General features: G+C 71.7%; 44 protein-coding genes, 1 tRNA gene and 1 pseudogene. 25 read left to right on the plus strand and 21 right to left on the minus strand.

What is annotated here, in order from left to right:
- Positions 1 to 113 precede the first annotated feature (113 nt).
- Positions 114 to 2,333 (minus strand): HelD family protein, encoded by a 2,220-nt coding sequence (locus tag ACGF5C_RS28255; protein ID WP_393306553.1) that lies wholly within the window; start codon positions 2,331 to 2,333, stop codon positions 114 to 116.
- A gap of 263 nt (positions 2,334 to 2,596) precedes the next feature.
- On the minus strand, positions 2,597 to 3,700 hold the full coding sequence (locus tag ACGF5C_RS28260) for an outer membrane lipoprotein carrier protein LolA (protein ID WP_393306435.1): 1,104 nt from the start codon (positions 3,698 to 3,700) through the stop codon (positions 2,597 to 2,599).
- 95 nt (positions 3,701 to 3,795) lie between these two features.
- Here ACGF5C_RS28260 and ACGF5C_RS28265 point away from each other — a divergent pair, with 95 nt between their 5' ends.
- Together ACGF5C_RS28265 and ACGF5C_RS28270 are read left to right on the plus strand one after the other, a co-directional pair.
- On the plus strand, positions 3,796 to 4,452 hold the full coding sequence (locus ACGF5C_RS28265; RefSeq protein ID WP_350685874.1) for a response regulator transcription factor: 657 nt from the start codon (positions 3,796 to 3,798) through the stop codon (positions 4,450 to 4,452).
- 65 nt (positions 4,453 to 4,517) lie between these two features.
- A complete protein-coding gene (locus ACGF5C_RS28270) occupies positions 4,518 to 6,023 on the plus strand; it encodes a sensor histidine kinase (RefSeq protein WP_393306437.1) in 1,506 nt (501 codons plus the stop codon).
- Positions 6,024 to 6,114: 91 nt separating this feature from the next.
- Here the strand turns inward: ACGF5C_RS28270 and ACGF5C_RS28275 are convergent, their stop codons facing one another.
- The gene (locus tag ACGF5C_RS28275) at positions 6,115 to 7,686 is read right to left on the minus strand and encodes a tetratricopeptide repeat protein (protein WP_393306439.1); all 1,572 of its coding nucleotides are present in this window, start codon (positions 7,684 to 7,686) and stop codon (positions 6,115 to 6,117) included.
- Positions 7,687 to 7,743: 57 nt separating this feature from the next.
- Positions 7,744 to 8,205, minus strand: a complete 462-nt coding sequence (locus ACGF5C_RS28280; protein WP_393306441.1) for a MarR family winged helix-turn-helix transcriptional regulator — start codon at positions 8,203 to 8,205, stop codon at positions 7,744 to 7,746.
- 50 nt (positions 8,206 to 8,255) lie between these two features.
- Between ACGF5C_RS28280 and ACGF5C_RS28285 the strand changes: the two genes are divergently transcribed.
- Both ACGF5C_RS28285 and ACGF5C_RS28290 read left to right on the plus strand, forming a co-directional pair.
- The gene (locus tag ACGF5C_RS28285) at positions 8,256 to 8,777 is read left to right on the plus strand and encodes a VOC family protein (RefSeq protein ID WP_393306443.1); all 522 of its coding nucleotides are present in this window, start codon (positions 8,256 to 8,258) and stop codon (positions 8,775 to 8,777) included.
- 181 nt (positions 8,778 to 8,958) lie between these two features.
- The gene (locus ACGF5C_RS28290; protein WP_393306445.1) at positions 8,959 to 9,855 is read left to right on the plus strand and encodes a hypothetical protein; all 897 of its coding nucleotides are present in this window, start codon (positions 8,959 to 8,961) and stop codon (positions 9,853 to 9,855) included.
- 174 nt (positions 9,856 to 10,029) lie between these two features.
- Here ACGF5C_RS28290 and ACGF5C_RS28295 read toward each other — a convergent pair whose 3' ends face one another.
- Positions 10,030 to 10,209, minus strand: coding sequence for a DUF4236 domain-containing protein (locus ACGF5C_RS28295; RefSeq protein ID WP_350706667.1), 180 nt, complete (start codon positions 10,207 to 10,209; stop codon positions 10,030 to 10,032).
- A gap of 131 nt (positions 10,210 to 10,340) precedes the next feature.
- Here ACGF5C_RS28295 and ACGF5C_RS28300 point away from each other — a divergent pair, with 131 nt between their 5' ends.
- On the plus strand, positions 10,341 to 10,550 hold the full coding sequence (locus ACGF5C_RS28300; protein WP_393306448.1) for an ATP-binding cassette domain-containing protein: 210 nt from the start codon (positions 10,341 to 10,343) through the stop codon (positions 10,548 to 10,550).
- Complete coding sequence (locus tag ACGF5C_RS28305) at positions 10,493 to 10,855, plus strand: hypothetical protein (protein ID WP_393306450.1); 363 nt, start codon at positions 10,493 to 10,495, stop codon at positions 10,853 to 10,855. The genes ACGF5C_RS28300 and ACGF5C_RS28305 overlap by 58 nt, the downstream gene beginning before the upstream one ends.
- A gap of 24 nt (positions 10,856 to 10,879) precedes the next feature.
- Here the strand turns inward: ACGF5C_RS28305 and ACGF5C_RS28310 are convergent, their stop codons facing one another.
- Genes ACGF5C_RS28310 through ACGF5C_RS28320 form a run of 3 tightly spaced genes read right to left on the minus strand, consistent with a single transcriptional unit; the run spans position 10,880 to position 12,757 of the window.
- The gene (locus ACGF5C_RS28310; protein ID WP_393306452.1) at positions 10,880 to 11,392 is read right to left on the minus strand and encodes a GNAT family N-acetyltransferase; all 513 of its coding nucleotides are present in this window, start codon (positions 11,390 to 11,392) and stop codon (positions 10,880 to 10,882) included.
- Positions 11,392 to 11,847: an Rrf2 family transcriptional regulator gene (locus ACGF5C_RS28315; protein WP_357451554.1), complete on the minus strand. Its 456-nt coding sequence runs from the start codon at positions 11,845 to 11,847 to the stop codon at positions 11,392 to 11,394. The genes ACGF5C_RS28310 and ACGF5C_RS28315 overlap by 1 nt, the downstream gene beginning before the upstream one ends.
- Before the next feature lie 7 nt (positions 11,848 to 11,854).
- The gene (locus tag ACGF5C_RS28320; RefSeq protein ID WP_393306454.1) at positions 11,855 to 12,757 is read right to left on the minus strand and encodes a helix-turn-helix transcriptional regulator; all 903 of its coding nucleotides are present in this window, start codon (positions 12,755 to 12,757) and stop codon (positions 11,855 to 11,857) included.
- 195 nt (positions 12,758 to 12,952) lie between these two features.
- Here ACGF5C_RS28320 and ACGF5C_RS28325 point away from each other — a divergent pair, with 195 nt between their 5' ends.
- A complete protein-coding gene (locus ACGF5C_RS28325; protein WP_393306456.1) occupies positions 12,953 to 13,729 on the plus strand; it encodes an SDR family oxidoreductase in 777 nt (258 codons plus the stop codon).
- Between the two features lie 104 nt (positions 13,730 to 13,833).
- Here the strand turns inward: ACGF5C_RS28325 and ACGF5C_RS28330 are convergent, their stop codons facing one another.
- Complete coding sequence (locus ACGF5C_RS28330) at positions 13,834 to 14,265, minus strand: SsgA family sporulation/cell division regulator (protein WP_007457244.1); 432 nt, start codon at positions 14,263 to 14,265, stop codon at positions 13,834 to 13,836.
- Between the two features lie 304 nt (positions 14,266 to 14,569).
- Between ACGF5C_RS28330 and ACGF5C_RS28335 the strand changes: the two genes are divergently transcribed.
- From ACGF5C_RS28335 to ACGF5C_RS28345, 3 genes are all read left to right on the plus strand, one after another.
- A complete protein-coding gene (locus ACGF5C_RS28335) occupies positions 14,570 to 15,115 on the plus strand; it encodes a TIGR02611 family protein (RefSeq protein ID WP_393306555.1) in 546 nt (181 codons plus the stop codon).
- A gap of 127 nt (positions 15,116 to 15,242) precedes the next feature.
- Positions 15,243 to 15,314 (plus strand) — tRNA-Val (locus tag ACGF5C_RS28340).
- 171 nt (positions 15,315 to 15,485) lie between these two features.
- Positions 15,486 to 16,649, plus strand: coding sequence for a hypothetical protein (locus ACGF5C_RS28345; RefSeq protein WP_393306458.1), 1,164 nt, complete (start codon positions 15,486 to 15,488; stop codon positions 16,647 to 16,649).
- 21 nt (positions 16,650 to 16,670) lie between these two features.
- On the opposite strand, the gene ACGF5C_RS28350 is transcribed toward ACGF5C_RS28345, so the two are convergent.
- From ACGF5C_RS28350 to ACGF5C_RS28365, 4 genes and pseudogenes are all read right to left on the minus strand, one after another.
- Entirely contained in the window at positions 16,671 to 17,891 is a 1,221-nt protein-coding gene (locus ACGF5C_RS28350) for a tyrosine-type recombinase/integrase (RefSeq protein WP_393306460.1), read from the minus strand.
- Positions 17,891 to 18,088, minus strand: a complete 198-nt coding sequence (locus ACGF5C_RS28355; RefSeq protein ID WP_393306462.1) for a helix-turn-helix domain-containing protein — start codon at positions 18,086 to 18,088, stop codon at positions 17,891 to 17,893. Before ACGF5C_RS28355 ends, ACGF5C_RS28350 begins: the two co-directional genes overlap by 1 nt.
- Positions 18,089 to 18,131: 43 nt before the next feature.
- Positions 18,132 to 19,352: pseudogene (locus ACGF5C_RS28360) on the minus strand (replication initiator); the annotation flags it as partial.
- Positions 19,353 to 19,902: 550 nt separating this feature from the next.
- The gene (locus tag ACGF5C_RS28365; protein WP_393306464.1) at positions 19,903 to 20,415 is read right to left on the minus strand and encodes a hypothetical protein; all 513 of its coding nucleotides are present in this window, start codon (positions 20,413 to 20,415) and stop codon (positions 19,903 to 19,905) included.
- Positions 20,416 to 21,181: 766 nt separating this feature from the next.
- Here ACGF5C_RS28365 and ACGF5C_RS28370 point away from each other — a divergent pair.
- Positions 21,182 to 21,661 carry a hypothetical protein gene (locus ACGF5C_RS28370; protein ID WP_393306467.1) on the plus strand — a complete coding sequence of 160 codons (480 nt, stop codon included), beginning with the start codon at positions 21,182 to 21,184 and terminating at the stop codon, positions 21,659 to 21,661.
- A gap of 356 nt (positions 21,662 to 22,017) precedes the next feature.
- On the opposite strand, the gene ACGF5C_RS28375 is transcribed toward ACGF5C_RS28370, so the two are convergent.
- Together ACGF5C_RS28375 and ACGF5C_RS28380 are read right to left on the minus strand one after the other, a co-directional pair.
- Positions 22,018 to 22,407, minus strand: a complete 390-nt coding sequence (locus tag ACGF5C_RS28375) for a hypothetical protein (RefSeq protein WP_393306470.1) — start codon at positions 22,405 to 22,407, stop codon at positions 22,018 to 22,020.
- A gap of 606 nt (positions 22,408 to 23,013) precedes the next feature.
- Complete coding sequence (locus ACGF5C_RS28380) at positions 23,014 to 23,763, minus strand: helix-turn-helix domain-containing protein (protein ID WP_393306472.1); 750 nt, start codon at positions 23,761 to 23,763, stop codon at positions 23,014 to 23,016.
- Between the two features lie 153 nt (positions 23,764 to 23,916).
- Between ACGF5C_RS28380 and ACGF5C_RS28385 the strand changes: the two genes are divergently transcribed.
- From ACGF5C_RS28385 to ACGF5C_RS28395, 3 genes are all read left to right on the plus strand, one after another.
- Positions 23,917 to 24,087 (plus strand): hypothetical protein, encoded by a 171-nt coding sequence (locus tag ACGF5C_RS28385; RefSeq protein WP_393306475.1) that lies wholly within the window; start codon positions 23,917 to 23,919, stop codon positions 24,085 to 24,087.
- Positions 24,074 to 25,276, plus strand: coding sequence for a helix-turn-helix domain-containing protein (locus tag ACGF5C_RS28390; RefSeq protein WP_393306477.1), 1,203 nt, complete (start codon positions 24,074 to 24,076; stop codon positions 25,274 to 25,276). Before ACGF5C_RS28385 ends, ACGF5C_RS28390 begins: the two co-directional genes overlap by 14 nt.
- 426 nt (positions 25,277 to 25,702) lie before the next feature.
- Entirely contained in the window at positions 25,703 to 27,013 is a 1,311-nt protein-coding gene (locus ACGF5C_RS28395) for a low temperature requirement protein A (RefSeq protein WP_393306480.1), read from the plus strand.
- Positions 27,014 to 27,093: 80 nt separating this feature from the next.
- On the opposite strand, the gene ACGF5C_RS28400 is transcribed toward ACGF5C_RS28395, so the two are convergent.
- Positions 27,094 to 27,552, minus strand: a complete 459-nt coding sequence (locus ACGF5C_RS28400) for an iron chaperone (RefSeq protein WP_393306483.1) — start codon at positions 27,550 to 27,552, stop codon at positions 27,094 to 27,096.
- 124 nt (positions 27,553 to 27,676) lie between these two features.
- A complete protein-coding gene (locus ACGF5C_RS28405; RefSeq protein ID WP_393306485.1) occupies positions 27,677 to 28,132 on the minus strand; it encodes a carboxymuconolactone decarboxylase family protein in 456 nt (151 codons plus the stop codon).
- 163 nt (positions 28,133 to 28,295) lie between these two features.
- Here ACGF5C_RS28405 and ACGF5C_RS28410 point away from each other — a divergent pair, with 163 nt between their 5' ends.
- The gene (locus ACGF5C_RS28410) at positions 28,296 to 30,542 is read left to right on the plus strand and encodes an ATP-binding protein (RefSeq protein ID WP_393306487.1); all 2,247 of its coding nucleotides are present in this window, start codon (positions 28,296 to 28,298) and stop codon (positions 30,540 to 30,542) included.
- 81 nt (positions 30,543 to 30,623) lie between these two features.
- Here the strand turns inward: ACGF5C_RS28410 and ACGF5C_RS28415 are convergent, their stop codons facing one another.
- Positions 30,624 to 31,283: an HNH endonuclease family protein gene (locus tag ACGF5C_RS28415; protein ID WP_393306489.1), complete on the minus strand. Its 660-nt coding sequence runs from the start codon at positions 31,281 to 31,283 to the stop codon at positions 30,624 to 30,626.
- A gap of 256 nt (positions 31,284 to 31,539) precedes the next feature.
- Between ACGF5C_RS28415 and ACGF5C_RS28420 the strand changes: the two genes are divergently transcribed.
- A complete protein-coding gene (locus ACGF5C_RS28420; RefSeq protein WP_393306491.1) occupies positions 31,540 to 31,785 on the plus strand; it encodes a hypothetical protein in 246 nt (81 codons plus the stop codon).
- 74 nt (positions 31,786 to 31,859) lie between these two features.
- Here ACGF5C_RS28420 and ACGF5C_RS28425 read toward each other — a convergent pair whose 3' ends face one another.
- Complete coding sequence (locus ACGF5C_RS28425; protein WP_393306493.1) at positions 31,860 to 32,387, minus strand: dihydrofolate reductase family protein; 528 nt, start codon at positions 32,385 to 32,387, stop codon at positions 31,860 to 31,862.
- A gap of 185 nt (positions 32,388 to 32,572) precedes the next feature.
- Between ACGF5C_RS28425 and ACGF5C_RS28430 the strand changes: the two genes are divergently transcribed.
- The 8 genes from ACGF5C_RS28430 (at position 32,573) to ACGF5C_RS28465 (ending at position 39,379) form a co-directional block, all read left to right on the plus strand.
- Entirely contained in the window at positions 32,573 to 33,256 is a 684-nt protein-coding gene (locus tag ACGF5C_RS28430) for a M23 family metallopeptidase (RefSeq protein ID WP_393306495.1), read from the plus strand.
- Positions 33,257 to 33,544: 288 nt separating this feature from the next.
- Positions 33,545 to 33,865, plus strand: a complete 321-nt coding sequence (locus tag ACGF5C_RS28435; protein ID WP_393306497.1) for a hypothetical protein — start codon at positions 33,545 to 33,547, stop codon at positions 33,863 to 33,865.
- Between the two features lie 20 nt (positions 33,866 to 33,885).
- The gene (locus ACGF5C_RS28440; protein WP_393306499.1) at positions 33,886 to 34,917 is read left to right on the plus strand and encodes an HIRAN domain-containing protein; all 1,032 of its coding nucleotides are present in this window, start codon (positions 33,886 to 33,888) and stop codon (positions 34,915 to 34,917) included.
- A 99-nt stretch (positions 34,918 to 35,016) separates the two neighbouring features.
- Entirely contained in the window at positions 35,017 to 35,493 is a 477-nt protein-coding gene (locus tag ACGF5C_RS28445) for a macro domain-containing protein (protein ID WP_393306501.1), read from the plus strand.
- Between the two features lie 73 nt (positions 35,494 to 35,566).
- A complete protein-coding gene (locus ACGF5C_RS28450) occupies positions 35,567 to 36,505 on the plus strand; it encodes a MerR family transcriptional regulator (RefSeq protein WP_393306502.1) in 939 nt (312 codons plus the stop codon).
- A 90-nt stretch (positions 36,506 to 36,595) separates the two neighbouring features.
- The gene (locus ACGF5C_RS28455) at positions 36,596 to 37,069 is read left to right on the plus strand and encodes a molybdenum cofactor biosysynthesis protein (protein ID WP_393306504.1); all 474 of its coding nucleotides are present in this window, start codon (positions 36,596 to 36,598) and stop codon (positions 37,067 to 37,069) included.
- Between the two features lie 522 nt (positions 37,070 to 37,591).
- Positions 37,592 to 38,224: a hypothetical protein gene (locus ACGF5C_RS28460; RefSeq protein WP_393306506.1), complete on the plus strand. Its 633-nt coding sequence runs from the start codon at positions 37,592 to 37,594 to the stop codon at positions 38,222 to 38,224.
- Between the two features lie 123 nt (positions 38,225 to 38,347).
- Entirely contained in the window at positions 38,348 to 39,379 is a 1,032-nt protein-coding gene (locus ACGF5C_RS28465) for an MBL fold metallo-hydrolase (protein ID WP_393306508.1), read from the plus strand.
- Here the strand turns inward: ACGF5C_RS28465 and ACGF5C_RS28470 are convergent.
- Together ACGF5C_RS28470 and ACGF5C_RS28475 are read right to left on the minus strand one after the other, a co-directional pair.
- Positions 39,364 to 39,516: a hypothetical protein gene (locus tag ACGF5C_RS28470; RefSeq protein WP_357451632.1), complete on the minus strand. Its 153-nt coding sequence runs from the start codon at positions 39,514 to 39,516 to the stop codon at positions 39,364 to 39,366. The genes ACGF5C_RS28465 and ACGF5C_RS28470 overlap by 16 nt on opposite strands.
- Positions 39,517 to 39,549: 33 nt before the next feature.
- A complete protein-coding gene (locus tag ACGF5C_RS28475) occupies positions 39,550 to 39,678 on the minus strand; it encodes a hypothetical protein (RefSeq protein WP_357451635.1) in 129 nt (42 codons plus the stop codon).
- A gap of 889 nt (positions 39,679 to 40,567) precedes the next feature.
- Between ACGF5C_RS28475 and ACGF5C_RS28480 the strand changes: the two genes are divergently transcribed.
- Positions 40,568 to 41,322 (plus strand): ice-binding family protein (locus ACGF5C_RS28480; protein ID WP_393306510.1); only part of this gene is annotated, 755 nt, incomplete at its 3' end.

A 41,322-nucleotide genomic window follows, 5' to 3' on the forward strand; every position in this document is an offset into this window, starting at 1 on the left:
TGCCCGGCGCAGGGATCAAGCCTGACCGCCCGGAGCCGGGCACGGCGGGCCACACCCCCACCACCACGCACCGCAACCCAACACCCCACCACGACACGACACGACGGTAAGGATCAGACCGGGCGGAGGATGCCGAGGCGTTGGGTGGCGCGGGTGAGGGCGACGTAGAGGTCGCTGCGGCCCCGCGGTGACTCGGCCACGATGCGGTCGGGGTCGACCAGCAGGACGGAGTCGAATTCGAGGCCCTTGGCCTGGGCGACGGTGAGCACCACCACCCGGCTCTCCAGCTCCGGGTGCTCGCCCACGGCCGCCTCTGGCAGGGCGGCGGTGACTGCGGCGCCCAGCTCGTCGACCCGGCCGGCCGGCACGATCACCCCGAGCCGGCCGTCGTCGAGGCCGGTCGCCTCCCGGGTCGTCGCGTCGACCACTTCCGCCGCGAGCCGCTCCGGCGCCACCGCGCGGTCCCATGGCGGCACCCCGCTGGAGCGTACGGAGCGGGGCGGGCGCAGCGCCGGGTCGATCTCGGCTAGCACGTCGGCGGCGACGGCCATGATCTCGGCCGGGGTGCGGTAGCTGACGGTCAGCTCCTCCAGCCGCCAGCGCTGCGCCACGTACGGCTCCAGCGCGTCGGCCCAGGACGGTGTGCCGGCCAGCGCGCCGGTCTGCGCCACGTCGCCGACGATGGTCATCGAGCGGCTCGGGCAGCGGCGCATCAGCAGCCGCCACGCCATCGGCGACAGCTCCTGCGCCTCGTCGACGATCACGTGCCCGAACGCCCAGCTCCGGTCGGCCGCGGCCCGCTGGGCGGTGGTCAGCCGTTCCGCCTCCTCCTGCCGCTCCAGCAGGCGGTCGGCGTCGATCAGGTCGGTCACGCCGAGGATCTCGCCGCCGTCGGCCTCGTCCTCCACGTCGATCGACCGGGAGCCGCGGGCGATCTCCAGCACGCCCTCGGCGTACTCCCGTTGCATGGCCCGGATCCGCTCGCGGCGCGCGGCGGCGGCCCGCTCGTCCTCGCCGAGCAGCTCGGCCGCCTCGTCCAGCAGCGGCGCGTCGGCCGGCGTCCAGCCGCCCGCCTCGCGGTGCAGCAGGGCGCGCTCGGCGTCGGTGAGCGCGGGCGCGGCGGCGGCGATCCGCTCGGTGTCGGCGTACAGGTCGGCGAGCAGGCGCTGCGGGGTGAGCACCGGCCAGAGCCGGTCCAGTGCGGCCCGCACCTCGGGCTCCTCGCGCAGTTCGCGGCGGATCTCGGCGACGTCGGCCTCCTCCAGCAGGTTCTCCCCGCCCAGCGGGTCCGCGCCGATCCGCTCGGCGACCTGGGCCGCGAGCGCGTGGACGATCTCGACGTCGAAGAGGGCCCGGGCCAGGTTGTGCGGGCGCCCGGAGCGGCGGGCCCGGTCCCGGGCGGCACGAATGGTCTCCGGGTCGAGCCGGAGCACCTCCTGCTGCGGCAGCTCGATCTCCAGCGGCTCGTCGGGCACCCACTGCCGGTCCCGCACGGCGGCGGCCAGCACGTCCACCATCACCGCCCGGCCCTTCAGCGCGGCGGTCTCGGCGGGCTCGGTGCGCCGGGCGCTGACGCCCGGGAACAGGTCGCCCTGCGTCCGCAGCAGCACGCCCGTCTCGGCCAGCGCCGGCAGCACCTGCGAGATGTAGCGCAGGAACGTGGCGTTCGGGCCGACCAGCAGCACGCCCCGGGTGGAGAGCTGCTGCCGGTGGGTGTAGAGCAGGTACGCCGCGCGGTGCAGCGCCACCGCCGTCTTGCCGGTGCCCGGGCCGCCCTGCACCACGAGTACGCCCGGCAGGTCGGCGCGGATGATCCGGTCCTGCTCGGCCTGGATGGTCTCCACGATGTCGCGCATCCGGCCGGTCCGGCCGGCGTTGAGCGCGGCGAGCAGCGACGCCTCGCCGGTCAGCTCCTCGTGCGCGGTGGGGGAGGCGGTGGCGAGGTCCAGCACCTCGTCGTTGAGCGCGGTCACCTTGCGCTCCCGGGTGCGCAGGTGCCGGCGGCGGCGCACCCCCTGCGGGTTCGCGGCGGTGGCGAGGTAGAAGGCGCGGGCCGCCGGGGCGCGCCAGTCCATCAGCAGCGGGTCGTAGTCGCCGCTGGTGTCGAAGATGCCGATCCGGCCGATGTAGTGGGGGCCGCCCTCGTCGGTGTCGAGGCGGCCGAAGCAGAGGCCGTTCTCCACCGCGGCGAACTGCTCGACCTGATCTGCGTACATCCGCACCGCGCTGTCGCGCTGGGAACGGGCCTGCAGGGTGCCGCCGGTCGCCCGCAGCTCCTCGGTCAGCCGGCGGGACGCCTGCTCACGCAGCCCGTCCAGCCGCCGGTAGAGCATCGAGACGTATTCCTGTTCGCGGCCGATCTCGTCGTCGGACTGCAATTCAGCGGAATCGGCGGAATGCCTTGACAAGCCGTCTCCCAATTGGTTAGTATCTCTGTCGGAACGGCTTTTGAGAGCCGTTCCTTTTTGTTGCGCCAACTGGGAAAGATACCGCGCACCGGCCGTCCGGACCAAGCGCGCCGGGCCACGCCACGCGCCGCCCCCACAGACGAGTCGGGGGCCCGCCGCGTGGCGGACCCCCGTTCGCTCGACTCCGCTCAGCCCTTCGCCACCTCGTAGAGCCGCTCCGGGGTCACCGCCCCGGCGATCACCCGGCCGTCGTCGGTGAGCAGCACGCTGAACAGCTTCCCGGTGAGCAGCCGCCCGCTGCCCCAGTCGCCGCTGACCGCGGGCAGCGCGCCGAGCAGCGCCGCCGCCTCGCCGCCGGCGCCCGCCGCGGGGGCCTTGGCCGGGCCGCCGGGCGCACCGGCGTCGTCGAGCCGCGCGACCACCACCGTGCCCCAGCCCTCGCCGACCGTACGCACGTCCGGCCGCTCGCCGTCGCCCGCCCGGTCCTTGCGCGTGCCGGCCGGGCGTTCCCCGACCGTCTCCTCGGTCACCTTCACGCCGGGCGGCGGGTTGAAGGTGAACTGGTCGGCGTCCGGCCGGGCGTACGACACCTCGGTGAAGGCCATCTCGAAGGCCGGTCGGTCGCTGCCGTCGGCGAAGACCTCGAAGCGCAGCGGCACGTGCTCGCGTGCGTCGATGGCGATGCGCACCTGGTGCACCAGCGAGGCGGCGTCGCGCGGCGCGAGCACCAGCTCGTACGCGTCCCGCCCGGCGACCGTGGCGGACCGGCCGACGCTCACCTCGGTGCTCGGGTCGATCGCGGCGAGGGCCCGGTCGGCCGCGTCCTGCGGCGTGGCCGGCAGCTCCGGGGCGGCGGCCTCGCCCTCGCCCGCCGGCAGGGTGCGGTGGGTGGCGGCGTTGGCCCGGCTGTCCCAGGTCCACACGTCCCGACCGTTGCGGATGACGTCCCGCTCGCCGAGGGTGTCCAGCAGGGCGATCCGCTGCCGGTCCGGGCCGGAGTGCCAGACGCGCAGCGTGTGCGTGCCGGTCAGCAGGCCGGTCAGGTTGTCGCCGCCGACGAGCCCGGCCAGCGGCGGCAGGCCCAGGTCGGCGCGCTGCACGACCGTGCCGGAGAGCCCCTCCAGCCGGGAGGTCTGCAGGTCGACCAGGAGTTGGGCGGCGGTGCGCGGCGGCAGGCTCGGCTCGGCCTGGGCGGCGAACGTGCCGAGTGCGGCGCCGCCGCCGATGACGGTCACGACGGCGGTCGCCGGGACCAGCCACCGCAGGACGGGACGGCTCTTCAGGACGGACATGTGACACCTCCTGATGACATCCTGCCCGTTCGACCCTGTGAGGGTGCTGAGGACGACGGTACGACCACCCGCGCGGGGGTGGCACCCTTGACTGCGTGCGGGTGCTGGTGGTGGAGGACGAGTCCCGGCTGGCGTCCGCCCTGCAACGGGGGCTGCAGGCCGAGGGGTTCGCGGTGGACGTGGCGGCGACCGGCCCGGCGGGGCTCGACGCGGCGCGGCACGGCGGCTACGACGCGATGATCCTCGACGTCATGTTGCCCGGCCTCTCCGGCTACGAGGTGGTCCGCCGGCTGCGCGCCGAGGAGCACTGGCTGCCGGTCCTCATGCTCTCGGCCAAGGACGGCGAGTACGACCAGGCCGACGGGCTGGACTGCGGTGCCGACGACTACCTCACCAAGCCCTTCTCGTACGTCGTGCTGCTGGCCCGGCTGCGGGCCCTGCTTCGCCGCGGCGCGCCCGAACGCCCCACGGTGCTCGCGGTCGGCGATCTGCGGCTCGACCCGGCCCGGCGGCGGGTGACCCGGGCCGACGCCGAGGTCGCGCTGACCGCCCGCGAGTTCGCGCTGCTGGACTACCTGATGCGCCGCCCCGGCGAGGTGGTCTCCAAGACCGAGCTGCTGGACCACGTCTGGGACGCCAGCGACGAGACCGCGCCCAACGCCGTCGAGGTCTACGTCGGCTACCTGCGGCGCAAGATCGGCCGCGAACGGCTGGAGACGGTCCGGGGCGCCGGCTACCGGCTCGCCACGTGACGGGCGAAGGAAGGGCCCCTGCCGGTCGCCTCCGGCGCGGGAGGCGTCCCTTCTCCGCGCCCGGCGTGTGGGGGCTGGGGCGGCTGCGTGCCGCGCTCGGGCTGCGGGGGCGGCTGATGGTGGTCGGGGTGCTGGGCGTCTCGCTGGGGCTGGCCGTCGGCGGGCTGGTCCTGCTCGGCGTACTCGGCTGGTCGCTGCAACGCGCCGTCGACACCGAGGCGTTCCGGACCGCGGACGCCGTGGCGCTGTTGGCCGCCGAGGACGCCCTGCCCGACCCCCTGCCGGTGGCCGGGGGTCAGGTCCGGGTGCAGGTGGTCGACGCGCAGGGGCGGGTGCGGGCCGCCTCGATCGACGCCGACCGGCTCGTGCCGATGGTCCCGCCCGACCGGATCGACGCCGGCGCGCGGCAGCGGCTGACGGTGTCGGGGGAGCGGATCGACCTGGCCGGGCCGGTCCGGGTGGTGGCCGTGCCGGCCGGCACCGCCGCCGACCCGCTCACCGTCCTGGTGGCCCGCTCGCTGGCGGACGCGCGGCACAGTGGGCACGTCGTCCGGACCATCCTGCTGGTGAGCTTCCCGCTGCTGGTGGCCGTGCTCGCCGCCGTCGCCTGGCGGGTGGTCGGGGCCACCCTGCGCCCGGTGGAGACGCTGCGCCGGGGCGCCGAGGAGATCACCGGGCGCAACGGGGGCGGGCGGCTGCCCGTACCGGCCTCGCAGGACGAGATCCACCGGCTGGCGGTCACCCTCAACGGGATGCTGGGCCGGCTGGAGTCGGCCCGGGACCGGCAACGGGCCTTCGTCGCCGACGCCGCCCACGAGCTGCGCAGCCCGCTGGCCAACATCCGTACGGAGCTGGAGGTGGCCCGGCGGCTGGCCGACCGGACGGACTGGACGGCCGTGTCGGCGAACCTGCTCGCCGACACCGAGCGCCTTGGCCGGCTCGTCGACGACCTGCTGCTGCTGGCCCGCCTCGACGAGCGCCCGCCGGCGCGGGCCACCGGGCCGGTCGACCTGGGCGCGCTGCTCGCGTCGGTGGCCGGCCGGTACCCGTCCCCGCCGGTGCGCCTCGACGCGCCGGCGGCGCCGCTGTGGACCGAGGGCGACCCCGACGAGCTGCGCCGGATCCTGGCCAACCTGGTCGACAACGCGGTGCGGCACGCCCGGAGCGAGGTGGTGCTCGCGGCCCGGCCGGCCGGCCCCGGGGACGCCCCGGCGCTGTTCACCTCCGGCCCGGGCGGCGGCGGGCGCTCCGTCGACGGTGGGAGCGGCGGAGCCCGGTCCACCGGCGCGGGGGGCGGCGCGGCGGCGTACCACCTGGTGACGGTGACCGACGACGGGCCCGGGATCCCGGCCGCGGACCGGGAGCGGGTGTTCGGCCGGTTCACCCGGCTCGACGACGCGCGGGCGCGCGACGACGGGGGCGCCGGGCTCGGCCTGGCCATCGTGCGCGAGCTGGTCCGCCGGGCCGGCGGCCGGATCGAGCTGACCGACGCCCGGCCCGGCGGCGACGGCGGCCCGGGGCTGCGGGTGCGCCTGCTGCTGCCGGCCCTGCCCGACCCGGAGCGGCCCTGAGGGGACGCGCGCCCGTCGCCGCCGCGCCGACGGCAGCTCCAGGGACGCGGCCAGGGTGGCCGGGCCGCCCGCCCGGGTCTTGCCGATGCGGTCAGCGGCGGCGGGTGCAGACCTCCTGCGCCCGCGCGATCGTGTCGGTGGACCACACGACGGCGACGGTGAAGCAGTAGTCGGTGCTGCGGTTCAACCCGTAGACGACGAAGTCGGTGGTGCCGGCGGGCAGGTTCGCGAACGCCGTCTGGACCTGGCCGGCCCGGCCGCCCGAGATGACCACCGGGCCCTCGCCGCCGGCCGGGTACGTCCAGCGCAACGCGACGTTGTCGCGGTTGTCGCGCAGGGTGACGGCGCCCGGCGGGGTGCCGGGGGAGGCGACCGCCCCCGCCGTCGGGCCGGCAGCCGACGGGCCGGTGCCGGCCGGGGTCGAGGCGGGCGCGCCGGTCGCGGCCGGGGGCGCCGGGTCGTCGTCGCCGTCCATCCCCGCCACCCCGGCGATCACGGCCGCCGTGCCGAGCAGCACCACCGCGACGCCGCCCACGACGAGGGGCAGCAGCCGGTTGTCCCGCCCGGTCGGCGCGCGGTGCACGGGCACCGGCAGCAGCCGCGACGGCTCGTACGGCTCGTACGGCTGGTACGGCTCCTCGGGCGCGCCGTGCGGGCGGACCCGGTGCACCCCGTCGGCCTCCTCGGCGGCGCCGCCGGCCAGCGGTACGACCGACGGCGGCACGGCGCTGTCGGCGGGCCCGTCCCCGGCGTCGGGCTCCGGGGGCCACCAGCCCCGCGCCGGGTCCTCCGCCGGCTGCCGGGGATTCGGCACCGGGTGTGACTGCCCGGCGACCGGCTCGTACGGGTCCGGCTCGTCCGGATGGTAGCCCGGCTGCGAGGGGTGGTACGCCGTCGACGCGTCGCCGGGGGGCGGGGTGCGCGCGGACGGCACGATCGGGCCGTCCGGGCCGACGGGCGCGGTGTCGGCGCAGACATGGTCCGGGCTGGCGGCCGCACGGGCGAGCGTCGCCACCTGCGCCGCCAGCGGATCGTCGGCCGGAAGGTGCTGCCGGCAGAGCTCCCGGGCCAGCGCCAGGTTGTCGTGCGCCTCGGCGAACTGCCCACAGTCGCGCTGCATCGCCCCGAGCCGCGCCAGCATCTTGATGCCGCTGGGATGCCCGTCGCCGTAGACCTCGCGGTGCAGCTCCCAGGCGTCCTGGAGCCGGTCGCGGGCCACCTGGCACTGGCCGCGCGCGTACTCCACCGTCGCCAGGTCGGCGTGGGCGGCGAGCACCCGCAGCGACTCCGGGCCGTCCAGGGCGGTCAGCTCGATGATCACTTCCTGGTAGAGCCGGGCGGCGCGGGACCAGCTCCCGACCCGGTGCAGCACCGCCGCCAGGGTGGCCGCGGCGGCCACGGTGCGCTGGTCGGAGCGCCCGTGCAACCTGTTCGTGGCCGCGTACGCGAAGGCGGCCCAGCCCCGGGCGGAGTGTGGTTCGCCGAGGGCGACCAGCACGCGGGCCTGGAGGCTGGCGGCCTCGGCCAGCTCGGGCGTGGCGTTGGCCGGGCGCGGGTCGGCGTCGGTCAGCGCGTCGGCGAGCAGCCGCTGGGCGCCGGCGAGGTCGCCGGTGGACACCAGGTGGTGCGCCTGGTCAGTCAGTTCCCCGAAGCCGGAAGGCACGCCCCATCGTGCTCACCCGACGACGGTAAGTACAAGACCCGGACCGGAGTGGATTGGTCAGGATCCGGTCAGGTGGTCGACGAGCGCCTCGCTGATCCGGCGCAACTGGTCCACCTGGGCGGGGCTCAGCGCGTCGAACAGGTGCCGGCGTACCCCCTCGACGTGGCCGGGCGCGGCGGCGGCGAGGGTCGCGAAGCCCTCGTCGGTGAGGACGGCGATCTGGCCGCGCCGGTCGGAGGGGCACTCCTCGCGGCGGACCCAGCCGGCCGCCTCCAGCCGGGCCACGGCGTGCGAGAGCCGGCTGCGGGAGGAGCCGCTCGCCTCGGCGAGGTCGCTCATCCGCAGCCGCCGCTCCGGCGCCTCGGAGAGCCGGACGAGAATCTCGTAGTAGGCGTGCGGCATCCCGGCGTCGTGTTGCAGCTCGCGGTCGAGCGTCTCCATCAGCGCGCGGGAGGCGGTCAGGAAAGCACGCCAGGTGCGCTGCTCGTCCGGGTCCAGCCAGCGGGTCATGGCCACCATCATACGCCCGGTAGTTGAAGGTTCAATCAAATCGCGCTAGCGTCGGTGACATGGGAATCCACCGCCTCAACCACGCCGTGCTCTACGTCAGTGACCTCGCCCGCAGCGTCGCCTTCTACCGCGACGTGCTGGGCTTCCGGCAGATCCCGATGACCCCGGACGGCTTCCGGGGCGCCGCCTTCCTCCAGGCCCCCGGCTCCACCAACGACCACGACCTCGGCCTGTTCGAGGTCGGCCAGGGCGCGCGCCGCTCCGCCGCCGGCCGCGGCACCGTCGGGCTCTACCACCTGGCCTGGGAGGTCGACACCCTCGACGAGTTGGCCGTCACCGCCGAGCGGCTCGCGGCGGCCGGCGCCCTCGTCGGCACCTCCGACCACGGCACCACCAAGAGCCTCTACGGGCAGGACCCGGACGGCCTGGAGTTCGAGGTCGTCTGGCTGGTGCCCGCCGACCGGCTCGACGACGCCGCCCTGGCCGCCCGCAAGCGGATCGGCCGGCTCGACCTGGCCGCCGAGCGGCGGCGCTACGGCGGCCAGACCCGCGGTGGGGTGGGCATCTCCGTCCCGGCCTGAGCCGGCCGTCCCGGCGGATCCCCTGCCCGGCCGGCCCCGGGCGAGGCCGCCCTCCGGCCGGGCGTCGAACCGCCCGGCCCCGGGAGCGGCCTCCGGCCGGGGCGTCGAACCGCCTGGCGGGGGAGCGGCGTCCGGCCGGGGGGCGGCGTCCGGCCCGGGTTGCGTGCGGTAGAACGGCAGCATGCCGACCGACGCCGTCCTGCGCGAGCTGCTCGTCCGACACCTGGAGACCTGGCTGCCGGGGGCGCTGCACCGCGCCCGCCGGGTCACCGTCGCCCTGGCGTACGACGACGGCGACGCCGACTCCGCCGAGGCCGCCCTGCGGGTGGTCGCCGAGTACGCCGACCGGCTGCGGGGCCGCCAGCTCACCGTGCTCGTGCTCGCCGCCGGCACCGAGGAACTGCCGGCCCGGCTGGGCGCGGTGGAGGCGGACCTGCCGGCCGAGGCCACCGTGCACCTGGTGCCCGGCGGGACCGCCCGGCTGCCGGTGGCGCTCAAGGCGGCCGGCGCGACCGGCGGGCCCCTGCTGTCGTACGTGGACGGCCCCGCCGACCCGGCCGTGCTGACCGCCGCGGCGGCCGGCAGGCCGGCCGAGGTGCTGCTCGCCACCGCGCCCGGCGCATCCGCCCGGGGCGCCCTCGCCGACGCCGGCTTCCCGCTGGCGACCGAGGTGGAGCTGGTGCCCGCCGACAGCGGGCCCGCGCGGCTGCTCGCCTTCGCGACCGGCTCGGACAAGAGCCTGGAGGCGTTCAAGGAGGCGCTCTGGGCGGTCGACGAGTTCGCCGGGGTCCGCTACCGCGACCCGGCCGACCCGGCGGGCCGGCTGCTCGACATCGCGCTGGCCCCCGAGCCCGGGCCGCTGCGCCGGGAACTGCTGGCCGAGCTGGCCCGCTCCGGCCCGCGTACGGTCACCGAGCTGCGCCGGTACGCCCTGACCGCGACCGTCTACCGCTCGGCCGACGCCGTCCGCGCGCTGACCGGGCTGCTCGGGGCGGGGGAGGTGACGCGCGACCCGGAGCACGGCCGGCTCGGCGGCGACGTGGTCGTCACCGGCCGGGACGCGCGGTCGACTCCCTGACCGCGTCGACGGGTTCGCCGCCGGCCCGTTCCACGCCGAACCCCTCCGCGCCGGCGCCACACCTGGGCGACGGCGCCGCTCTTCCTCGACGGCGCCCCTCCTCGGCCGGTGGCGGCCCGAACGCCGAGCGGGGTGCCGGTGGAGACCACCGGCACCCCGCGCGACCTCGGGACGTCACGCCCGGGACTTGTCCTGCTTCCAGGACAGCGGGCCCGGCAGGTCGACCCGGTGCGCCCTGGCCCGGGAGTTCCAGGACCAGCGACCGATCTTGATGCTCCAGGACGAGAAGCCGTTCTCGGTGAAGTTCAGGATGATCGGGCCGTACTTCTTGCGCTTGCGGAACATCAGACCCATCACGGGGCTCCCTTCGGTTCCCTTCCCTGCCCTGACGGAACCGAACATGCCCGCAGCGCCGATTTCCGAAACCCGTCCCGGTCTGTCGTGGACGGTGTCCGCAGCGCCGGAAATCCCTATCCACCAGGTGGGTGTTGCGGGTCGGTGAACCCTGGTGCAGATGCGGCTGCGGCAAGTCGACCCTGATCGACCTGCTCGGCGGGCTGTCCCGGCCCACCGGCGGGCAGGTGCTGGTCGACGGCCGGCCGGTCACCGGATCTGGGAGCGCACCGGCAAGACGGTCGTGTTCGTCACGCACGGCATCGACGAGGCGGTCCACCTCGGCCGGCGGGTCGCGGTGATGACCTCGCGGCCGGGCCGGATCAAGCAGGTCGTCGACATCGACCTCGGCGACCGCGACGCCGTGGCGGACGTCCGCTTCTCCGACGCCTTCCGCCACCACCGCCACCAGATCTGGACGCTGCCGCGCGACGAGGTCCGCGCCGCGCAGGCCGCCCCTGGTCTACCACCGCGGCGGCTACATCGGCCGCGCGCCGGCGTGACCGGCTCGGCGGCGGGCCTGCGCGCGGCGGACGGGTGCACGTACGCCCGGCGGGGAGCCAGCTCGCGCTGGACCGGGCCGCCCAGGACCTGCTGTAGGCGGTGACCGCCGGGGAGGCCGCCGGGTGTCTCAGGCGGGGGCGCGGTCGACGGCGAGGACGCGGGTGACGCTGCCGTCGTCCTCGGCGATGTCGCGCTCGTGGACGAAGCCGAGCTTGCCCAGCAGCGCCAGCGAGGCGTGGTTGGCGTCGGCGACCGTCGCGTACACCCGGGGCAGGCCGAGGGCGTCGAAGCCGTACCGAACCAGGGCCCGGGCCAGCTCGGTGCCGAGGCCGGCGCCCCAGGCCGGCTTCGCCAGCGCGTAGACGAGCTCGTGGCCGTCGACCTGGTCGGTCCGCTTGATCTCGGCGTGCCCGACGTACCGGCCCTCGCGGCGGACCGCCCAGACGTCGAAGAGGTCGGCCGCGTAGACCTTGGTGAAGACCCGCCCGAACAGGGCGCCGGCCGCCTCGGCCGTCATCGGGCCGTCGCCCATGAACCGGCCCACCTCCGGGTCGGTGAAGAGGGCGACGAAGTCCTCGGCGTCGTCGGGCCGGTAGGGCTCCAGCAGCAGCCGGTCGGTGTGCAGGGTGGGGGTGGGCATCAGCGCGGCTCCCAGGCATCGGGCAAAGCGGTCAACCTACGCACGTGGGCGGGCAGCCGGCCACTGATTATCTCCGCGAGGCTCACCTCGTCGACCACCCGTCGCACGGCCGCCCGCACCGCCACCCAGAGCCCGGGCAGGTTCTCCGCCGCGCCCTCGTAGCTGGTCTCCTCCGGGCGCAGGCCGCGGACCCCGGCCAGCGGACCCTCCACCGCGCGCAGCACCGCGCCGACGGTCACCTCCCGCGGCGGCCGGGCCAGCGTGTAGCCGCCCTCCGCACCGCGCTGCGCCCGGACGACGCCGGCCCGCCGCAGGTCGGCCAGCACCGCCTCCAGGAACTTGCGCGGCATGTCCTGCTCCGCCGCGATGGCCTGGGTGGAGAGCAACCTGGGGTACGCGGTGGCGAGGCTCAGCGCCGCCCGTACCGCGTAGTCGCCGCGCGCGGAGATCTGCACCCCGTCATCATGCCCGGCGGAGCCCGCCGACCGCGTCGGCGGGCGGACGAGGCCGGACGACCGGACCGGGCGCCGGCTGCTCACGGGCGGCCCGGAACGCGCCCGGGCTCATCCCGACCTCGCGGGTGAAGAACCGCCCGAAGTTCGTCGGCTCGGAGAAGCCCAGCCGCCGCCCGATCTGGGCGACCGGCTCGTCGGTGGCGGCCAGCAGCCGGCTCGCCTGGAGGGCCACCCGCTCGTCGACCACCTGCTTGGCGCTGCGCCCGGTCACCGCCAGGCAGGCCCGGGTGAGCGTCCGCACCGAGCAGCCCAACCGGTCGGCGTAGTCCTCGACCCGGCGGGTGTGCTGGTAGCCGCGCTCGATCTCCCGGCACAGCCGGTGAAAGGTGGCGGCCTCCGCCCGCGGCACCGGACGGGGACTCTCGGGCAGCAGGGACAGCCGGAGCAACAGCACGGCGAGCTGGTGGCGGAGCAGGCCGCGGGCGGCGGCCAGCCCGTGGTGCCGCTGGCAGTCCACCGCCAGCTGGCTCACCTCGGTGATCACCGCGTCCTCGTCCTCGCCGGCGAGCTGGAGCCAGGCCGGGACGGCGTCCGGGTCGACGTCCAGCCCGCGCAGCGCGTCGGCGTCCCAGCGCACCACCGTGGCGTCGAGGTGCGGGCCGGCGCAGCGCAGCACCTGACCGGCGCGCACCCGCAGCAGCGTGCCGGGCCGGCAGGGCAGCGCGCGGAAGTCCAGCTCGGCGGTGCCGTGTCCGCCGGCGGTCAGGATGAGCAGGTCCCGGTCCAGCAGCACCGGACGCCGCCAATTCGGGCCGGACGCGAGGTCACCCAGGGTGAGCGTGTCGATCTCGGCTGGGGCGGTGGCAGGCGTGTCGGGCGGCGCGGGGGAGAGCTGACCGGAAGAGACCATCGCCTGCGACGGTAGCCCGGGGCGACGATCATCGCATCCCGAAGAGGGCGGGCGGGGGTTGTCCGGGCTGTCGGCGGCGGGCTACGTTACCGAGCGGTAGAGCCGTCCGGTCGCGGCACGCCCGCAGTCGGTCGCACCGGCCGGGCCGACCGCGTTCACCCCCGGCGGTCCCGGCCGACTCGCGATGGGATGGGCATGACGGATCTGTTCTCGGTTGACGGCAAGACGGTCCTGGTCACCGGCGGCTCGCGGGGGATCGGCCTGATGATCGCCCAGGGCTTCGTCCGGGCCGGCGCGCACGTGATCATCTCGTCCCGCAAGGCCGACGTGTGCGAGGCCGTGGCCAAGGAACTCTCCGCCGACGGGCGCTGCGAGGCCATCCCCGCCGACCTCAGCAGCGACGCGGGCGCCGAGGGCCTCGCCGCCGCCGTCCGGGAGCGCGTCGACCGGCTCGACGTGCTGGTCAACAACGCGGGCGCGACCTGGGGCGCGCCGCTGGAGGCGTACCCGGAGAGCGCGTTCGACAAGCTCTGGGCGGTCAACGTCAAGGCGGTCTTCCGGCTCACCACCGCGCTGCTGCCCGCGCTGCGGGCGTCCGCCAGCCCCGACGACCCGGCCCGCGTGATCAACATCGGCTCCGTCGACGGCATCCGGGTGCCGTTCATGGAGGTGTACGCGTACTCGGCGACCAAGGCCGCCGTGCACATGCTCACCCGCAGCCTCGCCCACCAGCTCGCCGGCGAGCAGATCACGGTCAACGCGATCGCGCCGGGGCCGTTCGAGAGCAAGATGATGGCGTTCGCGCTGGACGACCCCGCGTCCCGGGCCGCCATCGAGGGGCAGGTGCCGCTCGGGCGGATCGGCCGGCCGGAGGACATGGCCGGCACCGCGATCTACCTGTCGTCCCGCGCCGGGGCGTACCTCACCGGCGCGGTGATCCCGGTCGACGGCGGCATCACCACGCACGGCTGAGCTTGGCCCTGGGCGGGAGGGCTGCCCGCGTACCCCCTGGTGGGCCGGAGCCGCGCGGACTCGGCAGATCCGCGCGGCCCCGGATGGTCCGTCTTGCCGGTTTCTCAGCGGCCGGCGAGCAGCCGGTTCACCGCGGTGTCGACGTCCAGGTGCTCGGCCTCGCGGCCGCGCGGGACGACGACGTAGGTTCGCCGCAGGAAGCGCACCAGGACGCTGCGCGGCACCTCGAAGAGGGCGTTGCCGTCGGGCGACGACAGCGCCAGGGCGACGAAGTCCCCGCGCGGGGTGGCCCAGGGCCAGACCCGCACGTCGCCGATGCCGGCCGGCTCGTCGAGGCCGGTGACCAGCAGCTCCCGGGCGAAGGACCAACTGACCGCCTCGCCACCGGCCGATTCGGCGTGGAACAGGACATGGACCGCATACGGATCAGCAGGGTCGTAACGCAGACTGGCACGCACCGGCAAGGCCGTGGCGTCAGGTGCGACGAGCCTTAGCGACGTCTCGACCTCTACGGTCGTCGGTCGGATGACACTCATGGACGATCTCCCCCCGGCACCGCTGCGGAACGCGCGTGTCCCGCTTTTCCCATACTCAGGTGCTACTCCTGGCTACGCTCCGCCATACGCTGACTTCACCCAGTGGTGGGAAGGGGGTCGGAAAGTCCGCGTGAATGTGAGGATTCATGTAGGGTTTTCCGGTTCTGCCCAGTGCGTGATCCCGCCCGGCATCGGGTGGTTCAGTCGTCGACTTACTCCGGTAACGTCCAGTCGACCGTTGCAGTGACGGGCGCGCGCCACACTGGGGGAGGAAATGGTCACGAAACGATCCTCAGTGGATCCGATGGCCGCGCCGGGCGGGCCGAAAGTCGCGGTCCGAGCAGCCGAAAAGCGGGGGTACGGGGTGCCGATGGAGCAGCAGGGCCGGTCAGGTCGGACGCCGGCCGACCGGGGTGGCGCCAACGGAACGGCGCTGGCCGAACGGCGGAGCCGTCCGCGCTGGCGGCAGCGGCTCGCCACCACCCTCGACCTGATCCGGGCCAACCCGACCGGCCGGGTCACCCTCAAGATCTTCATCGCCATCGCCGGCGCACTCGTGGTGACCATCGGCGTCGCCCTCATCCCGCTGCCCGGGCCGGGCTGGCTGCTGGTGATCGCCGGCCTCGGCATCTGGGCCGTCGAGTTCCACTGGGCTCGCCGGCTGCTCGGCTTCACCCGCCGACACGTGCACAACTGGACGCAATGGGTGAAGGACCAGTCGCTGGCCGTACGCTTCGTGCTCGGCAGCGTCGGCCTGGTCTTCGTCGGCACGGTGGTCTGGCTGTCGCTGAAGTACAGCTTCGGCATCGACGTGATCGCCGAGGCCCTGCACTACCTCGCGACGAACTGACGGGCCGCGGCGGCGACCCCGACGTGCCATGGCAGGGGCGTGGTGGGGCGGCGGTCGAGACCCCGGTGACGCGCGGACCCCGGATTTCCGGTCCGGTCCCTCGATCAGGTAGAGTCATCGGCGCTGAGGGCGATTAGCTCAGCGGGAGAGCGCTTCGTTCACACCGAAGAGGTCACTGGTTCGATCCCAGTATCGCCCACGCAGGTCAAAGGCCACTTCCCGGCTTCGGGAGGTGGCCTTTGTGCTGTCGTACAGCAGTGAAGTACAGCAACGGTCATCGGGAGCGCAGCCGGTCGCAGGAACGCTAGTCGATGCGGCCGACAATGCTCGATCCGCCGGGTGGTCGGTCCGCGATGCTACTTTGCCGGCCGTGAATGACTACCTGCGCGCCGTCGACTGGGAGTCGCTGCAAGGTCCGTACGGACCGGCCTCGGATGTGCCGAGACTGTTGCAGACGCTTCGATCTCCGGATGCTGTGGCGCGGGGCGAGGCGGAAGAGCAACTTGAAGACCATCTCCAGCACCAAGGGTTGGTGGCGGAGCCGGCGGCGGCCGCAGCGCCGTATCTGATCGATCTGCTTGCCGACCAGACGGCACCGGATCGGTTGGCGGCCTACCGCCTCCTGCGGACGATCCGCAATTGTGTCGAGCTGTACGAGTCGCCGAGGCCGGCGTCCGACGTTCCGAGTCTCAGCGAACTTGCATCGCAGCGCTCGGACTGGTGGTTGTCCCGATTGCAGAAGTCGCGTAGGCATGGCGCATATCGACGGCCGGCCACTGCTCCCTGGCACGCCGCAGCGTATGCGGCCGTGCGGGCCGGAGTCCCCACGTACCTGGAGGTCCTGCAGGATCCCGACCCGGACCTCCGTCTGGGGATGGCGTATCTGCTCGCCGGGTTCCCGCAGGAGTGGGCAACCATGTCGCCCGTTCTGGCCCAACGGCTCTCAGTGGAGACGGACCGGGCCGTAGCCGCGGAGATGTGCATTGCGGCCGGTCTCGCCGGCCAACCCTCAGAGGGCGCCATCATGGATGCGGTACGCCGATGGCGCGGCAACCCCGACCGGCTTGTGCACCGGGCAGCGCTGATCGGACTGGTGCGGCTCCTCTCGGCACCCGACACGGCGCTTCTGGCCGAACTCAGCGACTGCCTGATGGAGCCGGTTCAGGATTGGGGTTCCCAGGCCGGCGCGATGGCCAACGCCGTCGCCTCGGCCCTCAGCGGTCTCACCGCCAACTCGGTGCCACAGCTGGCTGGTCTGCTGCTGGAGCGGATGCGGGTTCCGGATCCGCATCGGCATGACTTCCTGGCGCTGCGGCTCCTGCTCGGCCTGGCCTTTCCCGACGGTCCGCTTCCAGACGGCACCGCATTCGATGATCTCTCACTCTTGCAGCAGGAGGTCGTTCGCCTCGTCCTTCATGCCCGCCTGCTAACGCAAGGCCGGATGATGTTGCGAGCCGTCGGAGAGTGCAATCTCCCCTATACAGAGGAAGCTCTCGCGATGTGGTGTGCCGGACAGACTCCTAGCGCGAGCTGACCGTAGCGAACATTCGCCGCGTCACCCATCGAGGACGTCCCCGAGCCGCTTGAGCGCTTCGCGCGTGGCCTTGGACGACACCTGCGTGTAGATCTCCATCGTCACGGAGAAGCGGGCGTGCCTGAGCACCTGCATGGCGACTCTCGGGTGGACGTCAAGGTCGGCCAGGAGCGTGGCGCAGGTGCGGCGGGCGTCGTGGACGGTGATCGGCTTGACGCCCGCCTTGTCGCACCTCGTCTGCCAGGATCGTTGAAAGTTGCGCGGCTCGATGGGTGTGCCGTAGCGGGTGGTGAAAACGAGGTCGTTCTCGTGCCAGGCGTTGCCGGCGGCTGCTCGTGCCTCGTCGCGTTGTTCCTGCCTGAGCTTGAGGGCGGTCAGGCAGATGTCGGGCAGGGGGAGGGTGGCGTCGGATGCCTGGGTCTTGGTGTCGCGGTGCAGGAGCTGCCCGCGCACGCGTTGCAGCTGGCGGCCGATGGTCAGCTCTCCGGCATCGAGGTCGACGCCCTCCCACGTCAGCCCCAGGGCCTCACCCTTGCGGAGGCCGGTGACGAGGACCAGGGCGTAGGCGGCGTAGAGCGGGTCCTCGTCGGCACGAGCGGACTCCAGGAACTTCCGCGCCTCGTCACTCGACCAGGACTTGCCCCGCCGGCGGCGGACGGTGGCCAGGGTGACCGGCACGGCGGGGTTCTTGGTGATGAGGTCTTCGGCCTGGGCGTGGGTGAGGGCGGCCCTCAGCGCGGCTCGGATGTCGCTGACCGTGCGGGTCGATGGGACGGCCTCACAGCAGCGGCCGACCGCGCAGCAGCGCCCCTTGTGCTTCGGGCGGGCGGCGTCCTTGCCCTGGGCGCAGCACTGGCAGGTGCGGGCTACCTGGTTGATCCAGGTCTGCACGTCGCGGGACTGGAGCCGGTCGAGCCGCTTTGCGCCGAGACCGGGGGCGATGTAGCGGCGGACGAACGTCTCGTAGGTCGCGTAGGTCAGTGGTGCCCGGTTCGGCTCGATAGTCTCGGCCAGCCAGTAGGTGAGGAAGCTGCCGACCGTCGGGACGCTGGTCGCCACCGGCCCCTGCTTCGCCTGCTGGTGCAGCTTGATCCACTTGTCGTGGACGGCCTCGCGGGTCTTGCCGTAGACGTATTTGCGGGTGCGTTTGCCGTCGGGTTTGGTGACCCAGACGTAGGCGGCGAAGCCGTTGCGGTAGGGAAAGATGGAGCCTTCGCCGTTGGCGCGGGCGCGTGCGGGCATCAGGCGGCCTCCTGGCGTTCGACCTGGTTACGGATGTAGTCGTCGACCCATTCGGGGAGGATGCGGCGGTACTTGCCGTCCTTGATGGGGCGCAGTTCGCCGGTGGCGATCTTTATCTTGACCTTGGAGATGCCGAAGCCGAGCAGGACGGCGACCTCGGCGGGCGAGTACCAGCGGGGGCGGAGGTCATGGCTCATGCGGCGGCCCCGATGAGCCAGGCTTCGTGGGCGAGTGTGTTGCGGCGCCGCTGACGGTGTCGGTGTGGGTGGACCTGCCGAGGTGCCAGCAGGCGTCGATGAGGCGGGCGAGGTGATCGCCGTCGGGGTCGGCGTAGTCGTCGATGGTGATCGGGGTGAGTCGGGTGGATTGGTGGCCGGTGGCTTCGGTGGCCTTGGTGGCGTACTTGGCCAGGTAGGCGGCGACCTTGGCGTCGGTCAGCTCGCCGCTGGCGCTGTTGATGCGTCGGACGTCGACCTGCTCTCCCCACGCGACCAGCCAGCCCTGCGGGCGGTCGGGGTGCGGGGGTGTGGTGACGGCGATCCGGGAGGCGGCGGCGTGAACAGCTTCCTCCAGGTCGTCAACGGCGATGCCGGCCGGCGGCGGCACGAGGGCGTCCGGGTCGTCGGGGTCGACGCCGTCGAGGCGCAGCAGGACGTGGAGGTGCACGGCTGCCCGGCGTTGCATCTCGGCGACCTTGCCGTGCGACACCCGCACCGGCGGCACCCAGCGCACCTTGCCGGAGGCCGTGACGACTCGAGCGAAGGGGATGCCGCGTCTCCGGCAGAGGGCGGCGAGGTGGCGTTCGATGGCCTGCTTGGTGCGCCGCCACAGCTCGCCTGAGAAGTAGTTCCAGACGACCTGGTGGTCGTGGTCGTAGCAGTTCAGGCACAACGGCTGCCCCAGCCGCGGATCGTCGGCGTCGTGGCGGGCGAAGCACACCGCGGGCTGCCCGTGCTGGCAGGTGCCGGCGGTGCTGCGGGCGCGGCAGGGGGCCGGGCGGCAGTCGCAGTGCCGACGGCTGCCGCAGGTGTGGCGGGGGACGTGGCGGTGATGGACCGCGCCGAAGGACGGGGCGGTGAATGTGGCGAAGACGACCGGGTGCCGGCCGACCGAGGCGGGGACGCCCTTGCCGCCGGTCAGGCCGCAGCGGACGACCTGGTAGGCGTCGCCCTGGTAGACCCAGGCGCAGTCCGGGCACTGCGACTCGCGGCGGTTGCCGCACGCCTTGTAGAGCGCTCGGTCGGGCATCTCGTCGGTGTGTAGCCGGCGGGTGATGCGGCCGGTGTCGGCGTCGACGGCGGCGATCGTGCCGGTGAGGCGGATCGGGCGAGCACAGCCACTGACGGGTCGGGTGTGCTCCAGCCAGCCGGAGAACTCCGGCGTGGCGGCGCGGTGCAGGGCCTGGGCGTCCCGGCCGACAGCGAGGCCGGGCCGGTAGATGGTGAGCGGGGTAGTGGACAGGACTGTCTCCTCATCAGGGGTGGCAGGGACGGGAGACGAAGCACCACCAGCCGTGGACGTCTGTCCGCTGGTGGTGTTCGTCGTGTCTCCTGGCACCGCCGAGAGGGCGGCTGACGCCGGAGGGCGGAATCGTGGTCTTGCCACTTCCCGCCGATGGGTCATGTCCTTTCGCGCTCGTCGAGCCGATGAGAGAGGCCGGCACGGGTGGGGAGCCAGGGATGTCGGCATCCGGCGGGTTGCCGCAGGCTGCCCCACCCGTGGAGGTGTGCGAATCCGGGCCGTCGTGGACGGCAGGCAAAGGCAGTGCGGGGCCGCTCAGCGGATTCGGGACGGCATGGTTGCCGATGCGATCGAGAATCGGCGGGACGTGACCCGCATTAGCAGCAGGAAGGCCGTTCGGCATCTCCGAAGTCGAGTCCAGCGATCCGGCGGGAAGGCCGCGCTGGCGTGCTCAACGAGGGTCAGAGTAGCACCGGGTGCCGATACGTCAACCCGGCGTGATCCTGCTCTATCGATTGGTGAACCGGCTCCACCTCACGGTTCTAGGGAGTCAGCAGACGCACTCGAAGGACAAGCCGCTACTCGCTGGGGTTGTGATCCAGGCTGCCCGGACAGGGGCATGCCGTTGCGCCCCCGCCCAGGCATCGGCCAGAGCCGCAGTGCGCAGCGGCCCGGTGGAAGCGAACCTGAATCCCGTGTCCTGGACCTCGAGGCTGTCGAGGCCGGTCAAACGGGGCTCATCGTCGAAGGTCATCTCGAAGTCGAGTTGCCATAGTTCAGGCTGCCAGTAGGGATCGGCGCGATCACCGACATCAGCGACGGCCAACTGCCGGGTGAACGTCAGAATCAGGCGGTTGTCGCTCCAAGACCGTCGACCCCATTGAACGATGAGGCCATCAGCATCAGACTCCGGAGTCGGGTCAATGCCATCGATCTCCAGTTGCAGGAACTCAGCGAACGCACCCCATGCCGCTTCGACGTCCGTCACGGCGGCAGGCTCGACGCCGTGCCGCCCCAGGATCTGCGTGAACACGTCAATACTGGCCTGCCAAGGGATGCGCATGTGCCAAGCATGCCCCTGACGGAGCAGCCCGGCTGCCGGCCGGTGTGGGAGGACTTTCTGTACGTCTATCAAGGCGGCCCGCAACGGGCCGCACGCGCCGCCGCCTGGGCGCGCGCCGGCCGCTGCCGCTGTCGCTCTGCGGCCGTCACGCCTGATGCCCGGCGGCTGGCGCGGAGAGCGGGGAGCCCGGGGCCGCCGCAGACGGGATAGCGGGGAGAGTGGTGGAGTTTGTCGCCGGCAGCCGGCCGCGCCGCGCCTGAGCAGCGCGGCGCAGGGGAGGGCGTGCCGGGTCTGTGCGGCAAGCCCCAAGCGTGGGGGCGGTGTCCGCCGAGGGCATGCCGGTCGTCCAGGAGCCGGCTCCGCAGCCGCTCAGGGTCAGGTCAACTGCTCACCTGGGGAGGGGGAGGGGTGGCCGCCGGTGGCCAGCTCCGACCCCGGGAGCCGGGCCCGTGCCGGGCGAGGTTGGGTCAACTGCGCCACTGTGGCGGTGTCCGCCGGGCGCGTGGTCCGTGACACGAGAGCCGACTCGGTCTGTTCCGGCAGCGTCCGTACGTGCGTCAAGGTCCGCTTGACGTGGCGGGTCGGGCGGCGGCCCGCTCCCCGGAGGGCGGGTCGGCGGCAGACGGGGATGGCAGAGGCCAGGAGTGTTGCGAGGTTGAATTAGATTGGCTGGTTTCGAAGGAATACATTGGAATCGGGCTTCAGCCTTGGCCTGGCCGTGGCTCTCTGGACCCTATGGAAGATGTAAGGAGATATAAAAATGAAAATGCCCATTGAGGATCGGCATAGAATGCTTCAAGAGCTTAAGGAACGTGCAATTCCCGTAAGCCATCAACTGGTGATGCTGCAGGTCCTTGAAGAGTATAAAGAAGAATTGAAAAGAGAGTTTAATCCGATATTTTCTTTCAACTACCCTAGAGAAACGCAATTGGTTTTGTTGGAGGCGGAGAGTTACGACTTTGGTCTAGGCTTTGCTGCTTATCCGTATAAAAGAGCTACCGAGTCGGTGGTTCCTAGGAGACTGATTACTTCGGGGAGTGTCGGTTTTCATAATCACCTAGATGACGAGGATCTTGATGAGGATGGGGATTATCTTATATTCAGCGAGAAGCTGTTCGTGAAATGGTTGGGTCGGATACTGAATGAATTTAGAGAATATAAAGACTTCCCTTATCGAATCGCTATATTTTATCGTGGTGGCACATATAGTCGTGATATAGCGACTGGAGAACTAATTAAAGAGTGAGCTGGGCGGGCAAAGTGTTCGTGGTCAGATCAAGTCGGTACTGCCTTTGGGTGAACGAGCCGAAGCCGAAGCCGGCGGCTGAGTAGCTAATTGGGTGGCGATCGGGGTGTACGGGGCTGGACGTCCGTGGACGACAACGGACACGAGCGGCGGCGTATGGCCAAGGTCGGTCCAGGGGAGAAACACTGATCGTTGCCTGGGGGCAAGGAGTCTTCTGGGGCACACACGGGGCACAAGACAGCGTCAAACGTCGGCAACCAGCGACCAATGACGTGATCCCAAGGCAGGGCTTGACCAGCGTGCCGACAAGGTCGCCGCAGGTCACGCGACCGCCCACCTAAGTTCCGCTTCAATATCTACCGGTCCTTGGTCGCTGGTGCGCAGGTAAGGCCGGGGGCTAGGAATTCAGAGCACAGTGCGCACCAGTCGGCAGGGATGGTCTCGTGCCACTCCATGGCCGCATAGACGGTGGGGTTGGCTTCGGCGACCGACTGCGGCTTGCGGGCGAAGTAACGCACGGTCCAGCGGTCCTGCGCCGGCGGCCAGCCGCTGAGCGTGATCTGGACGGCCGTGCTGTCGTCGCTCCACCACATGTCCGCCGGCCCGGTTGCTTCGGGCACAGGCGGCGGCAACAGCGTCCTGTTGATCACTGGGAGGACGTCTGTTGGCGTGAAACAGGTGAAGGTTCGATGGGGCCAGCCGCGAACATCGACCAGGAGAGCGTGCTTCTCCAGCCGTTGGTCCATTGAGCGGTCGATGACGCGATGGGGCCATCCCCCAGGCCCCATGGCTGTCCTGCCGTCGGTGAGCACGTCCAAGCCCCAGGTCCAGTCGCCGTCGATGACGCCGGCAAAAGCACAACCCCAACGGACTGTGGTAACCATTGGCGTCCCCGTCGAGCCCGTGCTCCATGCCGTTGCCGCCCAGGACCGGGTAGAAGAGACCGCCGTAGCGCTCCTCAAACCAAACCATCGCGGCGACTAGTTCCTCGGGCGCTGGCTCCTGACGGCAGCCCATATGTACGGAGGCGGTTGATCGGATGCGGGATTCCTCCATGTAGGCCATCCGACGGGACTGCCGGGCCAGGAACCGACGAACGCGATCGGAGAGCTGGGAATCATCGGCGACATACACGTCAGGAAAGTATCGTGCCGTGGCAGCGCATCCCCGACGTCGGAGAGGCTCGGCGTTGCTGTCGACAGCAACCCTGACAGCAACCCGCCACGACGAGAACAGCCGTCAGCGGCGGGCGACGGACGGTTGCCCGAGGTCGGGGACCCGGACGGACGTTGCCGGACGACGCGCCCAGAACTTACAAGCGAGAGGTCGAAGGCCCCTGCGGTAGCGGTGAGCTACGCCGTCGTTGTGTTGTACCGGTCGAGCGTCGCCTTCGAAGTCGAGGCGTCGCGGAAGATGAGTTCCCACGGGCCGGTGTTCACGTCCATGTCCTTGCCGAACCCGACCCACTTTCCGGCCATCCGTCGACCCGTGGGCTCGGCCAGTAGTTGGATCGCACCGTGATATCGGGCGCCCCGGTAGTAGCCGGCCGAATCGGTCTGCTCCACCCACGTGCCGGTGACGACGGAACCGTCCACGGTCAGATCTAGTGAAAGAGACGAGGCTGCCGAGCCAGGCAGGCTACGAGCGGTCAGCCGGTCGCCGTGCTGCAGCACCACGACGAAGTGCTGCCCCGCGAAGGAATCCCCCCGGCCGCTGGAGTAGTACTGGTAGCGGCTGAGCCATACGCCCTCGTATGACTTGTGGACCATGGTCGGCCTTGAGGTTGGCGTCGGCGTGGCCAGGCTGGACATGGGAGATGTCAGGTCGTGGCCGCCGTGCTGGTCATCGACGACCTGGCCGCCGGGCACCGCGGCGAAGCCCAGCAGTGAGATGGGCAGGCCGGTGACCACCTCTAGCGCGCGGGCGTAGACGGGTCGCGGCGCAGCGATCGCGCCGGACTCCCATCGCTGGACGAGCCTCTTGTTGGCGTCGTTGGGCTCGCCGACGCGGTGGCCAGCCGCCTGGAGCGCGCGGGCGAAGTCGTCCTGACTCATGCGCATTCCGATGCGGATGGCGCGCAGGGCGGTGTTGGGGGCGTTCATGACCGACACGATAGCGCTGTGTCGCCTTTATGTCGTCGGCAATGTGGCCTAGTTGTCGGGTCTTGTGCCGTCGCAGTCGGTGACATTCGGACGTCACTGTGGATCTGCGACGGCCGGCTTGCCGCCGGGCTTCTGCTGCTGACGGAGGTGGAGATGCAGGGTGATGGCGACGAGCCGGCGGTGAGCCGGGGCGAGCAGATCCAGGCAGCCGAGCGGGAAGCGGCCAAGCGGCGGCTTCTTGCCGAGGCTGAGGCGGATCGGATCCCGGCGGAAGAGATCACCCGGGCGATACCGGATCGGCGGTGGCGTCGTGGGCAGTGTTGAGCTGTTGCCGGTCGGGCGGCGGGTGGCGTACTGGCGAGGTCGACGGAAGCTGTCGCAGCAGGTGTTCGCCGATCGGCTCGGCAAGTCGAAGAGCTGGGTCGACAAGGTTGAGCGCGGGGTCCGGTCGCTGGACAAACTCTCCACGCTCCAGGAGGTCGCCCGCGTGCTACGTATCGACACCGCCGTTCTGGTCGGCGGGGACGCTGAGCCGGTCGAGACGACGCATCGCGCCGAGAGCGTCGTTCAGATCAGGGCAGCACTCTCCCGGTACGAGATCCCGTTGGGCAGGCCGGCGGGTCGCCGACCGGTGCTGTCTGTGGATCGGATGCTGCGAGAGGTGGGGTACGCGTGGACGACGTTCCAGCACGCCCGCTACCCACAAGTGATCAACCTGGCACCGGCCCTGCTCACCAATGCCCAGCACACCCACGCCCGAGCCCCGGCGATGGGTCGGGTGCCGCTGGTGGAGGCGTACCGGATCACCGCCGCTCTGCTGCTCAAGCTCGGGGACGCCGAGCTGGCGTGGCTGGCCGTTGACCGGGCGATGCTCGCCGCCACCGGTGATCGGGACCTGGTGGCCGCCGCAGCCGTGCAGCTCGGTCAGGTGTTGCGCGCGTCGGGGCGGGTGCGGGAGGCGAAGTCGGTGCTGCTCGCCGCTGCGTACCGGATCGCCCCGCCGGTGGTCGAGCACGGCGCACCGGCGGAATCCTCCCTGTGCGGCACCCTGCTCATCCAAGCTGCGCTGGCAGCGGCGCAGGACGGGAACGAGACTGCTGCTGCCGAGTTGATCGACGAGGCCGCCAGCATGGCAGAACGGGTCGGCGACGGGCACGACCATCACCGAACGGGATTCGGGCCGACCGCCGTCGACCTGGCCCGCGCCGCCGTAGCCGTCGAAACCGGCGACGCCCATGATGCCCTCGCCTGGCACGAGAAAGCCACCAAGCGGGTCGGTTGGCGGTGGCTACCCGCCGAACACCGCGCCGCGCACCTGCTCGACATCGCCCGTGCCTACCTGCACGTCGACGATGCGATCAACGCTGGCCGGGTGCTGACGGAGGCCGAACGCACCGCCCCGGCCGAGATCACGCACCGGCCCGTCGCCCGGAACGTGATCGCCGAGATCGCCCGTGATCCGCGCGCTCCGACCACGATCACCCAGCTCGCCGTTACTCTCGGGGTGGGCTGACCGGTGACAGCGCCATTCCTGTCCCTGGCCCAAATTCGAAACCGATTGCTCCTTGCCGCCCGAACGGCCCCCCCGTGAGCAGCAAGCGAGAACAGGAAACCACTGCCGCATCCCGAGCTGCCCGAGGGCGGCCGCGAACCGCAACCTCTTGCAGGCAGCCGGCGAAGTACAGCAGCGAAGTACAGCAACCCACCCGGCCGAACCCGACCGGGACGACCCTCAGCAAGTCGCATGACCTCGGACGACACCTCATCCGACCAGGCTGCCGACAGTTCACACCGAAGAGGTCACCGGTTCGGTCCAGTATCGCCCACGCAGGTCAAAGGCCACTCCCGGAAACGGGAGCGGCCTTTGCTGTCGTACGGCAGCGGTGCCGACCTGGCATAACCGCAGCTCGACTCCGGCCCGGCTGCGAGACTCGCAAGGATGAGCAGCGACGGGGAGCCCTCAGAAAGGCGGCGACTGGAGCCGGCCGCGCCGGGAAGCAAGGCGACCCCGCTGGAACTCTTCTACGACCTGGTTTTCGTCTTCGCCTTTCTCAACGTGACGGCGACGAACGCCAAATACCTCACCCCGACCGCGTTGGTGAAGAGCCTTCTGATCCTGGCCCTGCTCTGGTTCGCCTGGACCACCTTCGTCGCGCTGGGCAACGTCGTACGCGTCGATCAGGGTGTCATGCCCCTGGTCGGGTTCGCGACCATGATCGTCGTCTTCGTGCTGGCGGTGACGATCCCGGACGCCTTCTCGGATGCGCCGCACGGGCTGCCGGGAGACCTGGTCTTCGCCACCTGCTATTTCCTGCTCCGGGCGCTCCAGGTGCTGGCCCTCTGGCACACCGTGCGTGGCGGCCGGCAGTTGCGCCGCCGGTGGTCGGGGCTCGTCGCGCCGGCGCTGGTCAGCACGGCGCTGCTGCTCGTCGCCGCACTCGTGCCGCAGCGGCTCTTCACCGGCACCGCCGAGTTCGGCGCCCGGGTCGGCCTGTGGCTGCTGGCCATCGCCGTCGAGTACACCGTCAGCGCGGTCGTCCGGACCGAGGGCCTGACCATCGTCTCGGCCGGACACTGGGCGGAACGTCATGCCCAGATCGTCCTGATCGCGCTCGGCGAGTCGATCATCTCCCTCGGGACAGCCTCCAACCTCGCGGTGGGATGGCCGCCCACCTGGCCCACCATTCTCGCCTCCGCGCTCGGCATCGTCCTGATCTCGGCCCTCTGGTGGGTCTACTTCGACGTCCGCGCCATCGCCGCCGAACACATGCTGCACGGCGCCCGGGGCCGCACGCGGGCCGCGCTCGCGCGGGACGCCTACACCTACCTGCACCTGCCGATGATCGCCGGGATCATCCTGTTCGCCCTCGGGCTCAAGCGGGTCCTCACCAACATCGCCGAGCCCACGGTGCCCACTTTCGAGGATGCGCTCAGCGGAGCCGAGGTCTACGTCCTGTACGGCGGAGTCATTCTCTACCTCCTGGCGGTGCAGGGCTTCGAGCGCCGTGCCGTCCGCCGGTCCGACTGGTTCCAGGTGACCAGGATCTTGCTCCTGGCAGCGCTGATTCCGGTAGCTGACCGGCTGTCCGCCATCGCCGCACTGACCCTCCTGGTGCTGGTCGCCACCGCCCTGATCGTCGCGCAGAGCATCCGCACCAGGCAGCTCCGTCGGCGCGTACGCACATCCAGGCTCGCCGAACAGCGGGAACTGGAGGCCGAGGAGACGACGTGGCGTCGCCGGCACCGATGACCGCGCACGCCGTGACCGGAACAGGCGGCGTGCGGGGTCGGGTGCCGGCGACGGCCTCGGTGGGTCGGAACGTCCGCTTCTCAGCTCACCGCCTGGTTCACGAGCGCGCCGATCCTGGCCTCGACGTCGGCGGTCAGCTCGGTCAGCGCGAAATAGGTCGGCCACATGACGCCCTCGTCGAGGTTCGCCTCGTCACTGAAGCCGAGCACCGCGTACCGCGTCTTGAACTTCGCCGCGCTCTGGAAGAAGCAGACCACCTTGCCGTTGCGGGCGTACGCGGGCATCCCGTACCACAGCTTGGACGTGAGGACCGGCGCGTTGGCCTTGATCAGGGTGTGCAGGCGCTCGGCGATCACGCGGTCGGACTCCGACATCTCGGCGATCTTCGCGAGCACCTCGCTTTCCGTGTCGGCCTTGGCGCCCCGCCGAGCACCCCTCTTCAGCTCCTTGGCGCGCTCCTTCATCGCGCCGCGCTCCTCGTCGGTGAAACCGTCGTACTTCTCGCCGTTGGCGATGGTGGTCTTCGTCGTGGTCGACATGACAACGTCCTCTCGGTGACGTGTGGGCTTCGGGCGGTACTGGTCGGTGGAGCCCTCTCCGGGGCCGGCTTCCACCGGTTGGTTCAGCGTTGGCCGGTCTCTTCGGCCGTGATCAGCAACAGGGTCACCAGGTGCCCGCCTGCTGGCGGGTCGGCACGTTGAGCCGGTTGAAGGCGTTGGTGATCGCGATATTGAGCAGCAGCGCGGCCAACTCCTTCTGGTCGAAGTGCGTGGCGGCCACGTCCCACACCCGGTCCGGCACCGGGTCCGGCTGGTCGGCGAGCCGGGTCACGGCCTCGGTCAGGGCCAGCGCGGCGCGCTCCTCGTCGCTGAACCAGGGCGTCTCCCGCCACGCGGCGACGGCGTGCACCTGGTCCGCGCTCGCGCCGTGCTGGCGGGCCTGGTGGACGCCCCCGGCCACACACGGGCCGCAGCCGTTGATCTGGCTGGCCCGCAGGTGACTCAGCGCCAGCAGCTTGCCGTCCACCCCGGCGCCCGCGACGGCTCTGTTGACCGCCATCAGGGCCTCCATCGCCTCGGGGATCAGAACCGCCGGGTTCGGCATGCGCTCGGTCGACATCGCCTCTCCTTCGTCGTGGGTGTCTCTGACAGGAGTCATCCGACCATCGGCGCGCCGGGGTCGGCGCGGCCCGTGGGACACCGTGGGACACGTAGAACGTGGTCCAGCAGCGCAAACGCATCGCCGATCCGGGTCCGTGGTGCGGGACGGTACGGTGTTGCGCGTGTCCAGCCCGCAGGAGCGACTGGTGGCTCAGCTCGCCCGGCTCAAGGAGGTGAGCGGGCTCAGCCTGCGCGCCCTCGCCCGCCAGGCTGGTCTGAGCAGCTCGTCGCTGTCGCGGTACCTGACCGGTCAGCTCGTGCCGCCGTGGGAGGCCGTCGTGGCGCTGTGCCGGGCGGTGGGCCGCGACCCCCGGCCGATGCGCGCCGTGTGGGCCGAGGCGGCCAGGGCCGGCGCGGCGCCCGCCCCGCGCCGCAACGATCTGCCGGCCGACCTGTTCGACTTCACCGGCCGGGAAGCGGAGTCCGCGTTGGTCGAAGAGCTGCTGCGCACTACCGGCGCGGTCGCGATCGACGGCATGGCGGGCGTGGGCAAGACCAGCCTGGCCGTGCATGTGGCCCATCGGCTCGCCCCTACGTTTCCGGACGGCGGGCTCTACCTCGACCTGCACGGCTTCACCCCGGGCCAGGAGCCGCTGGAGCCGCAGGCCGCGCTGGGCCGGCTGCTGGGCGCGTTGGACGTGACGCACCCCCCGGCCGGCGTCACCGAACGCGCGGCGCTCTGGCGGTCGGAGCTGTCCCGCCGGCGGGCTCTCGTCGTGCTCGACAACGCGGTCGACGCGGAGCAGGTGCGCCCGCTGCTGCCCGGCGCGGGGAAGTCCGCGGTCCTGGTCACCAGCCGCCACCGGCTGGTCAGCCTGGACGGGGTGCCGCCGGTGTCCCTGGAGCCGCTGACCAACGACGACGCGGCGCACCTGTTCGGCCGGGCGGCCGGGCTCGCGCTCGCCGGAGAGGAAGCGGTCAGCCAGGTGCTGCGGCAGTGCGGCGGGCTCCCCCTGGCGCTACGGATGGCGGGTGCCCGGCTTCGCCACCGCCCGGGCTGGACGGTGGCGGTGCTGGCCGAGCGGCTGCGTGACACCACCAACCGCTTCGACTCGGTGTTCGGCATGTCGCTCCGGCAGCTCGACGCGGTCCAGCGCCGCGTGTTCCGGCTGCTGGGTGTCCTGCCGGGCGCCGACTTCGACGCGGCGGTGGTGGGCGCGCTCACCGACCTGCCGCCCGACCGGATCGGCGCGGCGCTGGAGGAGCTGGTCGACGCCCACCTGGTCCAGGAGCCCTCGCCCGGGCGGTACCGGATGCACGACCTGATCCGGCAGTACGCAGCGGACATCGTCGCCGAGGAGGAGCCACAGGCCGACGCCGCCCTGCGCCGGGTCCTCAGGCACTATTTGGCGCAGGCGGTCGCCCACGACCAGACCCTGCCCTCGCCGTACCGCAAGGAACCCTCGCCGGGAGATCCGGCGAAGGCCATGGCCTGGTTCGACCTCGAGTACGTCAACCTGGTGGCCTGCTTCGACGCCGCCGTGCGGCTCGGCGTGGACGAGGTGGTGGCCGAACTGCCGCAGGCCATGCGGGTGTGGTTCTTCCGGCACCGCGGAACCGACGACCAGACGCGCCTACTCGAGGCGGCCGCAGCCGCCGCGGCACGTCTCGGCCGCGACCAGCAGCGGGCTTCGCTGCTCGCGGACCTCGGCTACGCCTGTGCCGCCGCCGGCCGCCTCACCGAGGCGCTCGCCGCCTATGAACTGGCGGAACAGTCCGGGCCGGACGACGACATCGCGGCTGCCCTGGCGCTGCGCATCGGCCTCGTGCGCCGGGATCTCGGTGAACTCGAAGCGGCGCGGGCGCACTTCCGGCGGGCACGCGAGCTGTTCGAGAGGATCGGGCGCCGTGCCGGGCAATCCCAGGCGCTGGCCTTCGACGGATGGGTGACACTTCACCTCGGGCGGCACCGTGAAGCCGTCGAACTCGCCCGGGCATCCGTCGCCCTGGCGGACGGGCCCGCACAGATCACCGGGCTGGTCACCCTCGGTGTCGCACTGGCACCCGACGATCCGACGGAGTCGCTGCGAACGCTGCACGACGCGTTACGGCTGTCCGAGCAGAACAATCTTCAACACAACCAGGCGTGGTGCCACAACTATCTCGGTGTCGCGCTGCGGGTCATGGGTTCACCCGAGAAGGCGCTCGAACACCACCGGCGGGCCTTCGAGCTGCTGGAGCCGCTGGCCGAGGTGCAGCTGGAGATCGACTTCCTGCACACCTACGCCGAGACGTGCCGCGCGGCGGGCCGCCATGACGAGGCGCTGGTGCTGCTCGACCGGACCATCGAGTACGCGCGTGCGCTGGGCCGGCCGTACGACGAGAAGCTGGCCCGTGCGGCGCGGGAGACCGTGCGCGCCGCACGCTGAGCCGTACGCCGACGGCCGGCGACCCCGCGGTGGGGCCCGGCCGGCCCGGAGGATGGCGGACCGGCCGGGTGGGTCGTGCTGTCAGTAGGCGTAGGTGACGGAGATGGTGACGTTGGGGCAGTTGTTGGCCCAGTCGGTCAGGGCGCTCTTCTCGGCGCTGTCGACGGTGAGCCGCCAGCGGATCTTCACCGCCACCCACTCGTTGATGTAGCGGCAGCGGGCGGAGGCGTAGGGCGGCATCCAGGTGGCCGGGTCCTGGTCCCCCTTGGCCTGGTTGACGTTGTCGGTGACGGCGACCAGGGCCCGGCTGTCGCCCAGGTCGTTGGCGAAGGCCTGGCGGCGGCTGGTCGTCCAGTTGCGGGCGCCGGAGTCCCAGGCCTCGGCGAGGGCGACCATGTGGTCGATGTCGAGGTCGCTGGTGAGGGTCCAGTAGGCGTCGTCGTAGTAGGAGTACCAGCGGCCACCGGACAGGGTGCAGGTGCCGCTGATGCTCGGCCTGGTGGTGGCCTCGGCGATGAGGACCTCGTTGCGGGTATGGCAGCCGTCCCCGTCGGCGTCGATCCAGTGGCGGAACAGGTCGCGGCTGTAGCCGGTGCGTACCTCGGTGGCGACGGGGAGATCGGCGACGGCGGTGGTGAGGGAGGCGGAGTAGCTGGCGGCCCAGGCAGGCTGGGCGAGGCCGAGGGTGGCGGCCAGGATCGCGGCGAGGCTGACGGCCGTTGCGCGCAGGGTGCGGGTCATGGTTGCTCCGTCCGGGTGAGAGCAGGTGGTTGCTGTACCCATATAGACAGAGTTGAAAGTGATCGTCCAGATCGATATCCGTGAACATCCGGTGACCGTTGCCCGATCCAGGGCAACAACGCCTGGCTGTGGGGCCGTGAGCGTTGGGGCGAGAGTGCGTCGTGACTCTTCGCGGGCGCCGTCGAGCCGGCGGAGGCCGGGCGTCCGTGATCGTCCGCAGGCAGTGGTACCGGCGCTGGCTCGGTAGCCTTGCCGCGTGCTCCGCTCTTCCGCGTATTCGTCGCTGACCGCCGTGCCACCATGGGCCGCGAACGAACTGCCAGCGAGCGGCATACCAGCCCTGGGCCTGGTCCTCGTCGTGATCGGCGGGTTCCTGCTGTGGCGCTCCGCCCAGCGGTCGAATCCCTCCCGGCGCGAGGAGCGCCGGGGCGGCGTGGTGTTCCTCGTCCTCGGCTGCCTGATCGGCGTGGCCGGGCTCCTGAAGATCTGGCTGGACCGGTAGGGCCCGTCCATTCGCACACGCCGCCGCCACGGCCCCTGAGATGTACGCCGTCCTGCCACCGCCGACACCACCGCTCAGTAGACGACGCTGTACCAGTGCGCGGTCTCGCCGGGGATCGGCGCCAACCGCACCTCGGTGCCGCCGGGGTGGTCGAACATGCGTACCCCGTCGCCGAGCAGCACCGGGGCGAAGAACATCAGGACCTCGTCGAGCAGCCCGGCCTCGATGCACTGCTTGGCGACGTTCGCGCCGAGGATGTTCACGTATTTGTCGCCGGCGGCCTCCTTGGCCTGCGCGACGGCGCTGTGCAGGTCATCGACGAACGTGACACCCGGGTGTGGTGCGGCCGGCGGCCGGTGGGTGAGCACGAACACCGGCCCGTGGTACTGGCCGCCGAACGCGCCCTCGCTGTCGGTGCCTCGGTTCGGGTCGTCGCCGCCGAAGGTGCGGTTGCCGGCCAGGATCGCGCCGACGTTGGCCAGCAGGCGCTCCGCCGTCGGGTTCACGCCCGCCAGGTGCGCGGTCAGCCAGGACATGTCGCCGCCCGGGCCGGCGATGTAGCCGTCGAGCGACGCCGTCGCCGAGTACAGCAGCTTGGCCATGAGGGCTCCTCTCGCAGTGGTCACTGAGTAGACGGCCGGCGGCCGGAAAGTCGTCGCCACGCCGAAGGCGGGGTACGCGGCGCGGACAACGCCCTCGGCCTCCGTCAGGTCCCTCACCCACCGGCCCCGCTGGCGCGGCCGGGCTCGGCGCCGGTGCCTTGCCGGCGTCTGCCATGCTCTGGACGGTGACCACCGGCCACCCGACCATTCCCCGCAGCCGCAGCCGCAAGGGCAGCCGCCGCCGCGTCCGGAACCGTACCGCCCGCAGGGCCATCCTGCTCGGCGCGGGCGCTGCCGTCGTCGCCGTCGCGGTCGTCGTCTTCGCCGTGGTCGTCGTGCCGTTGCTGCGGCCGCCCGGTCCGCGCCCGCTCTTCCAGCTCCCCGTCGCCTGCGGCGAAACCTGGCAGCTCGGCACCTACCCCGGCCACGACGACTACGACGTCGACCTGTTCCCCACCGAGGGCGAGGCGTGGGGGCGACCGGTGCTCGCGTCCTACGCCGGCACGGTCACCGTGGCCGGGATCAACGGGTCGCTGGGCGGCCGCACGCCCGACAACCCGAACGGCCCGCGCGGTCGCGGCGGCGGTTACTGGGTGAAGATCGACCACGGCGGCAGGTGGGAGACGCAGTACCTCCACCTGCTCGAACCGCCGCTGGTGCGGGAGGGGCAGCGGGTCGCCCAGGGCGAGCAGATCGGGCGGCTCGGCAGCACCGGCAACTCGGGCGCACCACACCTGCACTACGAGCAGCGCCGGGGCTGGGAGAAGGTCGAGAGCCACTTCGACGGCGAGCCGTCCGGCATCACCCACGACGACACCGAATACACCGTCAGGCGTACGAGCAACAACTGCGCCCCCGGGCAACGGTAGCCGCTGCGGCCGCTTCAGATCGGGCGGTGTCGTACCGGGTGCCGGCGGCGGCGTGGTGCTCCATGTCCGGCTCATGTCTGAGATGGAGGGCGGTCTCGCCCCGTTCGATGATCGGACCGGCGCCGATGGCCTCATCGGCGGCTCTGGCCTGGGTGAACGATTCCGTCGCGGCGAACTTCGCGGCAGCTGATCCGGTGGTCCGGGTGGCGTTGGTGAGGCGCTGTGGCTGGAGGTGCTGCAGCGGGCGGCGATGAAACGCGGCCGGCGATGGTCGACAGATGCGGCGCGATGAAATTGCTGTGGCGCGTTCCTCGGCAGCACGCGGCGCTGCTGGCCGCCGAGCCGGAAGACCGGAGGGTGCTCGATGCGGCGGCGCGTGCCGACGTGGAGTCGGCTGCCGGGATGCTCGCGGGCGCGCAGCCGGATCTCGCGGCGAGCCGGCGAGTGGTGGCCCCAACAGCGTTCTCCGGGCCGATCGACAGGCCGACAACCGGCAATGCATCCACTGAAGGCGACCATCTTTCAGCTCTGAGGCGGGTCGGGAGAGCCATGATTGTTGCCCTGCCGGGCACTAAAGGTGGTCCTTTCGGAGTACCCGTTTGGGAGTGAGTCCGGTCTAGCTTCAATGCATGTCGATCCCATTTGACCTGTGGGGACAGCGCGGCTGGGCCAACACCGAGGTGGCAGGTGAGGCCCACTATGTCAAGCAAATCCGAGAGCTCTTCGGTAACGACTTCAAGCCCGCTGGTGCTGAAATCGTGGTAACCGCTCAGCTGCTGCCTGAGCCGAAGAATCGGCACGACCGCAACGCAGTCGGCGTTTGGGCAGGCGGTAGGCAGGTGGGCTATCTTCCTCGGGAGGAAGCGGCCCGGTACTGCCCGGTTCTGACCGGTCTCGTAGGGCAGGGATGGCTGCCACAGGTTTCTGCCCGGGTGTGGGGCGCGGAGTGGTCCGACTACGACGACCGGCGCACCACCTTCCGGGGCTCGGTCAGACTGGACTTGGCCGAACCGCACATGCTCGTACCGGTGAACCTGCCGCCCAGCGGGAACCATCGTTTGCTTCCGGCCGGGGCTGCGATTCAGGTGACCGGCGAAGAGAAGCACCTCGACGCACTCGCGTCGCTGCTCCGCCCTGAAGGCGAGTGCTGGGCGTATGTCAGCCTGCACGAGGTGGTCGAGCAATCCGCGCGTGCCTCGCGCACTATCGTCGAGGTGCGCGTTGACGGCAATAGGGTGGGGCAACTCACGCCGAAGATGAGCGGCGAACTACTCCCCGCAATTCGGCATCTGGCCGAGCAGGATGTGACCGCTGCGGCTCGAGCAATCGTCAAGGGAAACCGGATCAAGACAGAGGTCGTCCTGTACGTCTCGCGGGCGCATGAGCTTCCAGACAGTTGGCTCGGCCCGGCGGTGCGTGCGACACCGTCGCCAAGCCAAGCCCTCGCCGTCGATCAGGTCGCGCCGGCATTTTCGCCGCCCTCAACGACGCAGAAGGCTCACGGACCCATTCCTCCGCCTCCGACCGGGGTCAAGTTCGTCGTGCCGGCAGAGTGGCCACAACCACCGGCCGGCTGGACTCCTCCACCAGGATGGCGGCCCGATCCCAGTTGGTCGGTCGCTCCTGATGGCTGGCAATGGTGGGTTCCGGTGTGGGAGTAAGACCCATGCCTGCATCTGACTCCGGTGCCAGATGTGCCTGGCAGACGGCCGCGGTAATTCGCTGCCGGAGCGTCGTACGCGGCTGGCATGCTGGCCGGCGTGGCGCCGCTGAGGATCATCAAGGGTGATGCGACCAGTCCCCAGGCCAAGGGCCCGAAGGTGATCGCGCACATCTGCAACGACCTCGGCGGCTGGGGCAGGGGCTTCGTGGTGGCGATCTCCCGTCGCTGGCCCCAGCCCGAACGCGACTACCGCGACTGGCACCGGCACCGCGCGGGCAACGACTTCGCCCTCGGCGCGACCCGCCTGGTGCGGGTCACGCCGGACGTGTGGGTGGCGAACATGGTCGGCCAGCGCGGCATCAGGACCGGCAGCGGCGGCCCGCCCATCCGCTACGACGCCGTCGAACGCTGCCTGGCGTCGCTCGCCGACCAGGCGCAGGCGTTGGGGGCGTCGGTGCACATGCCCCGGATCGGTTGCGGGCTCGCCGGCGGCACCTGGAACCGGATGGAACCCGTCATCGAGCGCACCCTCTGCGCGCGCGACATCGCCGTGACGGTGTACGACCACGGGTGACGGCCCCGCCGGGACGGCTGCCGGCGAACGGGTGGCTTGCGTCTCCCGTAGGGGGAGGCGCGAAGGTTGGGGCATGAACGGTGAGGCGCTCTACTCGATCGGTGAACTGGCCCGGCGGACCGGGCTGACGGTGAAGGCCATCCGGTTCTACTCCGACCGCGGGATCGTGCCGCCGACCGACCGCGGCCCGACCGGCCACCGCCGGTACGGCACCGAGGCCGTCGCACGCCTGGAGCTGGTGCGGACGCTGCGCGACCTGGGACTCGACCTCGCCACCGTCCGGAGGGTCGTGAACCGGGAGGTCTCCGTCGCCGAGGTCGCCGCGGCGCACGCCGAGGCGCTGGCGACGCAGATCCGGACGCTGCGGCTGCGGCGCGCGGTGTTGACGGCGGTTTCCCGGCGCGGGTCCTCCCCCGAGGAGCTGGATCTCATGCACCGGCTGGCAAGACTCTCCGAGGACGAGCGGCGGCACCTGATCGACGACTTCCTCGACGCGGCCTTCGGCGGCCTGGACGCCGACCCGGCGTTCGTGGGGATCATGCGTTCGCTGACACCCGAACTGCCCGACGACGCGGACGCGGAGCAGGTCGAGGCGTGGGTGGAGCTGGCCGAACTGTCCCGGGACCCGGATTTCCGCGCGAGCATGCGGCGGGTGGCCGAGCAGCATGCGGCAGACCGCGCCCACGGCGGCGCCGCAGGCGTACGCCGTGACGCCGTCGCGCTGGTCCGCGACCAGGTCGAGCCGGCGCGACGGGCGGGCGTCGACCCGGTCTCACCCCGCGCGGACCCGGTCGTGGCGACGGTCGTGGCGCGGTACGGGGATCTGTGCGGCCGCCCTGACGACGTCGACCTCCGGCGCCGGCTGCTGGCCCGGCTGGAGTCCGCGAGCGACCCGCGCAGGGAGCGTTACCTGCGGCTTCTCTCCGTGGTCAACGGCTGGCCGGCGGCCGACAGCCTGGCACCGGTGCTCGACTGGTCGGTCCGGGCCCTCCGTGCCCGGCTGCCGGCGTGACCCTCAGCAGACGGTCGAGCCGCTTCCCAGGGGAGTCCTGACCCGACCAACGGGGGTTCGCGCTCGGTGACCGCTTCGTAGACTCCGGTCATGCCGCGGATCGTGCAGTTGCTGGCCTCGCCGGTGCACCGCTACGTGGGCCGGCCCGCGGACGGCCCGGCGCCGGCGCCGCCCGGCGAGCTGGTCGAGGAGGTCCGGGTCCGGGCGGGCCTGGGCATCGTCGGTGACCGGTACTTCGGCAAGCCAGCGCACCGAGAGGCGAGCGTCACCGTGATCGCGCAGGAGTCGTTGCCACCCGGTGTCGACCTGGTGCAGGTCCGGCGGAACGTCCTCACCGCCGGCATCGCCGTGGATGAGCTGGTCGGGTCGGTGTTGACCCTGGACTCGGGGGAGGGCCCGGTCAGCCTGCGGGTCAACCGGCCGGCGCGCCCCTGCGCCTGGATGGACGTCACCGTCGGGCCCGGCGCGTGGAAGGCGCTGCGCGGCCGGGGCGGTGTCCGCTGCACGCCCCTGAACGACGGTGTCCTGCGCGTCGGCCCGGTCGACGTCACGGTCGAGGGGTAGCCGGCCGCGGTCCGACCTGTCCGGGGCGGGGCGACGGCCCACGCCGCCAGCACCGCCCGTTCCGACCACTGTCGACCTGCCCCACCGGGTGGGGCACCAGGCACCACGAGGCCCAGCGCGCTGGTTGGCGACCTGCCCGGGCTCCGGCGGCTTTGACTCTGGCGGCTCCGGCCCTGGCGGCTCCGGCCCTGGCGGCTGCGGCTCTGGTGGCTGCGGCCCCGGCGCTTGTCGGCCGGGCGGCGCAGACGTCCGGTCTCATGGACGGGGCAGCTCGACAGCGCGCCGCGGGCACATCCCGCACCCCGGCTGGGCGGCGTCGGCCGCCAGCAGGCGGGTGTCACCCGGGGGCGGGTGGGCGGTTCGGCCTCTGTCTCGCCGGTCGTCCCGGGGAGCGGAGAGGTCCCGGGGAGCGGAGAGGTCCCGGGGAGCGGAGAGGTCCCGGGGAGCGGAGAGGTCCCGGGGAGCGGAGACGTCCCGGCGGCGGTGAGCGCGGATCGCGAGGATGCCTCTACGATTCGGCGTATGGCGCTGCTGCACCGGGCGGAACTGCACCCGTCGAAACTGGAACTCCTGGCGGCGTGGCTGCCCGGCCGGCCGTGGTACCAGGGGCCCGACGACGCCGACGTCGTCCGTGTGGCGGCCTACCGGTTCGACGACCCGGCCGGCGAGGTCGGCATCGAGACGATGCTCGTCCGGGCCGGCGACGGGCCGGTCCACCAGGTCCCGCTCACGTACCGGGGCGCTCCCCTGGACGGCGGCGACGAGTGGCTGGTCGGCACCACGGAGCACTCGGTGCTCGGCCGCCGCTGGGTGTACGACGCCTGCGGCGACCCCGTCTACGCCGCGGCGCTGGCGGGCGCCGTGCTCGCCGGCACCGGTCAGGCGGAGGAGTTCATCGAGATCGACGGCCGGCTGGAACGCCGCGAGCCCAGCATGACCATCACCGGCGGCGGCACGCCCGGTGCCGACGCCCCGGCCGTGGGCGCGCTGCGGCAGGTGGTGCCGGACGACCCGACGCTCATCGTCACGGATGCCGTCGACCTGGTCGTCGTGCGTCGCCTCGACGGCGGGAGCCGCCCGGAGGGCGCCACGCTGACCGGGGCCTGGGCGGGCCAGTTGACTCCGCTGCCGTTGGCGTACGCCCGGCCGCGCTGACGCCCGCCGGCGCACCCACCGGCCGGCCCCCGGCCCCGGTGCCGAGCGTGTCGCGTGTCGGCGTGACGGAGGCCACCGGCCGCGCCGCCCGCACCGGCCCGGCCGGGAACTATGGTCGGGGCCATGACCTCGGACGACGGCAGCCCCGACGACTGGACCACGCCCGGCGCGTTCGAGGTCGCCCCCGGGGTCTGGCGCGTGCCGCTGCCGCTGCCCAATGACGGCCTGCGGGCGGTGAACGTGTACGTCCTGCGCCACGACGACGGTCTGGTGCTGGTCGACTCGGGGTGGGCGGTCGCCGGGGCGCGGGCCACCCTCGACGCGGCGCTGGAGGAACTGGACTCGACGGTCAAGGACGTCCGCCGCTTCCTCGTGACGCACATGCACCGGGACCACTACACGCAGGCCGTGCACCTGCGCCGCGAGTTCGGCATGCGCGTGAGCCTCGGCGCCGGCGAGCGCCCGAGCCTCGAGGTCACCATGTCGCCGGAGCGGGACCCGCTAGCCGAGCAGCTCGACCGCCTGCGGCTGCTCGGCGCGGGCGAGCTGGCCGACACCCTGGCGGGGATCACCCGGGGGCGCGCCCCCGAAAAGGACTGGGAGCTGCCGGACGACTGGTTCCGCGGCGGGGACGAGGTCAGGCACGGCGACCGTACCCTGCACGTCGTCGAGACCCCGGGGCACACCCGCGGTCACGTCGTCTTCCACGACACCGGGTCGCGGCTGCTGTTCGCCGGCGACCATGTGCTGCCCACCATCACGCCGTCGATCGGGTTCGAGCCGGTGCTCTCCGCGAACCCCCTCGGCGACTTCCTCGGCTCGCTCGCGCTGGTGCGGCAGCGGCCCGACGCGCGGCTGCTCCCGGCGCACGGGCCGGTGACCCCGAGCGTGCACGCACGCGTCGACGAGCTGGTCGCGCACCACGGCGCGCGGCTTGACGAGACGGAGGTCGCCGTCGCCCGTGGCGCGCAGTCGGCGTACGAGGTCGCGTCGCGGCTGCGCTGGACCAGGCGGGAACGCGAGCTGAGCGACCTGGACGTGTTCAACCGGATGCTCGCCGTCACCGAGACCGCGGCGCACCTCGAGCTGCTGGTCGCGCAGGGGCGCCTGACCCGGGCCGACGTCGACGGGCTGCGCTGCTACGCGGGCGCCTGAACGCCGATGCCCTCGACGCGGGCGGCGGTGGTGTCGTGCATCCGGCCTGGCCGGTGTCCACCGCTCCACAGGGTCGCCCCGTACTCGTCGGCCACCACGGTGGCTCTGATCGTGTTCTGCTTCGCCTTGCCCGACACGAACGCCTTGCGGCCAGGCCGGCCGACGCGTGGTCAGCGGACCCGGATCTCAGTGGCATCGAGGCGCAGTGCCACACCCTCCGCGGCGGCGTAGGCGAACACGTCCGCCAGGGTGTGCAGCCGGATCCCGCTCGGACGGGCGAACCCGCGACGGGCCAGCAAGGGCGTACCTGCCCGATAGCCCGAGTCACGGTCGAGCGATCCACCCCCGAACGCCACCGCTAGGGCCTCATGCGGTACCCCCAGACGCAGATGAGCGAGGGTAACGACAAGCCGATCAGTGAACCGAGGCGTCAAACGCCGCACGAGATCGTCAGGGGAGCGGTGCCGATGTAGCTGGCGAAAGGATCGGCGGTTGGAAAACGGTGGTGTCGCTGAGGTGGCCGAGGGTCTTTCCGGCGAGGATGCGTCCGACGCCGTGGACTCGGCGAGGGCTTGACGGGTCTGTGCCTGGTTGGTGTCGAGGTGCCGGTCCAGGCGACGTAGGTCGGCGATGAGGTCGCGGGCCAGGTAACGACGGCAACTGTCGGTGGCGCGGTGGCACGCTCTTGATGAGCCAGCCGGGGGCGCGAAAGTGGCTGCCGTGGAGCTCGCTTCGACGTTGCTGCGTATTCGCGATGGCGAGCATGTTTGGCGCTGCGCCGATCCTCGGGCCGGGTGAGGATCGGGACATATGAGGCCGCCTCGCGCCTGTGTGACTGGCCTACGGAGATGCCGGACATCATCTCATTACGGCCTTTTGCGGCATTTCAAGCCATTGTTCCGCTTTGCGGAGATAACCTCCCGCAGAAGGCTTGGGCGTCCGTCACCTGACGCTGCGCCAGCTAACAAGCCTTTGCGCTCCGAATCTCGCCGGGGGCGGGATCTTGATTGGTGGGGGAAATCTGTGTCGGTGATCAGTTTGGCTCGCGCGTGTCGTAGACACCGTCGGTCTACTGCGATGGCGATGGCGGGGGCTGTCGTCTCCACGACGATTCTCGTAGGGGTCGTTGGGATACAGGCGGCCTGGGCCCAGGCCCCGGTCCCATTGGGGGTTGCCGAGTCCTACGGGGTGTTGGCTGGCCAGGCGGTCACTGACGTCCCGCCTCCCGTCGGCCCTTCGGTCATCAACGGCGACCTGGGTGTCTGGCCGGGCACGTCGGTCACCGGCGACCCCGTGGTGAACGGCGAAACACACGTCGGTGACACCGAAGCGATGCAGGCCCAGGCCGCTCTGACCACGGCGTACAACTTTGCCGCAGGGCAACCGACAACCGATACGGTGAGCGCCGACCTCGGCGGCCAAACTCTGCCCGCAGGGGTGTACAGGTCGCCCGCCACCATGTCTCTGACGGGCACCCTCACGCTGGACGGGGAGAATGATCCCAACGCGGTGTTCATCTTCCAGGTGGGATCCGACCTGATCACCGCGACTGATAGCCGGGTCAACCTGATCCGTGGCGCGCAGGCGTGCAACGTGTTCTGGCAGGTCACCAGCTCGGCGACCCTGAATACCAGAACAGTTTTCGCCGGAAGCATCTTGGCGTTGCAATCGGCGACGCTGGGGGAAGGAGCCACCGTTGCTGGACGGGTGCTGGCCCGCAACGGCGCCGTCACGCTGATCCACAACACCATCACGCGACCGTTCTGCGCCGCATCCATCGCGCCACCGACGATCGCCAAGGCTTTCGGGGATGCGATCATCCCCTCCGGCGGGACAACATCGCTCGAGTTCACCCTCAGTAACCCCAACCCGGGCACGTCACTGACCGGGGTCGGTTTCAGTGACACCCTGCCCGCAGGGCTCGTCGTCTCCACGCCCAACGG

The organism is Micromonospora sp. NPDC047620, assembly GCF_043205005.1.
Classification (GTDB): domain Bacteria; phylum Actinomycetota; class Actinomycetes; order Mycobacteriales; family Micromonosporaceae; genus Micromonospora.

Bases quoted from the DNA above. Each gene is read 5' to 3' on its own strand.
- ACGF5C_RS28255 (WP_393306553.1), bottom strand. From the start codon at position 2,333: ATGCTCTACCGGCGGCTGGACGGGCTGCGTGAGCAGGCGTCCCGCCGG.
- ACGF5C_RS28260 (WP_393306435.1), bottom strand. From the start codon at position 3,700: ATGTCCGTCCTGAAGAGCCGTCCCGTCCTGCGGTGGCTGGTCCCGGCG.
- ACGF5C_RS28280 (WP_393306441.1), bottom strand. From the start codon at position 8,205: ATGGTGGCCATGACCCGCTGGCTGGACCCGGACGAGCAGCGCACCTGG.
- ACGF5C_RS28285 (WP_393306443.1), top strand. From the start codon at position 8,256: ATGGGAATCCACCGCCTCAACCACGCCGTGCTCTACGTCAGTGACCTC.
- ACGF5C_RS28290 (WP_393306445.1), top strand. From the start codon at position 8,959: ATGCCGACCGACGCCGTCCTGCGCGAGCTGCTCGTCCGACACCTGGAG.
- ACGF5C_RS28295 (WP_350706667.1), bottom strand. From the start codon at position 10,209: ATGGGTCTGATGTTCCGCAAGCGCAAGAAGTACGGCCCGATCATCCTG.
- ACGF5C_RS28310 (WP_393306452.1), bottom strand. From the start codon at position 11,392: ATGCCCACCCCCACCCTGCACACCGACCGGCTGCTGCTGGAGCCCTAC.
- ACGF5C_RS28320 (WP_393306454.1), bottom strand. From the start codon at position 12,757: ATGGTCTCTTCCGGTCAGCTCTCCCCCGCGCCGCCCGACACGCCTGCC.
- ACGF5C_RS28325 (WP_393306456.1), top strand. From the start codon at position 12,953: ATGACGGATCTGTTCTCGGTTGACGGCAAGACGGTCCTGGTCACCGGC.
- ACGF5C_RS28330 (WP_007457244.1), bottom strand. From the start codon at position 14,265: ATGAGTGTCATCCGACCGACGACCGTAGAGGTCGAGACGTCGCTAAGG.
- ACGF5C_RS28335 (WP_393306555.1), top strand. From the start codon at position 14,570: ATGGCCGCGCCGGGCGGGCCGAAAGTCGCGGTCCGAGCAGCCGAAAAG.
- ACGF5C_RS28350 (WP_393306460.1), bottom strand. From the start codon at position 17,891: ATGCCCGCACGCGCCCGCGCCAACGGCGAAGGCTCCATCTTTCCCTAC.
- ACGF5C_RS28355 (WP_393306462.1), bottom strand. From the start codon at position 18,088: ATGAGCCATGACCTCCGCCCCCGCTGGTACTCGCCCGCCGAGGTCGCC.
- ACGF5C_RS28365 (WP_393306464.1), bottom strand. From the start codon at position 20,415: ATGCGCATCCCTTGGCAGGCCAGTATTGACGTGTTCACGCAGATCCTG.
- ACGF5C_RS28370 (WP_393306467.1), top strand. From the start codon at position 21,182: ATGCCCATTGAGGATCGGCATAGAATGCTTCAAGAGCTTAAGGAACGT.
- ACGF5C_RS28375 (WP_393306470.1), bottom strand. From the start codon at position 22,407: ATGGACCAACGGCTGGAGAAGCACGCTCTCCTGGTCGATGTTCGCGGC.
- ACGF5C_RS28380 (WP_393306472.1), bottom strand. From the start codon at position 23,763: ATGAACGCCCCCAACACCGCCCTGCGCGCCATCCGCATCGGAATGCGC.
- ACGF5C_RS28385 (WP_393306475.1), top strand. From the start codon at position 23,917: ATGCAGGGTGATGGCGACGAGCCGGCGGTGAGCCGGGGCGAGCAGATC.
- ACGF5C_RS28395 (WP_393306480.1), top strand. From the start codon at position 25,703: ATGAGCAGCGACGGGGAGCCCTCAGAAAGGCGGCGACTGGAGCCGGCC.
- ACGF5C_RS28400 (WP_393306483.1), bottom strand. From the start codon at position 27,552: ATGTCGACCACGACGAAGACCACCATCGCCAACGGCGAGAAGTACGAC.
- ACGF5C_RS28405 (WP_393306485.1), bottom strand. From the start codon at position 28,132: ATGTCGACCGAGCGCATGCCGAACCCGGCGGTTCTGATCCCCGAGGCG.
- ACGF5C_RS28415 (WP_393306489.1), bottom strand. From the start codon at position 31,283: ATGACCCGCACCCTGCGCGCAACGGCCGTCAGCCTCGCCGCGATCCTG.
- ACGF5C_RS28425 (WP_393306493.1), bottom strand. From the start codon at position 32,387: ATGGCCAAGCTGCTGTACTCGGCGACGGCGTCGCTCGACGGCTACATC.
- ACGF5C_RS28435 (WP_393306497.1), top strand. From the start codon at position 33,545: ATGAAATTGCTGTGGCGCGTTCCTCGGCAGCACGCGGCGCTGCTGGCC.
- ACGF5C_RS28440 (WP_393306499.1), top strand. From the start codon at position 33,886: ATGTCGATCCCATTTGACCTGTGGGGACAGCGCGGCTGGGCCAACACC.
- ACGF5C_RS28450 (WP_393306502.1), top strand. From the start codon at position 35,567: ATGAACGGTGAGGCGCTCTACTCGATCGGTGAACTGGCCCGGCGGACC.
- ACGF5C_RS28455 (WP_393306504.1), top strand. From the start codon at position 36,596: ATGCCGCGGATCGTGCAGTTGCTGGCCTCGCCGGTGCACCGCTACGTG.
- ACGF5C_RS28460 (WP_393306506.1), top strand. From the start codon at position 37,592: ATGGCGCTGCTGCACCGGGCGGAACTGCACCCGTCGAAACTGGAACTC.
- ACGF5C_RS28465 (WP_393306508.1), top strand. From the start codon at position 38,348: ATGACCTCGGACGACGGCAGCCCCGACGACTGGACCACGCCCGGCGCG.